General features: G+C 40.3%; 41 protein-coding genes (2 of these 41 cut by a window edge). 28 read left to right on the top strand and 13 right to left on the bottom strand.

Annotated elements, in window-relative coordinates; translation table 11 throughout:
* The 10 genes from AC0L4E_RS06005 to AC0L4E_RS05960 form a co-directional block, all read left to right on the top strand.
* Nucleotides 1-424 carry the 3' end of a GH1 family beta-glucosidase gene (locus AC0L4E_RS06005; protein ID WP_473678428.1) on the top strand. The gene continues 911 nt to the left of window position 1, outside the view, so only the last 424 of its 1,335 coding nucleotides appear in the window; the start codon falls outside the window, past its left edge; it ends in the stop codon at nt 422-424.
* A gap of 85 nt (nt 425-509) precedes the next feature.
* A complete protein-coding gene (locus AC0L4E_RS06000) occupies nt 510-1,829 on the top strand; it encodes a glycoside-pentoside-hexuronide (GPH):cation symporter (protein WP_473678427.1) in 1,320 nt (439 codons plus the stop codon).
* 233 nt (nt 1,830-2,062) lie between these two features.
* Nucleotides 2,063-3,070 carry a LacI family DNA-binding transcriptional regulator gene (locus AC0L4E_RS05995; protein ID WP_473678426.1) on the top strand — a complete coding sequence of 336 codons (1,008 nt, stop codon included), beginning with the start codon at nt 2,063-2,065 and terminating at the stop codon, nt 3,068-3,070.
* 862 nt (nt 3,071-3,932) lie between these two features.
* Nucleotides 3,933-6,932 (top strand): TonB-dependent receptor, encoded by a 3,000-nt coding sequence (locus AC0L4E_RS05990; protein WP_473678425.1) that lies wholly within the window; start codon nt 3,933-3,935, stop codon nt 6,930-6,932.
* A 258-nt stretch (nt 6,933-7,190) separates the two neighbouring features.
* The gene (locus AC0L4E_RS05985; RefSeq protein ID WP_473678424.1) at nt 7,191-8,774 is read left to right on the top strand and encodes a tryptophan halogenase family protein; all 1,584 of its coding nucleotides are present in this window, start codon (nt 7,191-7,193) and stop codon (nt 8,772-8,774) included.
* A gap of 117 nt (nt 8,775-8,891) precedes the next feature.
* Nucleotides 8,892-9,611, top strand: a complete 720-nt coding sequence (locus AC0L4E_RS05980) for a SapC family protein (RefSeq protein ID WP_473678423.1) — start codon at nt 8,892-8,894, stop codon at nt 9,609-9,611.
* A gap of 48 nt (nt 9,612-9,659) precedes the next feature.
* Nucleotides 9,660-10,673, top strand: a complete 1,014-nt coding sequence (locus AC0L4E_RS05975) for a cupin-like domain-containing protein (protein ID WP_473678422.1) — start codon at nt 9,660-9,662, stop codon at nt 10,671-10,673.
* 118 nt (nt 10,674-10,791) lie between these two features.
* Nucleotides 10,792-12,324: a tryptophan halogenase family protein gene (locus AC0L4E_RS05970; protein ID WP_473678421.1), complete on the top strand. Its 1,533-nt coding sequence runs from the start codon at nt 10,792-10,794 to the stop codon at nt 12,322-12,324.
* Between the two features lie 45 nt (nt 12,325-12,369).
* Nucleotides 12,370-13,125 (top strand): DUF6445 family protein, encoded by a 756-nt coding sequence (locus AC0L4E_RS05965; RefSeq protein WP_473678420.1) that lies wholly within the window; start codon nt 12,370-12,372, stop codon nt 13,123-13,125.
* Between the two features lie 140 nt (nt 13,126-13,265).
* Nucleotides 13,266-15,935 (top strand): beta-glucosidase, encoded by a 2,670-nt coding sequence (locus AC0L4E_RS05960; protein ID WP_473678419.1) that lies wholly within the window; start codon nt 13,266-13,268, stop codon nt 15,933-15,935.
* A gap of 65 nt (nt 15,936-16,000) precedes the next feature.
* On the opposite strand, the gene AC0L4E_RS05955 is transcribed toward AC0L4E_RS05960, so the two are convergent.
* Nucleotides 16,001-16,537, bottom strand: coding sequence for a tRNA-uridine aminocarboxypropyltransferase (locus tag AC0L4E_RS05955; RefSeq protein WP_473678418.1), 537 nt, complete (start codon nt 16,535-16,537; stop codon nt 16,001-16,003).
* 116 nt (nt 16,538-16,653) lie between these two features.
* Between AC0L4E_RS05955 and AC0L4E_RS05950 the strand changes: the two genes are divergently transcribed.
* The 3 genes from AC0L4E_RS05950 (at nt 16,654) to AC0L4E_RS05940 (ending at nt 19,928) form a co-directional block, all read left to right on the top strand.
* Nucleotides 16,654-17,277: a LysE family translocator gene (locus tag AC0L4E_RS05950; protein WP_473678417.1), complete on the top strand. Its 624-nt coding sequence runs from the start codon at nt 16,654-16,656 to the stop codon at nt 17,275-17,277.
* 556 nt (nt 17,278-17,833) lie between these two features.
* On the top strand, nt 17,834-18,286 hold the full coding sequence (locus tag AC0L4E_RS05945) for a hypothetical protein (RefSeq protein WP_473678416.1): 453 nt from the start codon (nt 17,834-17,836) through the stop codon (nt 18,284-18,286).
* Nucleotides 18,287-18,458: 172 nt separating this feature from the next.
* Nucleotides 18,459-19,928 (top strand): capsule assembly Wzi family protein, encoded by a 1,470-nt coding sequence (locus tag AC0L4E_RS05940; protein ID WP_473678415.1) that lies wholly within the window; start codon nt 18,459-18,461, stop codon nt 19,926-19,928.
* 96 nt (nt 19,929-20,024) lie between these two features.
* On the opposite strand, the gene AC0L4E_RS05935 is transcribed toward AC0L4E_RS05940, so the two are convergent.
* Both AC0L4E_RS05935 and AC0L4E_RS05930 read right to left on the bottom strand, forming a co-directional pair.
* The gene (locus tag AC0L4E_RS05935; protein ID WP_473678414.1) at nt 20,025-21,551 is read right to left on the bottom strand and encodes a sigma-54-dependent transcriptional regulator; all 1,527 of its coding nucleotides are present in this window, start codon (nt 21,549-21,551) and stop codon (nt 20,025-20,027) included.
* Nucleotides 21,552-21,663: 112 nt separating this feature from the next.
* On the bottom strand, nt 21,664-25,194 hold the full coding sequence (locus tag AC0L4E_RS05930; protein WP_473678413.1) for a hybrid sensor histidine kinase/response regulator: 3,531 nt from the start codon (nt 25,192-25,194) through the stop codon (nt 21,664-21,666).
* A 254-nt stretch (nt 25,195-25,448) separates the two neighbouring features.
* Between AC0L4E_RS05930 and AC0L4E_RS05925 the strand changes: the two genes are divergently transcribed.
* The 7 genes from AC0L4E_RS05925 to AC0L4E_RS05895 all read left to right on the top strand — a co-directional run bounded on the left by AC0L4E_RS05925 (nt 25,449) and on the right by AC0L4E_RS05895 (nt 32,558).
* Nucleotides 25,449-26,684 (top strand): SpoIIE family protein phosphatase, encoded by a 1,236-nt coding sequence (locus tag AC0L4E_RS05925; protein ID WP_473678412.1) that lies wholly within the window; start codon nt 25,449-25,451, stop codon nt 26,682-26,684.
* A 289-nt stretch (nt 26,685-26,973) separates the two neighbouring features.
* Nucleotides 26,974-27,366, top strand: a complete 393-nt coding sequence (locus AC0L4E_RS05920) for an ATP-binding protein (protein ID WP_473678411.1) — start codon at nt 26,974-26,976, stop codon at nt 27,364-27,366.
* A gap of 613 nt (nt 27,367-27,979) precedes the next feature.
* Nucleotides 27,980-28,375 carry an STAS domain-containing protein gene (locus tag AC0L4E_RS05915; protein ID WP_473678410.1) on the top strand — a complete coding sequence of 132 codons (396 nt, stop codon included), beginning with the start codon at nt 27,980-27,982 and terminating at the stop codon, nt 28,373-28,375.
* 74 nt (nt 28,376-28,449) lie between these two features.
* Nucleotides 28,450-29,658, top strand: coding sequence for a polysaccharide biosynthesis/export family protein (locus AC0L4E_RS05910; RefSeq protein ID WP_473678409.1), 1,209 nt, complete (start codon nt 28,450-28,452; stop codon nt 29,656-29,658).
* 10 nt (nt 29,659-29,668) lie between these two features.
* Entirely contained in the window at nt 29,669-31,336 is a 1,668-nt protein-coding gene (locus tag AC0L4E_RS05905) for a GumC domain-containing protein (RefSeq protein WP_473678408.1), read from the top strand.
* Complete coding sequence (locus AC0L4E_RS05900; RefSeq protein ID WP_473678407.1) at nt 31,276-31,929, top strand: hypothetical protein; 654 nt, start codon at nt 31,276-31,278, stop codon at nt 31,927-31,929. The genes AC0L4E_RS05905 and AC0L4E_RS05900 overlap by 61 nt, the downstream gene beginning before the upstream one ends.
* Before the next feature lie 23 nt (nt 31,930-31,952).
* The gene (locus tag AC0L4E_RS05895; RefSeq protein WP_473678406.1) at nt 31,953-32,558 is read left to right on the top strand and encodes a hypothetical protein; all 606 of its coding nucleotides are present in this window, start codon (nt 31,953-31,955) and stop codon (nt 32,556-32,558) included.
* 251 nt (nt 32,559-32,809) lie between these two features.
* Here the strand turns inward: AC0L4E_RS05895 and AC0L4E_RS05890 are convergent, their stop codons facing one another.
* Together AC0L4E_RS05890 and AC0L4E_RS05885 are read right to left on the bottom strand one after the other, a co-directional pair.
* Nucleotides 32,810-33,466: an NAD(P)H-dependent oxidoreductase gene (locus AC0L4E_RS05890; RefSeq protein ID WP_473678405.1), complete on the bottom strand. Its 657-nt coding sequence runs from the start codon at nt 33,464-33,466 to the stop codon at nt 32,810-32,812.
* A gap of 451 nt (nt 33,467-33,917) precedes the next feature.
* Complete coding sequence (locus tag AC0L4E_RS05885; RefSeq protein WP_473678404.1) at nt 33,918-34,340, bottom strand: hypothetical protein; 423 nt, start codon at nt 34,338-34,340, stop codon at nt 33,918-33,920.
* Between the two features lie 294 nt (nt 34,341-34,634).
* On the opposite strand from AC0L4E_RS05885, the gene AC0L4E_RS05880 reads away from it, so the two are divergent.
* The 7 genes from AC0L4E_RS05880 (at nt 34,635) to AC0L4E_RS05850 (ending at nt 42,545) form a co-directional block, all read left to right on the top strand.
* Nucleotides 34,635-35,972 (top strand): oligosaccharide flippase family protein, encoded by a 1,338-nt coding sequence (locus tag AC0L4E_RS05880; RefSeq protein WP_473678403.1) that lies wholly within the window; start codon nt 34,635-34,637, stop codon nt 35,970-35,972.
* Between the two features lie 10 nt (nt 35,973-35,982).
* On the top strand, nt 35,983-37,041 hold the full coding sequence (locus AC0L4E_RS05875; protein WP_473678402.1) for a glycosyltransferase family 2 protein: 1,059 nt from the start codon (nt 35,983-35,985) through the stop codon (nt 37,039-37,041).
* Nucleotides 37,042-37,293: 252 nt separating this feature from the next.
* On the top strand, nt 37,294-38,928 hold the full coding sequence (locus AC0L4E_RS05870) for a WecB/TagA/CpsF family glycosyltransferase (RefSeq protein ID WP_473678401.1): 1,635 nt from the start codon (nt 37,294-37,296) through the stop codon (nt 38,926-38,928).
* On the top strand, nt 38,883-39,320 hold the full coding sequence (locus tag AC0L4E_RS05865) for a sugar transferase (protein WP_473678400.1): 438 nt from the start codon (nt 38,883-38,885) through the stop codon (nt 39,318-39,320). The genes AC0L4E_RS05870 and AC0L4E_RS05865 overlap by 46 nt, the downstream gene beginning before the upstream one ends.
* An 8-nt stretch (nt 39,321-39,328) precedes the next feature.
* Nucleotides 39,329-40,723 carry a sugar phosphate nucleotidyltransferase gene (locus AC0L4E_RS05860; RefSeq protein WP_473678399.1) on the top strand — a complete coding sequence of 465 codons (1,395 nt, stop codon included), beginning with the start codon at nt 39,329-39,331 and terminating at the stop codon, nt 40,721-40,723.
* A gap of 46 nt (nt 40,724-40,769) precedes the next feature.
* The gene (gene tagD / locus AC0L4E_RS05855; protein ID WP_473678398.1) at nt 40,770-41,162 is read left to right on the top strand and encodes a glycerol-3-phosphate cytidylyltransferase; all 393 of its coding nucleotides are present in this window, start codon (nt 40,770-40,772) and stop codon (nt 41,160-41,162) included.
* 105 nt (nt 41,163-41,267) lie between these two features.
* The gene (locus tag AC0L4E_RS05850) at nt 41,268-42,545 is read left to right on the top strand and encodes a CDP-glycerol glycerophosphotransferase family protein (RefSeq protein WP_473678397.1); all 1,278 of its coding nucleotides are present in this window, start codon (nt 41,268-41,270) and stop codon (nt 42,543-42,545) included.
* A 136-nt stretch (nt 42,546-42,681) separates the two neighbouring features.
* On the opposite strand, the gene AC0L4E_RS05845 is transcribed toward AC0L4E_RS05850, so the two are convergent.
* From AC0L4E_RS05845 to AC0L4E_RS05825, 5 genes are all read right to left on the bottom strand, one after another.
* Nucleotides 42,682-43,047 (bottom strand): DUF2200 domain-containing protein, encoded by a 366-nt coding sequence (locus AC0L4E_RS05845; protein ID WP_473678396.1) that lies wholly within the window; start codon nt 43,045-43,047, stop codon nt 42,682-42,684.
* Nucleotides 43,048-43,253: 206 nt separating this feature from the next.
* Nucleotides 43,254-43,817 carry a hypothetical protein gene (locus tag AC0L4E_RS05840; RefSeq protein ID WP_473678395.1) on the bottom strand — a complete coding sequence of 188 codons (564 nt, stop codon included), beginning with the start codon at nt 43,815-43,817 and terminating at the stop codon, nt 43,254-43,256.
* A gap of 472 nt (nt 43,818-44,289) precedes the next feature.
* Nucleotides 44,290-44,886, bottom strand: coding sequence for a hypothetical protein (locus AC0L4E_RS05835; RefSeq protein ID WP_473678394.1), 597 nt, complete (start codon nt 44,884-44,886; stop codon nt 44,290-44,292).
* Between the two features lie 834 nt (nt 44,887-45,720).
* Nucleotides 45,721-48,981, bottom strand: a complete 3,261-nt coding sequence (locus AC0L4E_RS05830) for a DEAD/DEAH box helicase (RefSeq protein ID WP_473678393.1) — start codon at nt 48,979-48,981, stop codon at nt 45,721-45,723.
* Nucleotides 48,982-49,100: 119 nt separating this feature from the next.
* Nucleotides 49,101-51,053: a monovalent cation:proton antiporter family protein gene (locus AC0L4E_RS05825; protein ID WP_473678392.1), complete on the bottom strand. Its 1,953-nt coding sequence runs from the start codon at nt 51,051-51,053 to the stop codon at nt 49,101-49,103.
* Nucleotides 51,054-51,253: 200 nt separating this feature from the next.
* Between AC0L4E_RS05825 and dgcS the strand changes: the two genes are divergently transcribed.
* Nucleotides 51,254-52,147, top strand: coding sequence for a diguanylate cyclase DgcS (gene dgcS, locus AC0L4E_RS05820; RefSeq protein ID WP_473678391.1), 894 nt, complete (start codon nt 51,254-51,256; stop codon nt 52,145-52,147).
* 49 nt (nt 52,148-52,196) lie between these two features.
* Here dgcS and tilS read toward each other — a convergent pair whose 3' ends face one another.
* The 3 genes from tilS to rnhB all read right to left on the bottom strand — a co-directional run.
* The gene (gene tilS, locus AC0L4E_RS05815; protein WP_473678390.1) at nt 52,197-53,597 is read right to left on the bottom strand and encodes a tRNA lysidine(34) synthetase TilS; all 1,401 of its coding nucleotides are present in this window, start codon (nt 53,595-53,597) and stop codon (nt 52,197-52,199) included.
* Nucleotides 53,598-53,706: 109 nt separating this feature from the next.
* The gene (dnaE, locus tag AC0L4E_RS05810; RefSeq protein ID WP_473678389.1) at nt 53,707-57,180 is read right to left on the bottom strand and encodes a DNA polymerase III subunit alpha; all 3,474 of its coding nucleotides are present in this window, start codon (nt 57,178-57,180) and stop codon (nt 53,707-53,709) included.
* Between the two features lie 217 nt (nt 57,181-57,397).
* Nucleotides 57,398-57,671 carry the final stretch of a ribonuclease HII gene (rnhB, locus tag AC0L4E_RS05805; protein ID WP_473678388.1) on the bottom strand. The gene runs 356 nt beyond the window's last position, so only the last 274 of its 630 coding nucleotides appear in the window; its start codon lies beyond the right edge, outside the window — the gene reads right to left on this strand; the stop codon is at nt 57,398-57,400.

Below are 57,671 nucleotides of genomic sequence, written 5' to 3'. Positions count from 1 at the left end.
CTGCAGTGACAATCAATTTGTCCAAATAGACATGAAAGATGCACCCAAAACCGATATCGGATGGGAAATTTATCCAGCAGCCTTCACCGACTTATTAACTAGCTTACATAACACCTATACATTACCGCCAATTTATATCACCGAAAACGGCGCAGCTATGGATGATAAAATTGTTGATGACGCTGTAAATGATTTAGACCGACTTGAATATTATCAAGCGCATTTAAATGCGGTTAATGATGCTATGGAGCAAGGCGTTAAAGTCGATGGTTATTTTGCTTGGAGCTTGATGGATAATTTTGAATGGGCTGAAGGCTATTTAAAACGCTTCGGGATAGTGTATGTTGACTATCAAACTCAACAACGCACCATTAAGCGAAGCGGATTAGCTTATCGTGATTTTATTAGCCAAAGAGCTAAATAATTACTAGCAACACCAATCAGCACAGGTATGTGCTTGATACCCTACTTGATACTTTAAAAATAATAATGACCCGAAAGAGGTTCGCATGATTAGCGTTAAAGAGAAAATAGCCTATGGATTAGGTGATACAGCCAGTAATATTGTGTTCCAAACAGTAATGTTGTTTTTAACCTTTTTTTATACTGATATTTTTGGTATTTCACCTGCATTTGTCGGCACCATGTTTCTTGCCGTTCGCTTTATTGATGCGATAACTGACCCACTAATGGGCGCATTAACAGATAGAACAGAAACCAAATGGGGTAAGTTTCGTCCCTACCTTATGTGGTTCGCGTTGCCGTTTGGCTTAATAAGTGTACTTGCTTTTACAACACCAGATTTAGCCGAAGAAGGTAAAATGATATATGCCTTCGTAACTTATACGGCATTAATGATGGTTTATACCGCCATTAATATTCCTTATTGTGCATTAGGCGGCGTATTAACTGCAGATCCTAAAGAACGCGTGTCTGTCCAATCATATCGCTTTGTATTTGCCATGATTGGCGGGTTAATGGTATCGGCATTAACTTTACCGTTAGTGGAATATTTCGGCCAAGGCGACCAAGCAAAAGGCTACCAACTTACAATAGCGGCAATGAGTGCGTTAGGTGTCGTGATGTTTGTCTTATGCTTTTTAGGCACTAAAGAACGCTTACACCCACCTAAAGATCAAAACTTAAGTTTTAAAAGAGACTTCAAATTACTTTGGCAAAATGACCAATGGCGTATTCTGTCTATTGCCGCTATTTGGTTGCTATCAGGCATGGTACTTAAAACCAGTTTGGCAATTTATTACGTTAAATATTTTTTGCATATGCCCGACTCTATTACTCTATTTATTACCTTAGGTATGATTGGTAACATTTTCGGTTGTATTTTGGCAGAGCCTTTGGCTAAACGAGTTTGTAAAGTCAAAGCCTACATTAGCATTCAATTTATCGCTGCTGCGCTTTGTATCGCTGCTTATTTTGTCTCAGGTGATCAAGTTGAACTCGCGTTTGCCTTATTTATTTTGTGGGGCTTTACCTTCAATATGGGCACGCCACTGCTTTGGGCTAAAATGGCTGATGTTGTTGATTACGGCCAATATAAAACCGGCGTTAGAATAACCGGAATGATTTATTCGTCGGTGATTTTCTTTATCAAATTAGGTGTCGCAATTGGCGGGGCAGCTGCAGGTTGGTTACTCGCGTTATATGGTTATCAAGCCGATGTTGAGCAAACAGTTGCGACTCAGCAAGGTATTTTAATTTCATTCACTATCTACCCTGCTGTGGGTTCTATTATCGTAGCAATAGTGATGAAGTGGTATAAATTAGATAATAATCAAGTTGAAAAAGTGCATGCAGCAATAACTCAATAAACAGATACTTATTGCTTATGAATTTCTCATGAATTACTCAAAATTGTATATAGTTAACGGTTTTATGGCTTGATACTATTTATACATTCAATAGAAAAAACTACTTAATTGGCGAGTTGGCTAGACATTATTCGCCATTTAGATTTATTTTTTAATGATTGTGCTAAATAGTTCATGCTAGTCTAACCGACGTTTTGATTTTCATAAGCTAAAACAGTATTAAATAGGGATATATGGCGACAATATACGACGTATCAGTCTTAGCTGGCGTATCACTGGCAACCGTTTCACGGGTGATGAATAACAACACCAAGGTCAGTGAAAAAACCAGACAAAAAGTGATGAGTGCAATGGAACAATTGGGCTACCGCCCAAATACCATTGCCCAATCACTTGCGTCTAGTCGCTCTAATAGTGTCGGCGTTCTTGTCTCGCAACTTGACGGTCCATTCTACGGCCCGATGATGACTGAGATTGAGACAGCCCTTCGCGCAGGTAATAAGCACGTTATCATTGCAGCAGGTCACAGCGATGAATCCCAAGAAAGAGACGGCGTAGAGTTTTTAATTAGTCGAGGCTGTGATGCATTAATCTTAGATGTTGAAGCCGTTGATGATGACTACTTAATTAAGTTACATCAAGGTTCGACGCCTATCGTACTGATTAACCGTTATATCGATGAAATCAGTGAACGCTGTGTTTATCTAGATAATGAGCTCGGTGGTTACCTAGCAACAAAACATGTCCTGCAACATGGACACAAACACCTGGCCTATATTTCTGGACCACTATTTAAACTCGATTCGCAAGACCGTTTAACAGGTCATAAACGTGCTTTAGCTGAATTTGATGTTGAATTTGATCAACAGCTTTTTTACGAAGGAAACTATAAAGAGCAAGGTGGCAGTGAAGCCATGGATGCACTTTTAAAAGTTAATAACCCCTTTACAGCTGTAGTGTGTGCCAATGATCAAATGGCTTCTGGTGCAATTGCAGTTTGTCTCGAGAAAGGCATGAGTATTCCTGAAGAGCTCTCGTTTGTTGGCTACGATAACATTCCTTTCCCGCAATATATCTCCCCAAAACTCACCACTGTGAATAACCCAATTCACGAGATGGGTAAAATGGCGGCCTTATGGGTGCTGAAGCATATATATAATGACCCTAAACCGTTAGTTGAAAACACATTTAGTCCAGCGCTTATCGTGAGAGACTCAGCAACTAAGCCAATGAGTAAGTGATAGTTAAGCCATAAAGTTTATAGCTTACAAGCTAACTTTTATAAACCGTAACTTAATTTGACGTTGCGGTTTTTTATTGCCTATGACTCACTCTCTTTGAAGACAAAATCAAACATTTAACTGGCTTTATCCGAAGTTGTGAACATCAAAGCTCATTTGTATATAAGGCTTTTTAGTTTCGTATTTATACTCTTTTAGTATCATAGCCTTCAAGACTTTTTAACTTTTTCTCTTTTAGTTTTCCTCTTAGTTTTTTCTTAGCTTTCTTTCTAAATTTGTTGCTCATTTTCTTAATAACCGTTCAATTGATTTATTTACTGTGTTAGCGCTAATTAATCGCTAACCGAGCTTACAGAAAGTAAAACCCAATAACTCCTTACCACTTTTAAGTTCTTATTTTATTCATTAAGACCTGTTTATTTATCATACAAAATAGGCTTAATTCACTATGTATCACTTTGAAACTGTCTTTGTTACAAAATAACCTTCCTCTATCTGCAACAAAGCATCCACCTACCCCAATAAAACTCCAAATAATGTAAGCGCTATCACAAAATTATTTCATTTATTATTTTTATTAAAAACTCAATATTAATTTTTTTAGCCATTAGTTTCAACAACTTAATAAAAACATAATTATTCTGACACAAAAACAAGGTTAACAACTTGTAATTTTTTGTAGTAATTATTGTTGACGCTGTTAACAAATTAATCTAGTTTTATGTAAGCGCTTACATTAACTTTTACATAAAGGCTTTTTAAAGCGTTTACAAATGATGAATAAAACACATTACGTTCATACGTAATCCGAATAAAAAAATCAGAGAGTAGTAGCCTGAGATCTAGTCGAGGGGAGACTTAGATGAAATTTAGAACATTTAAAAAGACCAGAATTGCCACTAGTTTGTCGGTAGTACTGAGTGCAAGTACCATGATGCCAGCATTTGCAGCTGATGAAGTTGCTGCAGATGAAAACATTGAAGTACTTAAGGTCACTGGTATTCGCGGAAGCTTAATTAAATCTATGGATTTAAAACGTAGCTCTGACGGTATCGTTGATGCAATTAACGCTGAAGACATTGGTAAGTTCCCAGACAGTAACTTAGCAGAGTCTTTACAACGTATTACTGGTGTATCAATCGACAGACAAAATGGTGAAGGTAGCCGTGTATCTGTTCGTGGTTTCGGTGCAGACCAAAACTTGGTTATGCTAAATAACCGTCAAATGCCAGTAACAACGGGTTCTCGCTCTTTCGACTTCGCCAATATCGCATCTGAAGCAATCAGTGCCGTTGAAGTTGAAAAAACCAGCCAAGCAAAGAACTCAACTGGTGGTATCGGTGCAACCATTAATGTTCTAACTCATCGCCCTTTAAGCTCTCCAGGTTTAAAAGCAACCTTTGGTGTTAAAGCTGTTGATGATCAATCAACTGATGAAGGTTCAGTCACACCAGAACTTTCAGGCCTATATTCAAATACTTTTGCTGATGGCAAATTTGGTATTTCGATTTCTGCAAGTTACCAAGAACGTGAAAGTGGTAACCAACAAGCACAAGTCGGCACAGGTTGGCGTAGCTTCCCAGGTATTGTTGACCAAGACTGGGGCGGCGATAACGCTGAATGGGGTGGTGTTCCAAAAGATGACAATCAAATTAATCGACCAGGCGAAGGCGATGTTTACGCAGTTCCACAAACGACAGTTTACCGTTTTGAAGAACAACAACGTACTCGTACTAACGGTCAGTTAGTATTGCAATACGAGCCAATTGACTCGTTACGTGCAACATTAGATTACACCTACATGCAAAATGATGTTGATACCCAGTCACACGATGTATCAGCATGGTTTAACTTCGTACCAACTCAAGAAAGCACTTGGTCTGACGGCCCAGTATCTTCTCCACTGGTTTACTCTGAAACTTACCCTGATGGCGGCGCTGATTTATCAATGGCAGCTGGTGATTTTGGTACACGTGATGAAAGTGGCTCTTTAGGCTTTAACTTAGAGTGGGATGCGACAGATAATTTATTCTTATCTTTGGATTACCATACTTCTGAAGCTGAACGCTCTCCAAATAGCCCGAATGGTAGTAACAGTAACTTAAGTACGGCAGCATTTATTCGTACCAGCGCTGCAACTGACTTTACTGGTGATGTACCTGTATTGGCTGTTGGCGGTGGTAATGCTGTTCGCCCTGAAGATATGCGTGTAACTGGTTCTGTATTTGGTAATGCTCGTAATAAATCAGAAGTTGAGCAACTACAAATCAATGGTACTTACGTCTTTGAAGAAGCAGGTAGTATTGACTTTGGTATCGCAGCTACTGACGTAAACAATCACTCTCAATCAGTCAACGTTCAACGTAATGACTGGGGTGGTGTTGGCGCTGAAGGCGACTTTGACCCTTCTTGGTTCCCAGCGGGTAGTGTTCAAGATAAGTTTGATGGTTCACAAGGTGACTTCTCTGATTACCAAGGCTCTGCATCTATCGATCCACAAGATGTGATTTTCCTTTGGGACTTTGAAGCCGTTCGTTCTCGTGCAGCTGAATTATATGGTTCGTCAGCAATTGGTGACTGTGGTAATGGCTTCTGTCCATCTACAGATTACGCTAGCGATACCGACCGTTTCACTCAAGAAGAATCTCAATCAGCTTATATCCAATATAACTTCGAAGGTGATTGGGGCGATATGCCATTTGATGTTCACTTCGGCGTACGTTATGAAAAAACCGATGTTGAATCTAAGTCTGCAGTGTCTTCTTATGACCAAGCTACTTGGATTGCTGAAACAGAAATCGCACTTGAGAGCACGACTACAGATAACCGAGTATTTGGTACGCAAACAGGCTCTTATGATTACTTCTTACCAAGCTTTAACTTCAATATCGAAGTGGTAGAAGATGTTTACTTACGTGCAGCATATAGTGAAACCATTGGCCGTCCAGATTACACCTCGATTCAAGGTGGTACTACAGTCGGTACACTAGCTAACCGCGGCGGTGGTAGTGGTTCAAGTGGTAACCCAAGCCTACTTCCACTTGAGTCAACTAACTATGACTTCTCTGGTGAGTGGTACTACGCTGACGCTAGTTACGTATCTATTGGTTACTTCCGTAAAGACGTGACCAATTTTATTGATAGTAACCCTGTAAACTCTACTATTTATGAAATTGCAGATCCATCAAATGGGGTTTATGTTGCAGAAGCGATTGCCGCAGGAAATGTAACAGCAATTGATCAGCGTCAGTGGATTTACGACACTTACGGTGCAACCGATCCAAATGTAACTTTAAACCCAGATAACGGCAATATTGAAATCACTGGTAACCCAGGTGACCCAAGCCTTAACTTTGTACTAACAACACCTTCTAACAGTAGCGACAGTTCTGTGATTGATGGTTGGGAGTTCGCGGTTCAACACTTCTTCGGTGAGTCAGGCTTTGGTATGCAAGCTAACTACACCTTAGTTGATGCGGGCGACACTTATGATAACGCTAATTTAAACCGTCCTGGTGATGACCCACAAAATGTACTAACAAATATCAGTGATACAGCTAACGTTGTTGCTATCTACGAAAACTACGGTTTCTCTGCGCGTCTTGCATGGAACTGGCGTGATGAGTTCTTGAACGCAACAGGTGATGGTACTGGTGCTAACCCAAGTTATACCGAAGAATACTCACAAGTTGACTTCAATATTGGTTATGACATCGCCGCAGTTGAAGGCCTAACGGTATTCTTCGAAGGGTTAAATATTACCGAAGAAAATACTCGTACACATGGTCGCTCATATAGCCAAGTACTTAACTATACCCAAACAGGAGCTCGCTACAGCCTAGGTGCTCGTTACACTTTCTAACAGTACTTTTGTAAAGATTAGGTCGTTTGAGGTGGCCGCCATGGTCACCTCTTTTTTTAAGCTACATCCAATTTGCAACAAGGAAGTTGCACCTTTTTTTACGAACTTACAATTCTATTTCATTATTACAAATTATTACTTACAAACACTTGTAAGCGATTGAAAAATATTCAATGCTAGTTAAGTGTTACCTTAATTCAAATTAGTTAACACAACAAAAGTATAGCCTTATCAATAACACTAAAAAATAGGCAGCTCATGGAACAAGCGATACAAAACATCATTATTGTTGGCGGCGGCACTGCAGGTTGGTTAACCGCAGGGATACTAGCTGCTGAGCATAACGCTGATAATGGCAAACTATCGCCCTCCCCTAAACTCAATATTACTTTAATAGAATCTCCTGATGTCCCTACCATTGGTGTCGGTGAAGGCACTTGGCCTTCAATGCGAACCACGCTTAAAAATATCGGTATTAGTGAAACCGAATTTTTAATGAGCTGCGATGCAAGCTTTAAGCAAGGCTCACGTTTCATTAACTGGACTCATGCTCATAAAGCGAGTAACAGTTCTGCTGAACATTATCTGCACCCTTTTAGCTTACCTATCGGAACTAACGAATTAGATCTCTGCCCATATTGGTTACCTCATCAAGAGCAAGTTAGCTTTGCTGATGCCGTTGGACAGCAAAATCAATTAAGTCAGTGCAGTTTAGCACCTAAACAAATCACCACAGGTGAGTATCAGTTTCAAAACAATTATGGTTACCACCTCAATGCAGGGAAATTTAGCCAGTTATTGCAAAAACATTGTACTGAAAAGCTTGGAGTCAGCCACATTCAAGACCATGTGACTGCAATTCACAAAAATGACAGTGGTGATATCAGTCATTTATCGACTAAACAATCTGGTGAGCTAGCCGGTGACTTTTTTGTCGATTGCACTGGGGTTAAATCCTTACTACTGGGCGAGCAGTTAAACGTCCCTTTTGTATGTCAAAAGTCGGTGTTATTTAACGATTCAGCACTAGCTGTACAAGTCCCTTACCCACAAGCTGATACAGAGGTTGCCTCTTGTACTCACTCAACCGCCCAGACAAATGGCTGGATTTGGGATATAGGCCTACCTACAAGACGCGGGGTCGGTCATGTTTATTCATCAAGCCATACTGACCAAGCGCAAGCTGAAAAACAGTTGATTGAATACCTAAGACCCACTGTAGGTATTGATGTGGATAACCTCGAAATCAGAAAGCTATCGATAGCGCCGGGTCATCGAAAAGTATGTTGGAAAAACAATTGTATGGCTATCGGCATGGCCTCAGGCTTTATTGAGCCACTTGAAGCATCAGCTTTAGCATTGGTTGAGTGGAGTGCCAATACATTAGCCAAACAGCTACCGAGTAACAGGCAAGTCATGGATATTGTTGCCACGCGAGTGAATAAAAGGTTCAACCAACATTGGCAGCAGATAATTGAATTTTTGAAGTTACATTATGTGCTCAGTAAACGCAGTGACAGTGACTATTGGCACGACCATCGTGAATCATCAACGATACCCGATTCACTGCAGCAGCAAATTGAATTATGGCGCACTCAAACGCCAAGTAAGCATGATATTCAATACACCGATGTATTATTTCCTGCTGCCAGTTTCCAGTTCGTGCTCTACGGCATGGAGTTTCAAACTATGATCCCAAGCCATTTAAAACCATCACTGCAAAACCGAGCACAACAACTGTTTGCTGAAAATGTAAAACGCACCCAAGGATTGAAACAACTTTTGCCCACTAACCGAGAGTTACTGGCAAAAATTGCCCAATATGGACTACCTAAGATTTAGCTCTAAACAAGAATATTTGAGCTGTAATAAATGAGTACTAATAAACAAGCAATAAAACTAAAAAATTATCATTAAATAATAAGCACAGCTACGGCTGTATTTGATTAGGATGTCAGCATGAACAAACCAGTATTACTTAATAGTGTCGATCATAAAGATCTAAAAATCATCACCGAACGTTCAGAAAAGTATGGTGACAACCTTTGGTATACAGTGACTTTTCCAGCCGAATTTAGAAGTGTTCAAGCGCACTATCCCATCTTTTTTCAAAAAGACAGCAATACTGGTCAATTTTACTCAATTGCCATGTTTGGTTTCCAACATAAAGAAAACCTATTCCTTCAAGATGGCAAATGGCAAGCTGCGTATATTCCATTAACCGTTCGCCGTCAGCCATTTTTAATCGGTCAGCAAACCGTGCAAGAGGATGGCGTAGAACAAGTTCAACGCGTGATCCACTTAGACCCAAATCATCCAAGAATTAATGAGGAAGAAGGTGAACCTTTGTTCTTCCCTTATGGTGGTAACACGCCTTATCTTGATGAGGTCGGTGAAATGCTAGAAACCATTCACCATGGTTTAATTGATAGCAAAAACTTTATTGATACCTTGATCAAACTCGAATTACTTGAGTCATTTACTTTAGATATTGAGTTAGATAACGGTGAAAAGCATCAGATGATCGGTTTTTATACCATTAATGAAGAAACCCTTGCTGCCCTTCCAGCTGAAACATTGGCAGAACTGCATCAGCAAGGTTATCTCAATGCTATCTATATGACCTTGGCGTCACAATCTAATATCCGACAATTATTGAATTTTAAAAACGCTCAATAACATTAGCCAGTGTCATTAGCCGTAACTAGGTAAACAAGGTTGTTGCAGATGGAACATAGTCAGACAGTAAAGGTAATTGAAAATTGTCCATTATCTGATATCGCATTAATGATGGCTCAAACAGATGAGCCAGTCATTTTTAAAGGCGCTTGTCTGGCATGGCCAATTGTGCAAGCAGGATTAGATTCTGCAAAATCAGCAGCTGACTACTTGCTTAGTTTTTATAAAGATACCCCTGTAACGGCTTATTATGTTGAGCCCAAACATAAAGGCCGCGTGTTTTATAATGAGCAGGTTAATGGCTTTAACTATCAAGCTGCTCAGCTTAATTTAAATCAAGTAATTGATAAGCTGTTCGCCCATAAAGATGACGAATTGCCACCAAGCATTTATATGGGCTCTACTGAAATTAATCAGTTCCTGCCGGGGTTAGCTGATGAGAATAGTTTAAAAATTGAGCCTATTAGACCTTTAACCAGTGTCTGGTTAGGCAATCAATCAAGAATCGCAGCCCATTTTGATTTTCCGCAAAACCTCGCTTGTAACGTCGTTGGCAAACGTACCTTTACCCTTTTCCCACCTGAGCAAGTGAGTAATTTGTATATCGGCCCTATGGAGTTTGCTCCCGGTGGTCAAGAAATCAGTATGGTTGATTTTGATAATCCAGACTTTGAAAAATATCCTAAATATAAGCAGGCCTTAGCAGCAGCAAAAACCGCAGAACTTGAAGCCGGTGATGTGCTTTATGTGCCTAGTATGTGGTGGCACCAAGTGAGTGGCATTGAGTCATTTAACGTATTGATTACCCACTGGTGGCGCGATACCCCTGCCTACCTTGGAAGACCCAATAACGCCCTCGCTATGGCGATGTTAAGCCTTCGCTCACTGCCTAAAGCGCAAAGACAAGCTTGGAAAGCCATGTTTGAACATTATGTTTTTGATCATGATGACGATGATATCAGTCACATCCCCGAAGGTGCCCAAGGGATGCAAACCAAGCCACTTGATGAATTAAATGCTAGAAAATTAAGAGCTGATTTGATTAATAAACTAAAACGATAATCGTGTATGAGCACAACTAAACAGATAACTGATTAATAGAGTGCTCATTGATAATTTTGGAAATGAATAATAAAGAGTAAATCACTATTTAGTGACTTAGCCCTAAGGAAACCCTGTTATGCAAAAGCAACACTCCAGCAATGAAAACAGTAAAGCTAACACTGGCAACAAGCCGATTAAAAAAGTGGTTATCGCCGGTGGTGGAACTGCAGGTTGGATGGCGGCCGCTGCATTAACAAAGTTATTAGGTAAAAATTTAGAAGTGGTACTCGTTGAATCTGACGAAATTGGTACAGTCGGTGTTGGCGAAGCGACGATTCCCACATTACATATTTTTCATCGCTTACTGGGCATTAAAGAGCAAGATGTCATGGCAGCGACTAATGCCACATTCAAGCTCGGGATTTCATTTGAAAATTGGCATGATGTAGGCAAAGACTATATTCACTCCTTTGGTTTTTTGGGTAAAGACTGCTGGGCTTGTGGTTTCCAGCACTTTTGGCTTAAAGGCCAACAGCGCGGTATCGTTAGTGAAATTGGCGATTACTGCACCGAACATTTAGCAGCCCGTGAAGGCCGTTTTGCTGTACTGCCAAATCAAGATTACAACCATGCTTATCATATGGATGCGACGCTTTATGCCAAGTTTTTACGGGTCATCGCTGAAAAGCACGGCATCACCCGAATTGAAGGCAAGATTTCAGATGTGTTGCAGCACGAGGACACGGGCAATATCAGTGGTTTAAAGCTGATGTCAGGTGAGCTAATTGAAGGTGATTTATTCTTAGATTGCACGGGTTTTAGAGCCATGCTTATCGAAGGTACACTCAATACAGGTTTTGATGATTGGAGTCATTGGTTGCCGTGTGATAGCGCAATTGCAGTGCAAACTAAAACCACCGAAAAACCGATCCCTTATACTCGCTCAATCGCTCGAGATTCAGGTTGGCAGTGGCGTATTCCGCTGCAAAGTCGTACCGGCAATGGTATCGTTTTTTGCAGTAAATACATGAGTGATGAAGATGCCAAAGCCACCTTAATGAACAACATTGAAGGTGAGCCGCTAACCGATCCTCGAGTGATCAAATTCCGCACTGGTAGCCGCCGTAAAACATGGCATAAAAACTGTGTCGCAATAGGCCTATCATCAGGCTTTTTAGAGCCATTAGAGTCCACCAGCATCCACCTTATTCAACGTGGTATTGTTCGCCTACTCCAGATGTTCCCTTCACAAGGTATTGTTGAAGAAGACATCAATGAATTTAACGAACAAACCCGCACTGAAACTGAAAATATCCGCGATTTTATTGTGTTGCATTATAAAGTCACTGACCGCACTGATACTCGCTTTTGGCGCTACTGTAAAAACATGAGTGTGCCAGCATCGCTGCAGCATCGTATCGATATGTTTGATGCCTCTGGCAAAGTTTATAAGCACGGCAATGAGTTATTTGGCGAAAGTTCATGGATACAGGTGATGATGGGTCAAGGGCTCGCACCAAAGCAGTATCACCCTATTGTCGATATGATGGAAGATGAAGAACTTGAACATTTCTTAGGTAATATCAAGTTAAAAGCAAAGCAAAAAGTGGCTAACTTACCTGATCATTACGATTTTGTGCAGAATTATTGCAAGTCAAAAATGTTATAAATCCAATGGTAGTGTTATTTAAATAGCGAGTCAGTAAGGTTGTATATGACAGATCAAAATACACAGCGTAAACGAGCACAGGAAATGACCGATCTTAATCCGCTGATATTGGTGAATAAGCCAATTAAGCCTGAGATCCATTATATCGGTGAACTGCGTACACCTGTGATTGTCATCGATGACTTTACTGCTGATATCTCGGAACTACAAAACTGTGCTAACCAAGTCGACTTTGATTTAGATAAAGGCTCTTACTACCCAGGAGTTAGAGCTAAGCTACCAAAAGATTACGTCATCGAAGTTCTGAACCATGTATTTCAGTTAATTTATGATGTTTACAAGATCCCGACCAATTTGCGCATCAAACCCCAAGCAACTTATTTCTCCTTAATCAATCGACAGCCTGAAAGCTTGACCACTTTGCAGCGTATTCCACACTTTGACACACCAGCTCCTTATTACTTTGCTGTACTGCAATACCTCAATGATAGTCCCCATGGTGCCACTGCATTTTTTAAGCACCAACCCACGGGTTATGAGCGTATCACCCAATCGAACATGGACAAATACTTCAGAGCAGCCGAGCCCTACTTACAAGAATTAGCGCCCTTTCCAGCTCAATATTTTGTTGAAAGTAACGAGCATTATCAGCAGCACCATCATATAGAGTATAAGCAGCACCGCTTGGTCATATACCCTGGGAATTTATTACATTCCACCTTGGTTAATCACCAAACTGATATTGACAGTAATCCCCAAACGGGCCGCTTAACGGCCAATATATTTATCAATGTTAGCTAAAAGTTCGTTCTATCGAGTGTTACTGGTAGCTGTCGCGAAAATGAAACGCCACCAATAATTACATTATCCCTATAAGCATAAACAGACCTTTAAACCAACATTTAATCATTTACTAATGACTAATCAGCAAGGAGCCTGAGATGAAAGCCAAAAAACGGCCAAAAATGAAAGCGCTTACAAACAGTGTATTAAATACAAATATTCCCAATAATCGTATACTTAGAACATTGTCGATTTCATTGCCCATTTCAGCTTCAATGCTTTTGCTTAGTACAAGTGCAACTATTGCAGCAACTTCAGAAAGTGAAATAAGTCAATCACATGCCCTTTCTGTTCTTAGCAATAGCGAAGAACAACGCTTACAAGGCCGTTTATCTAAGGTTGAACCTGAAATTGAACGTTTACTGCCACTGCTCACTTTAGAAGAGAAAGTATCACTGGTGCATGCTGGCGGTAAGTTTCATATCCCTGCAATTGAGCGATTAAATATCCATGAAATGTGGATGTCTGACGGTCCCCACGGTGTACGTTACGAAATTGACAGAAACTCATGGGCACCTGCTGGCTGGACCAATGACTATTCAACTTACCTACCGCCACTCACGGCCGTAGCTGCAAGTTGGGATCCTAAAATGGCAAGCCTTCATGGTAATGTTCTTGGCGCTGAGGCGCGCCACCGTAATAAAGACCTCATTTTAGGTCCAGGGGTTAACCTTGCAAGATTGCCGCTTTACGGTCGTAATTTCGAATACATGGGCGAAGACCCTTATTTAGCAGCGGCTTTGGTCGTTCCCACAGTTAAGGCAATTCAAGCTAATGACGTAGGAGCAACGGTTAAGCATTATGCTCTTAATACCCAAGAATTAAACCGTACAGGTGTGAATGCAAAACCCGATGAGCGCACTCTGCGTGAGGTCTATTTACCCGCATTCGAAGCTGCTGTAAAAGAAGCCAATGTGCATGCCATCATGGGCGCATATAATGAGTTTCGCGGCACCAATGCTAACCAAAGTCATCACCTTATTAAAACCATTTTAAAAGGTGAATGGGCTTACGAAGGTGTGCTCCTTACTGACTGGAATGTCGATATCAATACCTATGACGCCGCCATGAACGGCCTAGATATTGAAATGGGCACCGCTGTCGAAAGTTATGATGAATACTTTTTAGCAGATCCACTATTAACAATGATAAAAGCCGGTAAAGTGCCTGAATCTGAACTTGACGATAAAGTTCGTCGTATTCTTAGAGTGCAATTAAGCATAGGTATGATGGATAAACAACGTTTATCAGGTGAGCGTAATACCCAAGCCCACCGTGACGATGCCCGCACTATTGCGTCCAATGGTGTGGTGCTATTAAAGAACAATAAACAAGTATTACCCCTTGATGCGAATAAGGTCAAAAACATCTTAGTATTAGGGCCTAACGCAGATAAACGACACGGTTTTGGTGGTGGCTCATCAGAGGTAAAAGCCTTATACGAAATCAGCCCACTTGATGGCCTAAAAGCCAAGTTTGAGCAAGCTGGTAACAAGGTCAATATTCAGCATATGCGCCCAGCAAGTAGTGAATTTATGCCTATTCCTAATGACTACTTAACCACACGTCACTGGACTGGTACCCCTTCTTGGCAAATTAATTATTATGCAGATAATCAACTTAAACAATTAACCAGCGAATCTTGGATAGCAGACCCGCAGTTTGACGCCAAAGGTCAGCAACAAAACGTTGAAATACTCGCAAATATCAAACCGATGGAATCAGGTAAACACACATTAAAAGCCCTAGGTGATGGTAAGGTTTCTCTGCTGATTAATGATAAACAACTATTTAGTCAAAACGCTCAACAAACCAATGTGATTAATGAAGATATTGAACTTAAAGCCGGTGAAACTTACGCCTTTAAATTAGTCTACCAAGGTAAGAAACACGTCACATTAGGCTGGGAAACACCCAATAGCTTGTATAACTCAGAATCAGAGTATTTAAGTGCTGCCAAAAGTGCTGATGCAGTTATTTATTACGGTGGTTTGAGCCATGCTGATGACCGTGAATCCATTGATAGGCCAGATATGAAGTTACCTGGCCAGCAAGATGAAATCATTAGCAAACTATTAGCTGTTAACCCTAACACCGTGATATTCATGATTGGCGGCTCTGCCGTTGAAATGCCTTGGGCTAAAAAAGCGAATGCCATTGCTTGGGGCTGGTATGGTGGTATGGAAGCTGGCCATGCTTATAGCGATGTCTTATTTGGCGACGTTAACCCAAGCGGTAAATTGCCGATCACTTTACCTATAAAACTCCAAGATACTGCGCCAATCGCTTTAAATGACTATAACGAAAAAGAGTCGTTATATTCTGAAGGTGTATTTATTGGTTATCGCTGGTTTGAGCAACAAAAAATTGAGCCTGAATTCCCGTTTGGCCATGGCTTGTCTTACAGTGAATTTAGCTATGACAACATTAAATTCTCAAGTAGCAAGCTAAGCGGAGATGACACATTAACTGTTACAGCCAGTATCACCAACACCAGTAAAACCGAAGGCGCTGAAGTTGTGCAGCTTTATCTTTATGATGTTAAATCAAGTGTACCTCGCCCGCTTAAAGAGCTAAAAGGTTTTGATAAAATTTGGCTTAAAGCAGGCCAAACAGGCAAAGTAAGCTTTACCCTTAATAAGCGTGACTTATCATTTTGGGATGTTAAAACCAATGACTGGTTAGCCGAATCTGGTGAGTTTAAGGTTATGCTTGGTTCATCAGTCGAAGACATTCGATTGCAAAAAAGTTTTAACTATCAGCAGTAAGAAGTTAAAAATGCGAGGAGATAGGTTACCTCCTCGCAACTGCATCTGTAATTAACTAAACACGTTTAAAACTTAGATTTATCATCTATTTGCTGCTTTAGTAATGTCATGATCTGTTCAGCATCCTGTGACAGCCCGACTTGAAATAATATATGCGCTGCGCACTCTGCAGTGCACAACCCGCCTTTTACCTGATTCCTTCTTAGTTCATAGATAGATCCAACAGAACTATCAAATGACACTTTTTTGAGTTCCTTTAAATAGGGGCTGCGATTATATATTTTGCGGGCTTCTTGCCATGTGGAGTCAATAATAATTAATGCATCATAATCTGATAAAGAACGGGATACTGGATCTTCAGTATTAACATCTGTAAGAACTGAAGAAATCACAGAAGAATGAACGGCAGAAATAGTTGAAGAGTTTTGCTGCGTCATGTCAGGAAATAATAAACCTACTTTAGCCTCATTTATTAATCTAATCAGATCAAGATTTGGGTTTACCCTATCCCATTCGATAACTAACGCGTTGTCATCCATAACCTGTTTTACCCAACGACCAGTATTCGTCGGCCTAGTCGTTTCTTTTTGATGGGTGAGCAATATGATTTTCATTATAAAAGGATTTTTAACTCTGTATTACGCATTAAGAGGACATTGCGTTTTTGTATTTAATTAAGATAAGCTCAGCAACTCATATCACAGGAAGCACAATTATAATGGAACTACAGCAATCACTCAGCCTTTTATTTACCATGCTAGTGCTCGCAGTGGTTCCTGGCCCAGTAGTCTTTGCAATTATTTCACGCTCCTTTTCTCACGGTTTAGTGCCTGCAATGCAATTATTTGTCGGGGTTTTAATGGCAGATTACCTATTTATTTATATTGCCCTATTTGGCCTAACCGCATTAGCAAGCGTAATGGGAACTGCATTCGTGGTGATAAAGTACTTAAGTGCCGCTTACCTTTGCTGGTTAGGGTATCAGCTCATTGCTAGCAAAACACAAACTGCAGAAATCGCCGAAATCACTGACGGAAGTTATTCAAACGGAATAAAGAATACTGTGACAGGCTTGATGGTTGGCTTGAGTAACCCAAAAGCAATCATCTTTTACATTGGTTTTTTCCCTGCATTTGTTCCTTCTGACAAGATTGGCTTTAATGATGCTGCTATCGTCATGGGGATTGCAACCCTTGCATTTGGCAGTATCAACTTGTGTTACGCATTGATGGCAGTAAAAGCTAAAAAAATATTCAGTTCAGCAAAAGCAAATAGGGTTATAAATCGAGTTGCAGGAAGTATCATGCTCATCGCAGGTGTGTTAATCGCTGTGAATATTTAAATTCCCCCAAACAAAAGACTCTATCAATAAGTTATACATTTCCTCTAAAACAATAAGTTATACATTTCCTCTAAAACAATAAACCTTAGCTCAAGATCATAATTAATCTCTAGCATGTTAAACCAAAGATCAATTGTTAATATAAAACAGCTAAAGATATAACCTACAACACACAAATGTTGCGTAATTCGTATTCGTTACACTGTAGAAAAATAAACCAATAACGCACATTGAATGTAAACATTATAATAACTGATGTTTTCATAAGGTTTTTGGTAAATGTTCAAGGTGTAGTTTCTAATTGATATAGCTCATTTAGTTGGAGAGTTTTATACCTTCACCGTAAAAGCACAAAATGGCTTATAACGAATTGGTTCAATAGCAGTTAAGCTTAATTAAGCTATTATTCAATTTCGAGACTCAGATCTTAATCAGATAAATTATGAAAGCAGCTAATAGTGTAGAGAGCTATGGTTACAATTAACCTCTAGAATTCGCATCTACAGTCAATCTAGGTGAGTTGTTATAAATATTACTTTTAGTTTAGGAGTTCAATATGCAGGTTCAATCTTCAGTCAATAGTTATCAAACCAATACTGTTAGTACTGTTGATACTGACAGTGCTGTTGCCCAAACTACAGCGCCTTCCACTCTAAACCAAGCGAGCCCTCAATCAGATACCGTTAGCTTAAGTGCTAGAGCGATATCAATGTCTGAAGCTGCTAAAACACACTCTGAGCCAGAAACTCAGCCAACACTCCCTAATGATGGCGAAAAAGTGGAGAATTATGTTCATTACAAAAAAGCCCAAGCACAATATCAGTTCTATTCTGACTTAGCGGGCGTTGCTAACGGCAGTGATGGCTCAATGAGCGCAACTTCAGCCTATATGGTCAAAAATAACGATGATGCAAGAGCGGCAACCGTTCAGGCTGCTAACATGAACAACCAACAAGATATGTTGAATACTTATATGGAAACGACGCAAAGTATTAATGAAAACGTTTAAGCTGTTAATTGATAACATTCTTATTAATTATAGTATCTGATTTCGATACTCATATGTAACAAGCAGTAAAAATTCAACTTCAGTATTAACCCCATACTCAATAGGCTGTTATCATTAGCGATAACAGCCTATTTTTTATTTGATGCATTATATTCATCTAATTGAGAACAAAATGAAGTTAAAAATACTAGCAGGGATAGCATTACTGAGCAGCTTTTCAACACAAGCGGCTTGGTGGATTGAACCTACCGACTTACCACTTCGCGCCGACATTCAACTTTTAGCCGATACAGGTATTATTCTCCAACCTGTGACTACTTTCCCATTAATGTGGTCAGGAATAAAATCAGATCTTGATAATGCAGCTGAAAGCCCAATGACTGTGCATCAAAAAGATGCTTTTCATCGCGTGATGCGTGCCTACAATAAAGATCACCAGGCCGTTAATTTAGGTGCTAGCCTTTCAGGCGCCAACGAACAAGCCCGCTTTATCGGCTATGGTAATGATTACCGCGATAAAGCAGAAGTCGAATTTACCGCAGAGGTCACCCAAGATTGGTTCAGTGGACGACTCGCTGCCAGTTATCATTACGATGCGATTGATGGTAATGAGTCCCGCCTTGATAACAGTTTTGCAGCCGTAAAACTTGGCAACTGGATACTCACTGGCGGCGCTGTACAAAAGTACTGGGGACCAGGTTGGGATTCAGGCTTAATTCAAACCACTAATGCTCGCCCAATGCCTGGGGTGACTTTATCACGTAACAACAGTAACGCCTTTGAAACGCCATGGCTTAACTGGATTGGCCCTTGGACATTTACCACTAGCTTTAGCCAAATGGAAAGTGACCGCTATGTACCTGATACCCAGCATTGGGGCGCTCGCGGTACAATTAAACCTATTTCAAAATTAGAAGTTGGCTTTTCATGGACCATGCAGTGGGGCGGTGAAGGTTACGGAAACAGCTTATCAGACTGGTGGGATGGACTAACCAATGGCGGTGTATATGAAGGCGATGAAGTCAACGGTCAAGAAAACATGCTCGCTGGCTATGATTTCAGATGGTCAGATACTGCCTGGGGCGTACCTTATGGTATTTATTATGAGCGTATTCATGAAGATTACCACAACGGCAAAAACAGATTAATTAACGCTTCTAATATGGGCGGTGTTGACATTTACATTGCTGAATTAAGCACACGTTTCTTTGCTGAGTATTCTGATACAGCGGCATCATGTGGTGTAGAGTCAGATGTTTATAACTGTATGTATGAGCATGGGTTTTACCAAGATGGTTACCGCTATTACGGCAGAAGTTTAGGCAGTACCTATGATAATGATTCTAGAGTGGTAGTCTTAGGCGGTATAACTCAATTAGAACACGGACAGAGTCTAAGTACTAAGTTACGTTATGCCAAATTAAACTTTGATGGTGTAGATACTGGTAATCCTAGTGGAGGAAATCCTGTTTCTCCAGGTCGTTATGAACGCCTGTACCAATTAGATGCTAGCTATCACCGCCCATTCTATGACGGTAAGCTCAAACTTGGTGGTACCGTCGGTTATAGCGAATACCCAGAAATCGACACCAGTAGCGACTGGGAAACCACCTTCTATGCAGGTTGGGAACGTGATTTTTAAGTTAACTTAAATAAGAACCTACCTTGAAAGTAAAAAGGTAATTAATTAAAAAGCCCATCAAATTTGATGGGCTTTTTGCTTTAAATTTTAAAACTACTACAAACCTTTATCTTCCCATTGTTGCTTCTTACGATAAATTGTTGAAGGGCTGACATCTAGTAAAGCGGCGGCTTTAGGAATATTACCATCACATTGCGTAATCGCGGTTTCAATGGTGTATTTCTCTGTAAGCCAAAGCGGCTGAATATCATCTTCTGATGCCACTGCACTCACAACCGATTCTGCCAGTGCTGACGAAGCACTAGAACTGCTTAAATCAGCGTGTGAAGTAATTACCTGTGGATGTTCGCCCAAATGTGAGTGTGACTCTAATTGAGGTTGCGGTTTCGCATTAATCTCAGTGACTGTGGCAATTTTATTCGCTGGTACAGCTTCCGTTTTAGCTAGGGTTAACGCCGCTGTGACTTGAGCTGGAAGCATAGATACACTCACTTCATCAGCAATATTGAGTACTACAACTTGTCGTATGACATTTTGCAGCTGCCGTACATTACCTGGCCAAGAGTATTGAGTGAAGCAACGTTCAACTTCTGAACTAAAACGCTTAAAGGTCTTACCCTCTTCTTTGCTGTACTGTTTAAGCAACTTTTTCGCAATAGAAATAACGTCTTTACCACGTTGCCTTAATGGCGGTAATTCAATGGGAATAACATGGAGGCGATAATATAAATCTTCTCTGAATCGACCATCTTGTACTTCTTTCCAAGGGTCTCTGTTGGTTGCACTAATAAAACGTACATCGACTTTTTCTTCTTTACTGCCACCCACTCGCTGAAAAACACCAGTTTGAATAAAGCGCAGTAGCTTGCTTTGAAGTTCTAAATCCATCTCACATAATTCATCAAGAAATAACGTACCACCATCAGCTCGAGTGGCAGCGCCGTCACGGTTACTAACTGCGCCGGTGAACGCCCCTTTAGTGTGGCCGAATATTTCACTCTCAATCAAGTCTTTAGGAATCGATGCACAATTTAACGCTATAAATGGTTCCTGTGCGCGAATACCTGCTTCATGAATCGCTTGGGCACATACCTCTTTACCTGTGCCACTTTCCCCTACGACAAATACAGATGCCTTACTGTTCGCGACACAATCAATGGTGTTATAAACCGTTTGCATTGCCAGTGAGTCACCAATAAAACCATGAAAGTTTGTTTTAGGTAAACTGTTTTCATAGTTCGAAACTAACGCGAGTAAATCACGTTGCTTTAGTGCATTTCGGACGGTAATCGACAGCCTTTTGCTGTCAAAGGGTTTAATCAAAAAATCAAATGCACCTGCACGCATAGCATCGACAGCTAAATCAATGGTGCCGTGAGCTGTGATCATAATGACTGTAATATTGGGGTATTCTTTCTGCACTTTCGTCAAAATATCCATTCCTGACATATCGGGCAATTTGATATCTAAGACCAATAAGTCAGGCTGCTTGAGCGCTAATTCTTTTAATGCATCTTCACCAAAATTAACATGGGTGACTTCTGCACCTTCTGCGCAGAGATATTCACTGTATAACGCGCCTAATGACATGCTATCTTCTACAAGAATGGCACTAAATCCCATGGGTAATTCCTTTTTATTTCAATGTCTTTTGTTTCAATATTTTTTGTATCAATAAATCAAATCATAACGGCTATTTATTGAACTACTCAGGCTTCAATTACTGTGATTTAATTTAATCATCAGATTCAATATCAAACCTTTGCTTAATCTGTAATAAGCTTTGCTCTGAAACCGTAAATATTTGTTCAAACAATGCCGATAATGGCTCGTCTGTTGTTCTTGAAGCTGCTTCTAACTCAGTTGCCACTTCTGATAGCTTTTGCGCACCAAAGCTACCGGCACTGCTTTTTATGGTATGAACTTGATCTTCAATTTCTTCACGGCTTCCTTCTGGCGTCAGCTCTTTTAAGGTATCGATCCGCATTTTAGTTTCGCCATAAAACACATTCATCATTTTAGCTAAACTGGCTTTACCAACCGCATGTTGTAATTCATCAAACACTTGCTGATTTAATAACGAAGCGTCTTTAGTTTCACTCGCTGTGTCAGAATTAATGTCAGTATTAATATTAGTTTTATTATCAGTGTCATTTGAAATCGTGCTTTCATCGCTTGCCGTAGCTTCAGAGCTTTTGCCAGTATTAGGGGCATCAACAGAACTTTCATGAGAATCAGCATCAGGGCGAACTAATTGCATCCCCATACCCATTGCAGAGTCTTGTTTCACTTGCCCAAGCCAATGACTGACACCTGAAATCAAATCAGGTTTGTTAACTGGTTTGCCGATACAATCAAGCATTCCTACTGCTTTACAAGCCGCAATTTCTTCACTAAACACGTTTGCCGTCATCGCTAGGATGATTTGGTCTGGTTTATGGGCCAAAATTTTCTGACACGCCTCAAGACCATCCATCTCAGGCATTCTGATATCCATCAGGATTAAATCAAAATCATGGTTAAGTGCGAGCTCTACTGCCTCTACGCCATTATTGGCGTAAGTCATCACGGCGCCTTCGTTAGTTAACATAGTGCCTGCAACCATTTGGTTTGCAGGGCTATCTTCTGCTAATAAAATACGACACCCTTGCGGTAAACTTGCAATTTTTTCTAATGGTTTTTCATGGGTATTATCAGCAGTTGCACCACTTATAAGGCTCAGTAACATTTCTCGACTTAAAGGCTTGCTAACTGACTCTTCAATAGCCAAAGTTGAGATAATTTTTTGAACTTCATTATTAACCCCTGAAGATAGTGCCGAGATATATCCTGACTCGAACAAATAATCGCTTCTTAACAAGCCAATCTCTTTTTCTTTAGCTGCGATTAAGCAAGCATCATCTATCATCACCAAGTCAAATCGGCCACGAACACGTGTGCTGTTGAATACGCTTTTGACCTGATGTTCGTATTTAGTTTCAACACCATATTGACTATATTGCTTCTTAATTAGCTTACATACGGTTTCATCTGGGTGCAGTAATAAGACTCTTGGATGCTCTGGTAATCTCACATTGTGATTTGTGGCTTGGCTAGATTCATCTAATAACACTGATAAAGTGAACTGACTTCCCTCACCTAGTTTGCTCGATACTGATATCGAGCCTCCCATCATTTTGGCAAGCTCAGAACATATCGCCAAGCCTAAACCCGTCCCAGCATAACTGGTCGTGTGGGTATCATGTACTTGAGAGAACTCTCGGAACAACTTTTCCTGTGACGCTTCACCAATCCCAATACCTTGGTCAGTCACACGACAACACAATTCTACCTTGTCATTGCCACGATTAGGGATCCATACTTCGACGGATATACAGCCACTGGTCGAAAATTTAATCGCATTATCCACTAAGTTTTGCACCACTTGCCTAATACGCTGAGCATCACCCACCAGCATTTGCGGTACATTTCGGTTAATATAACTGGCTAAGTGCACGCCTTTATCATGAGCTTTATGAGACAAAATCTGCAGCACTTGTGCTACTAATTGATCAGGCTCGAACTCTTTTGGCTCAAGCACCATTTGACCAGCTTCGATTTTTGAAAAGTCGAGAATGTCATTAATGGTGCTTAATAAAACCGATCCTGCTTCTTTTGCGGTGCGAGCGTACATTCGCTGACCTTTTTCAAGGCTTGAATCAAGTAATAAGTCGACGCTACCTAAAACAGCGTTAAGAGGCGAGCGAATTTCATGGCTCATGGTGGCTAAGAAACGCGATTTAGCTTTACTGCCTTCTTCTGCCTGCTCTTTGGCTTGGCGTAATTCTTCCTCTTTAGACTTTTGCTCTGAAATATTACGTAAAAAAGCTGTGTAATACATTTCATCGCCAAGCTGGATCGGAATAACCCTTAACTCAACAGGAAACTCATCACCCGCTTTGTTGTGTGCAGGAACTTCTATTCGGTTATTCAATACAGGGCCTTCACCGGTCTTTCTGTGATGGTCCATGCCGTTTTTATGCGCTTTGTGAAAACCATCAGGAATAATTAAATCTTCCAGTAATTCTCCAAGGGCTTCTTCACGCTCATAACCAAATAGTTTTACCGCTGCAGCATTAAATTCTTCAACACGTCCCGCAACATTAATGGTAATTAACGCATCGTGACTCGCCTCTAATGTGGCTAAGTGAATAGATTGGGTTCTTGCTGCTGAAGCTTGCTCATTTTTAAGCTCGGAAACATCTTTAATAAAGCCTAAAAACAACACTTGGCCATCAATCTCCATTTTAGAAATTGAAAGTTCTATAGGAAACAAGTGACCTTCTTTATGCTGCGCTTGAAGCTCACGACCACGACTAAAACCAATAATTTTAGCGTCTCCACCGTTCAAATAGTCTTGAATATAACCATCATGCATAAAACGGTCTGCCATTGGCATGAGGATTGATACGTTTTCATCAATTAACTCTTCTTTTTGGTAACCAAATAGCTTGCTGACCGCATTATTCACTTCGTTAATGACACCGTTGACATCGATTATGACAAAACCATCAACGGCAGAATCGAGGATGGTATTAAGTCGCACATTTGCGCCTTTTAAATCGTGACGCTCTGCATCAACGGTTTTTAGCATTTCATTAAATGCATTGGTGGTATCAGTAATATCTTGAGTACCAGGTTCATCAACCTGCACTCCCATTTCCCCTTCAAGCACTCTCTTTGAAGCATGTTGAATATTAAATACGTGCTTAATAAGTTGTAAGCCTTGAAACCATGACAAAATAGAGATCAAAATAATAACCAGTAACATCAGCGCACTGTATTTTATCGCTACATTTTCGACGCTAGTATCAAACTCATGGGTATTTACCATTAATTTGATGTCGATACCTGTGTCATTATTCGATTCAGCCTCAACTAGCACTAGGTCCTCAGTACGGACTGACACTGCTGCATCAAGTAGTTCAAAAATACCTTTGCTGTTTCGTTGAGCGGCATACAGTCGTATATCAGCTTTGAATACTTGAACTGATTCGATATGACTTATTTGGTGATCTTCGAGGGATTGTTTGAGAAGGAGTATCGATTGACGTGGGTTATTAACATCAACACTATTCGCCACCAGAACGGCTGAGATGTGGCCTTGCTGTTGAATTTCTGTCTGATTGGCAACTTGAATGACACCCAAACTGTTATAAATTAGCATCAAGAGTAACGCCGCTTGCATTAACCCAATTGCAATGATTGCTTTTAATCTAAAAGACAAATTCCTTCTCCTAATGCAGTTTGCAAACCTATCCATATTGTTGGGTAAATACTGATTCTATATGCAATATTTAGCACACCACAACTCACTATGGAACACCTCGTTGCATTTTGCAAAAGTTAATTTGCAAAATGAAAATACACAATGTCGCACATTGCGAAATAACATCTATACCAATGATAATAAACAATAAATAATTTTAGGAACATTAATTGCTTTAAAACACTATACCCCTTTATTTCTAGGAAACAGCTATGCAAATTGCAAGTGCTCCCGCAAAAAGATTGTCTATTTTGTTAGTCGAAGACACTTTTAGTGAGCGTTATTACATTGCTAGCCTTATCAAGAGCTTCCAACCAGAAGATGTCGAATTTGTCATCACTCAATGTGAAGACGGACTCACCGCCCTTGATACCTGCAAATTACATAGTTTTGACTTAATCGTGAGTGATTGGCGAATGCCAAATATGAGCGGAGTAGAATTTTGTAAACGCTTAAAAGAATCCAATAATCCCGCCTTTTTCATACTATTAACGGGTAACGATAAAACTCAAGATATGGTTTATGCCATGGAAACTGGTGCGGATGATTACATCACAAAACCATTTCTCGCCTCAGTACTTAAAGTCAAAATTCTTGCCGCAGTAAGGCTAATACAAGCAAAGCAGTTGATTCTGGATAGCAATAAAAAACTTGAAACTCTACTCAATCATAAACAAACAGAGTTACAACAAGCTGCTGTATTACAGCAATCACTATTGCCCAAAGAAGACTTATCTTTCGATAATTGGGATATTAAACATTACTTTGAACCTGCAGCAGAACTTGCTGGAGACATATTTCAATGTTTTAAAATTACCGATGATTGGATTGGTTTTTACGTGATTGATGTATCAGGTCATGGTGCTCGTTCTGCTATGCTGAGTTTTACCTTAGCCCAAGGTTTGTCGCCACAGCGAATGGATTGGCAACTTCCACCTGAAGTATTAATGAGTCGACTGAATAACCTTTTCGACGACCCAGCCAACCTTGGCCAATTCGCTACCGTCATTATTGGCAAAATTAATACTAAAACCCATCAAATCCAAATGTGTAATGCGGGCCACCCTATGCCGCTTTTAATTTCTAAATTAGATGTGCAAACACTTGAAGTTCCATCAGGTTTACCGATTGGAATTGATAAACATAGCCACTATGAAAGTGGTGAATACCAACTATACCCAGGCGAACAACTGCTGTTATTTTCTGATGGTGTTTATGAAGTAAATCATCCTCAACATGGCATGTTTGGCTTAGAAAGATTCAAACAACGTTGTCAAGAAGCAAAGGCCATGCCTGCCAATAAATTACTTGAGCATTTAACCTATGTATTGAATTTATGGAACCAGAATGAACCTCAAGACGACATGTCGCTGTTATTGTTTACTGCGCCCATGCATGAGAACGAAGACTCACAAATAGAGCCTTTAATATCCACGCTGAGTAAATAATGCCCATCGCGAACAAATAACGCCCACCGTGAATAAATAATAAAGCAAGCAGGCTAACAATGAATCAACTACATCAGCACCGGCACCCTCTGTCCATTTTGAAGAGTGATAAGAAGTGCCATCATAAGTGCTATCAGAAATACATTTAAATAGTCAGTAAGAGGTTTAACTTCAAAAACAAACTATTAATGTCACCGACTTAATTAGCGGGATAAAGTAACCAGATAGATTTAGTACTCACCAAAGCCACAAATTTCAAATCTGTTTTAACGGCTTTTAAGGAATAATTATGAACAGTTTACAAATAAATATCGCAATAGATGACATGACTCCTGAGCAGATATACGACGACATAGAAGCTTTTTTGATCGTTAATAATATCGAGTCACAACAGCGATTTAAGCTAATGCTATGTATTTTAGAGTCAGTAAACAATGTTGTTCAGCATTGCCCAGAAAATGCTGAAACACTCACCGTTATGCTGCAAAATAATCAAGACAATATTGTCATTGATATTCTAGATAATACTGAATTCGTCGAATTATCAACGCCTAAGAAATGTCCGCAAATTGATAAACCCAACGGTCGTGGTTTGTGGATTATGGAGCAATGGATGGACCAAGTTCACAAGCAAGCCACAGTGCTAGGTACTCATTTAAGGTTCAGCCTTCAAAAGGCATAATGTGTAAAGCCTAACCTATGACAGAATGCCATGTTTCACATCTTGGCTAGCTCTATAGCAAGTCAGCCAGCTAATTAAACATTCAAGGTGATTAAATGAAATCAAAACCCGTATTACCATCTCGAAACTAAATTAAGCCGTTAGCCTTTTTTAACGGCTTATTATTTTACTCCTCACTCTCACTCCTCACTCCTCATTTCTTACTTCTTACTTCTTACTTCTTACTTCTTACTTCTTACTTCTTACTTCTTACTTCTTACTTCTTACTTCTTACTTCTTACTTCTTACTTCTCCATTGCAGCCTAAACCATTCCTACTTTGAACCTAATCATTAAATGATTTACCTCTGCGGTAAAACTTAACCCTATAGCACCTTATTCCTCCTATTTGCAGAATGCGAAATTGAAAATATCCCCCAGTTCTTCTTTTGCAAACAGCAATATATCCCTTCGCAAACAGCAAAACTGCATTAGTCACATTAACAATATAAATAGTAAATCACTGTAAAATAAGGACTAAAAAGTTGGCACACTACCTGCAAACTTCTTAGGCAAGAGTAAATAGAACTAACACAGAGACATTGTTAAGCATCATTAATTTCTAGGAGTACGTTATGAAATTTGAATTAAAAGTAGCGCAACATGCGAGCGTAGTAACCCTACCAATCAGAATGTTTATGGCGCACACACCAACTTATAGAGCCGCACTTGTTGATTATATCGATAGAGGACATACCCGTTTAGTCATCGATATGCAGCATCTTGAATACATCGATTCTAGTGGGTTGTCAGTGTTAATTTCAGCACGTAATCAAGCGCTGAACTACCAAGGTAACATCGTATTGTTATCACCGACTCCAGCTGTCAGGTCACTAATTGAATTAACTCGCTTACACCATATTTTCGAAATATTTGAAACAGAAACTCTAGCACTGGATTTTTTGCGTCACAGCAGCATCGTTGAGCAGTCTGATTTTGATAAAAGAGTTATCGCAGATTTAGCTAGCTAGCACTTATACAACAAGCTCAATCAACACAAGTAAATCAAGCAATATCTGAATCAAAACGTATAGGGAATAACGCAATGAAAACGATTAATACTCTAATTTCAATCGCAATGATCGCAAGTTTAACCGCTTGCGTGACCCCTTCGCAACCAGCGCAGCAAGACGTTTGTGATTTAGAAAAGCAATTAACCAGCTGTCATTACTTTGGTCAGCAAACACCATACAACCGAAAAGTCAGTGCAGTGACCTCAAATCACACCACTTTCCCTACAGCGCCAATATTTGGTAATAAAGCCATGATTGTCGATACTGAACAAGCCTTATCATTATCAGTTGGTGACAAAATCTCAGTTAAGATCCTGAATGGCGAAGAATTTAGTAAAGATGTTGAAGTCGATGCCGATGGTAATATTTATCTACCTTACTTGCCTGCAATTGCAGCAAAAGGCTTAACACTTAAACAGTTAAACCAATTAATTAATGACTTATTAATAGATGAAAACCTTATGCTAGCGCACGCCGTTCGCATCAGTATTTTACCTATTAGCTGGGCTCCGATTGAAATCACCACCTCAGGTGCTGTTTTCGAACCGGGTCAGCACATGATCAACAAAAAATTACCGATAGAATTAAAAGATGACGGTAGTAATTATGCAGGTGACCAAGCGATTAAACGTAGCGTGGGTGCTGCAGTCAAATCTTCTGGTGGAGTGCGCCCAGATGCCGATATATCTGCGATTAAAGTGATTCGTGATGGGCAGGTTTTCAATATGGATTTACGTGGTATGCTAACTGGTGAGAAAGTACCCAGCATGACATTAATGGCTGGCGATCATATCCATGTTCCATCAACACATTCTTTTAATGATCAACTAGCTAGACCATCACAACTGACAGCGCCAGGGATTAGGGTTTTTATGTCAAACTTAACACAACCTGCAAGTTCAAATAGCCAGTCAGCTGTTGACCGTGAAGCCACTCGCTTCCCATACGGTACACGGTTATTAAATGGTGCAATTGCAGCTAACTGTGTTGGTGGTGCTCAAACAACAAATGCCAGTCGCTACGTTATTTTAGTGACTAAAAATCCACTTTCGAACCAAATTGATATTGTTGAGCGTTCAATAGATGGACTTATTCAAAGCGCATGGAATGACCAATCAAACCCAGTGTTACTTCCAGGTGATGGTTTAGCTTGTTACGACTCACGTGTGACCAATATGCGTGAAATAGCACGAACAGTAACTGAGTTAGTGGTACCAACAACCCTTATTGGATGGTTGTAAGGAGCAATAAATGAGCCGAATTCATGATGAAGATAAGACTCATACGAGCACGGATAGCAAACAAAGCGGTAAAAACACTAGCCAAACCCCTAGTCATAATACCGCGCAACCAACATCCGTTGACCAAGTAGCCTCTGAACAAGAGGCAATAACTAGGGTTGAAACTGAACAAGATATTTCCACACAAGATGCTTCTAAAAAAGAGGCTGCCAAACAAGAACAACACACAGCAGAAGACGAGCATGTTGAACAAACCAGTTTTTCTGAATTGGCATATTTATATTGGATTAAGCGTGCAACATTAGAAGGCAGTAAACTTACCCCTAAGTTACGTAAACGCCTTTACCTTAAAACAGCGTTTGGTTCATTGCTTATCATCTGGATTTTTGCTGCCATTTTTATCTACTTGGCGCCAACTCAATATGTCAGCAAATGGGTACTTATTCTGCCGGGTGCTGCTGCAGGTTCATCGTTAAGCCTTGATAGTCTTGGACAAGCTAGCACTTCCAGCATCTCACCTTATATGAGCTCAGCCATTGACCCTCGCGAGAATTATAAAGCGATATCAATGAGCACCTTGTTAATGCAAAGCGCAGCCCATTACCTAGATGTACCGACTTCAGCAATAAATAAACCTAAGCTTAAGCTGCCAAGCCAAACCGGTTTGATGGAATATAGCGTAAAAGCAGCGAGTCCAGAGGATGCACAAGAGCGCGGCTGGGCCATGTACCGCTCATTGCAAAATATATTAACTGACCTACGTGCAGATGAAATAGCCTTGCGTGAAATAGGCATCAGAAGAGGGCTTAAAAGTTATTCAACACGTGTAAAAGAAACCCAGAATCAATTGCTAGATTTCCAATCTGAGCGCGGCTTAGTCACACTTGATCAATTCAAAGAACTTGCCATCACCATTGAGCGACTAAGACACAGTAAAGTGACCATGTTAGCTGAGCTTCAAGGGTTAAATGCCAGCTATTTTTTATACGAAAAACATTTAGGCATTAGTGATGCTCAAGCGGCCATTTTACTTAAACTGAATAACGATAAACTTTTTCAACAGCTGGTTGAAAAACATAACACCGCAAATACGCAATATATCGAGAATGCTGGGCGACTAGGAACAAGACACCCTGTGCTTGTTACCTTGCAAGCTGAGTTAGACAGTATTCTAAAAAGCATGCAGCAACGTTTTAAAATCATTATTGGTTTTCAAGATGACGAACTGCTAAAAATGCTAACCGTGAATGACTTGGATGGTCGAGCTGAAATGATGCAAGAGTTTATCGCCATCGCATCAGACCGAAAAGCAACTCAATCTGAAGTGGATTCATTAACGTCTCAGATTAATACCTGGGAGCAACGTCTTCAGTATAGTAATGACGATGCCGCTAAACTGGCAGACTTACAACGCGAGCACCAACTTGCTTCAGCAGTCCTAACTTCGGCAATGGCTAAAATGGATGTGGGTAAATCAGATATTTATACTGCCTATCCAATGCTGCAATTACTGTCGGCGCCAAGTTTACCTTCATCACCCGATAAGTTAGCTGTCATTCTCATTGCGTTCGGTGGATTGTGCGCTTCATTCATGTCACTAGTAGGATTAAGCATTTTATGGATTCGCAAACCATTACTGCGGAAAATGTTGACGAAAAAATCATCTACAACTGCATAAGTTTCAGTTACTTATTTTGGTTGTTAGGTGCGTTATATGTCATCGCACCTGTGATTGCTTGGATTCTATTTTTACGCTTATTATATAAAAAAATTGCCCGCCAACCTGCGGCTCGCATTAGTATTAGCCATTACGTTTGGGCATTAGGTATGTGGGTGATGCTGATTGCCTTGGTTGTCGGTCACCTGCAATTTGGCCTAGGCACTGGCAAGTTAATTAAGTCCTCTATTGGCTGGGCTAAAGGTTGGGCATTATTGGCGATTTTTCCAATAATAGGCTGCTTGTCCATCAGACCTGAAATTATCTACCGCGCCAGTTGTAGAGTTTGTAAGCATACTGTTCTACTCTTCCCGTTGTTCGTTTTTGCTTGGCTAGTTGGCTTGCCTAGTACATTGTACGTTTCGCCATTAAGCATTATTGGTGGGCCTGGGCCTGAGTTTTTTAGTGTCAGCCTTTACGAAATTGACCCAGGTAGTGGTGTCCCCCGCTGGCGACTATTCACCCCATGGGCTCCGGCATTAGGCATGCTGGGCAACTTGTATTTCATTTTTGCTCTGCAAGAAAAAATACAACATGGAAAAGATGGGGGTTAGCTGGCAGTTTATTAATGATACTCATGTCTCAGTCGCGTCTCGCGATTGTATGTTATCTGGCGTTAATCGGTTTCTTCTCAACACTCCGTTTTGTCCGCTCACCATGGTTATATTTGCTACTCAGTCCAGTAATGTTATTTGTCGGGGTCATCGGTGAATCAACAATATCGAAAATTGAGCAAAGTATTAGCGCCGTAAAAGCGGCGCGTGCAGACTCAACCCGAGTCAGACAGGCACTAGCCGATATCGCCGTAGAGCGGTGGTTAAACGAAGCGGTTGTCTTTGGCCATGGCATTGTCGAGCGAGGCCCTCATATGGTGGAATACATGCCTATCGGCTCCCACCACACTTGGTACGGACTGTTATTTGTTAAAGGCGTGGTCGGCGCTATCGCTTTGGCTATCCCAATGTTAGTGACCTTCATCTTCTTGCTCATAAGACTATTCAGTAACCCATTAGCAAAAGTAGGCATGGCAATTTTAATGATGCTTGGCTTATACACATTCGGAGAAAACTTAGAGATCCTAGCTTACTTATTCTGGCCAGGGTTAATTGTGCTGGGGATGGCCTTAAGAGCAGAAGAGCCAGATGATGTCTTTAATAAAGCTAAAGCCCTAGAAGTGGCATAAAGTGAAAGGCTATTTACTCAAGAAACTATTATTCAAGCTTATGTTCTGATTATTAAAGTAGCTGCGAGTGTGACTGTGTGACTGTGTGACTGCGGAGTGTGTGACTGTCTGTGACTGTCTGTGACTGTCTGTGACTGTGTGACAGCTATCTTGAGTTATGTTTTTTGGGCTTAAAGATAATCCTTTGAAAAAGAATAAAAGATGCTTTAAGTAATCTATTACCAACTTAAAGCATCATAGGTTTGATACCTTTAAAGCACAGTTAATACTTGCTCTTGCGCTAAACGCGACTTAGGTAAATTAGCATTATAATCTTCTGAGCTGTGATGGTAGCCAAATGCTAGCGCCACTTCACACTTAAATCCACCAAGTTCTTCAGCAAATATTTCGCCAATTAATGCACTATCGACACCTTCCATCGTGGTTGAATCGATGCCAAGACGAGCCAGTACATGCAAGGTATTACCTAAAGCTAAATAGGTTTGTGACTTAGTCCAAGACGCATTATTACCTTGTTCATCGGTATTTAATTCAACAAATGCGAAACCACCAAATGCAGCTTCACGATCTTCTGCTTTAGTACGTTTATCCTCAATGCCTTTATCGACGACTTTAGCGTAATCTTCACGGGTATAATTTGGATTATGAGCAAATAAAACAACGTGAGAACAAGCCTTGATGTGTGGTTGATTAAACTGAAAATTATTAGCAAAAGTGTCATGCATTCTTTGCTTAGCAGCTTCACTTTCAATCACAATAAATTTCCAAGGTTGTGAGTTAATCGAAGACGCAGATAAACGCATGGCTTCGTAGATCACTGCAAGATCATCAGCTGAAACGCGTTTAGTCGGATCGTAACGCTTTGTAGTGTAGCGATTATTTAAATCAGTAATAATTGGGTGTGTCATGCTTTACTCCGTGTGTAACTCAGTGTCTGGTTAAAATTTAAATTCTTAGTATTTGAAACAAAATGATTTTTTAAGATATTTTTCATAGCTACTGTTAGCCATAACAGTGCTCAATTAACGCCATTTGATAGAGCAGTCCATATTTGCAAGTTAATGCTGGCTCATGGTAAATGATTCAACAAATGGGGTTTTAAGGTAAATTCGGGCACTTTCCAGCCAAAATCACAAATTGGGGTATCAAGTAGCATACCGCTGTATCCTTCTATAGGACTTACCTTGCCTAAAAGCCTAAAATATCCTGATATTGATGCTGATTAAACAGCTTAAAAATTGAAAGACTTTCTCATTATTTTTGATAATAAAGTTATTGATAGAAAATTACTGCGTCAAAAAGCCCATAATCTAACGATGTTAATAGGCTCTTTAGCTACTAATTTAAAAAGCTGAATTATTATGGTATTTCAGTGGCTATTTGCTGTTTTATATAATCACACCATTCAACAGTGTCTCTCGGCGGTACTTGCGCTTCTCCGCGAACGCCAAGCTTAAATTCGATCACAGATTGCCATTCTGCTGAACCTATATCAGGTCCGTGGCCTTGACCGTCACCCGACATAACTAATCGTTCGATTTCATTGAAAAATGCTTTATCACAGGTATTTTCAGGTTCAGTGCTATTGATAACAAGGTTAGCCGCGTCGGACGGTTGAGAATTACTTGGCTCACTGGCATTACTGTCGCTTGTTGGTGTTGTTTGCTTTGCTTGAGTTGATTGAGTTGTTTGTGCTGTTTGAGCCGCTTGCTGACTGCAGCCGCTCAGCAATACGAAACTAACAAGTAAACTTATTGTCGCGACTGCCATGGAGTTGTTCATATCACTTTAACCTTAAATTAATGACTTTATTCGTTTTCTATAAACCAAAAGCCAGTTCCACATCTGAATTTAGCTTAACAAGCCAATCTTTTTTCAATATTAACGGGTTTTGCAATCTGCGAAACGCGTATCCCAATTTGCTAATCCCACTTTACCTTTAAATCACAAAACATCTAAAACCGAGATAAAACATAAGGTTAAAAATTGGCACGATAACTGTAATACCTAAGTATCGAAGCAATTTGTTTTTAGTTTCAATCAGCAAATTGCAATTCATTGTTAAGGGTAGCGGTTATGCAAAACATCACCAAGCTTCAAGTTGAACAGAAGCAATCGCTGAATCAAAAGCTAGCGCTTAATGAGATGCTAAGTCATGGCATTCGTTCATTAGGTAAAAACCTTTTATGGTTAGCCAGCGCGCAGTTCAGTGGACGAGTGGTGAGATTGGGCGCAAGTGTTATTACCGCACGCTTATTAACTCCTGAAATATTCGGTCAAGTTGCCATTGTGCTGACTTTATTCGAATTAATCTGTACTCCAACAAGACGTATCACCTCAGCTGCATTAATCCGTATGAATGACGCTGACTTTACCGATAATCTAGCCAGCGCTAACACCATTAACTTCGCATCTTGTATTAGTGCATTCGTATTAATGAGCTTAATCAGCTTCCCGTTAGCTTATTACTATCAAGATACCCAATTAATACTGCCAATTTTGTTTGTTGCGAGTAGCTACTTATTGCTTCCATTTGGCATGTTGTACGCCACGGTTAATTTACGCAATAACAATATGCGTAGAGTCGCCAGTGCCAACCTTTGGCAGACCGTTGGTGATGGCCTGTTAACCGCAATCTTAGCCCTTAGCGGCTTGGGTATTTGGGCAATTATTATTCCTAAAGTTGTCATGGTGTTTGTGTGGATTTACATCCATAAAAATGCAACACCACTACCTCATTTTACACAGCCTGTGTCATTAACCCGTGTTAAAGCATTACTTAACTTCAGTGTACCTGTGAGCTTAAGCGACTTAATCAATACATTAAGACAAAGTATTGATTACCTAGTCATTGGCTACTTCATGGGCGTTGAGGCATTAGGTGTTTACTTTTTTGCTTACAACGTGAGTTTAGGGGTCAGCTTAGGATTAGTGCAAAGCTTCGGCACCGCTTTTTATTCACATCTTTGCAGTGATAAAGATGCAGAAACCAACCAAAAGCAGTCTGCACAACAAAAATACCGTAACAGCGTTATTGCGATTACGGCTATCGCAGCCCCAATCATCATCTTGCAAACCAGTTTAGCGCCGCTATACGTTCCCTTTGTATATGGCGAGCAATGGTTAAGCACTGATGCTTTATCGGTTTTCATTTTCTTATGTTTAAGCGGCTTAGTTCGTCCTATGGCAGAAGCGGCAAGTCAATTGCTACTTGCCAATGGCCATAGTCGTTTGAACTTCAATTTAAATATCGCCATCACTGCATTGCTAACGCTGGTTATCAGTATTGCCAGCCAGTTCGACTTAGCCACAGTCGCAATGAGCGTGATGGTCACTTACTTAATCACTATGCCTTGGCTGTGCTGGTACAGCAGCCGCATCTCATTCAGTCAATCAACTGTTAAACACAGTTAAGGAAAACATTATGACTCCAAGAATCTCTGTAGTAATGCCTGTTTATAACGTTGAGAAGTTTGTAAAAGCGGCAATCGAGTCTGTACTGCACCAGACATTTGATGACTTTGAATTACTAATTATTGATGATCGCGGTGATGATCGCAGTATTCAGATTTGTAAGCAGTTTATTGGCGACCCACGCGTACATATTATTCGTCACGTTAAAAATAAAGGCTTAGCCGCAGCCCGCAATACAGGTATCCGTCACGCATTAGGTGAGTTTGTCGCATTTATCGATTCAGACGATTTATGGCATTCAGAAAAACTTGCTCGCCACGTACAACACTTAGATAGCGATAGCCAAATTGGTCTAAGTTTTTCTCGCTCAAGTTTTATTGATTATGACGGTAAGTTTATCGATTTTTACCAAATGCCTAAACTAAATGACATTGATGCAGCGCATTTACTTTGTCGTAATCCGGTTGGTAATGGCAGTGCGCCAGTTATTCGCCGAACTACATTGAATGACATTCGCTTTCAATCAATGAGTACTGCTGAGCGCTATAGCTGTTACTTTGATGAAACTTTCCGTCAATCAGAAGATATTGAATGTTGGTTACGTATTGCTGCAACCACATCTTGGAAAATCGAAGGCTTACCTGAGCCACTAACCTATTACCGCTTAAATCACGGTGGTTTATCTGCAAACTTAATGAAGCAATACGCTTCATGGGAAAAGATGATTGATAAAGCTCGTGATTTTGCGCCAATTCTGCTTGGTCGCCATGAAAAAGCCGCACGTGCTTATCAGTTACGTTACCTGTCAAGACAAGCAATTCGTTTAGGTGATGGTAAAGCAGCAGTTGAATTAGTAAACAAAGCGATTTCAACATCACCTAGTATTTTAAAAGCAGAAACAGGTCGCACTGTCACCACTTTAGTCGCTGCTTATGCTCAATGGATCATGCCTTCTTGGGGTTATATCGTCATCGAAGGTGTTGGCCAAAAATGTATTAGCGTCATTCAAAAAATGCGTATTTCTCGTGATGGTGTCACCAATGAGTTTATGCAAGATAACAAGCTTTAACTCACCAAAGGCCCTCAGCTTGTATTAAAAACTTGGGGCGTTTTGACAAGGATTTAACTCGCCGTAAATGAAACAACTTCCCTATTCTGGCTTTGCAGTGTCGTTCGCATTCTGCAAAGTCAGCTTTTTGCCTGCAAATCAAAATGGTAATAACCACCATAAAACCTATGATAAACAACACATTAAAAAACTGGAACGCTTCGTGCTTTAACAAGGTATCAGACTTAATTAAATCGTCCTTGTGAGGCCAATATGAAAACAGCACACCTTGAAAAAGCTCACGACCACACTCCCATAACTATTGTCATGTTTGACTGGATAGTCGCTTTTTACGTGATGATAATCGCCAGCCCAATTTTCATATTTAAAGTGATCACCTTAGCTTGCTCAAAGCACGCTGTTTTCGAAACCTTGTATATTCATGCAGAGAATAAAGAAGTGGCAATTCGCCTATTCACTCAGGGGCGTTTTAAATCATTGCCTTTATTTTATAGCGTCTTAAAAGGTGATATTGGTTTGCTCGGTAGCGCGTTTGAATATGCTGTATTCGAAGCCACTCAAAACAACAGCCGTCCTGGTATTTTATCTATTGAACAGATGCAGCGTCGTATGGGCGTTCAACACATTGATTCAGCATCACATTCATCGACCGGTTTATTTGGCTACATGGTTAATATTTTAAAGTGCTTATTCAGTAAGCTTATTGTGGTATCCACTCAGCTTAATTACCCAGCACAATTTAACTTGTTAGGCGTGAACATTGATAACAACAGCATGAGTGAGAGTGTTGATTTGTTAATCCGTTCATCTCAGTCAGCAGTGACTAAACAGTTTGCCTTTGTTAATGCTGATTGCTTGAACATCGCTGCCACTGATAAAACCTATCGCGATACTGTTAATCAGTGTGACCAAGTTTTTGCAGATGGAAGTGGGATACGTATTGCTTGTCAGCTACATCATATTGGCCTTAAAGATAATGTGAACGGTACTGATATGTTACCGCTACTGTGTAAGCAAGCTGCTGAAAAAGGCATTTCACTGTTCTTTTTAGGCGGTAAAGAAGGCACCGCTGAAGAAGCTGCTGCAAATCTTAAAAAACAATTTCCCACTTTGAATATCGCCGGCTGTCATCATGGTTACTTAAACCAAGCCAATGTTCCCCAAGGAACTGAACAACAAGTGATTGAGCAAATTAACCAATCAGGCGCTCAATTGTTATTGGTTGGAATGGGCGCTCCTATGCAGGACCAATGGATTAGCGCGCACAAAGCAGAGCTAAATGTCGGCGCAGCTATGGGTGTCGGTGGTTTGTTTGATTTCTTTGCCAATAACGTATCAAGAGCGCCTATTGCAGTAAGACAAGTGGGTATGGAGTGGATTTGGCGCTTAGGTCAAGAACCTAAACGCATGTGGAAACGCTATGTTGTGGGTAATCCTGTATTTCTTGCTCGTGTTTTAAAGCAAAAACGTTCGACTAATATGCCTGCAAGCAATACTTACTCAAGCAATAATAACCCAAGCCATACTTACCCAAGCAATAGTCGCTCAAACAACACGAATTCGAACTACGCCAAGTCAAACTTCGCTAATTCAGCTAATCAATCACAACCGATGCAGTCAACTTTAGGACAAGTTACAGCGAATAATAGCCGTCGTTGGTACTTCTTTGGCATCAAATGTGGCCAATTTGCAAAACGCACATTCGATATCGTTGCTGCTAGCATTTTGCTAATCCTGTTGGCACCACTATTCGCCTTTACAGCCTTGAGTATCCGTATTGAATCGAAAGGAGCCATCTTTTTTCACAAACTCGAAGCGGCCGAAATAACCAACCTTTTACCATGTGGAAGTTTCGTTCGATGTACATTGATGCTGAAGCAAGACTAGAAAAAATCAAACAAAACAATGAAATGCAAGGTGGCGTACTGTTTAAAATGAAAAAAGATCCTCGCATTACAAGTGTTGGAAAGCTTATCCGCAAAGCTTCAATTGATGAGTTACCACAACTTTGGAATGTATTAATTGGTGATATGTCACTAGTTGGCCCAAGACCTGCACTACCTAATGAAGTAAGCCAATATCAGCTAAGTGATCGTCGCAGATTGGGAGTTAAACCTGGTATTACTTGCATATGGCAAGTAAGCGGACGTTCAGATATTCCTTTTGATAAGCAGGTAGAGCTAGACATAGATTACATCTACCAGCAGTCACTAAGAGAAGATATCACTCTGTTATTGAAAACTATTCCAGCAGTACTTTTGGCGCGAGGCGCCTACTAGGAGACGTTATGCAGGCTATCGTATTTGCAAACAGAAACGGAAATGAATTAGCCCCTTTAGATCAGCAGTATTGCCCTGCTCTATTGCCACTCGCCAATAAAGCATTAGTGGAGTACACCTTAGAGGATTTAGCTGCAGCTGGAATAACAGACGTAAAAATGGTTATCAGTCATGAAGCTAAAAAAATTGAGTCGCAAATTGGTAATGGTGAGCAATGGGGATTAACCATTCATTACTTTCTGTGTAAGCCTGAAGAACAAGTCAACAGCGTACTTTCACGGATGAATATTGATAAAAGCACACAAGCATTAGTTGTCCGCGGCGATATGCTACGCAGCCCTTGTTTAGCGCGCTTTATTGAGTTTTCACGCTTGATGCCATCAAAGTTTGTCCACGCAAAAATGGCGCAACGAAATCCAGCAATGATGATGTTACCTGCAGGTTGGAAGCATAACCAATTACTAAATTGGCCGTTAGAAACCACAGAGGTAGACCATAAAAATAGCGTGGCGCAGGTGCTTCATGGCGAGTGCTTCTACATCGATAGCCTAGCCGCTTATGTTGAAGCTTCAGACTATGTCATTAACAGCCAAGACTTTTGTGTGAAAGGCCGTGCGATAAATACTAAAAATGCGCAAAAACAATTAGTGGTTGAAGCCCAATGTCAGTTGCCTGATTTATCTGAAACCCAAGCTTTTGGCGCTATTGGTGAATACACCAAAGTCTCTAATAAAGCTCAGTTATCTAACGCAATTGTGGTTGGAGAATACTGCTTCATTGAAGACAGTCAAATCCAAAACAGTATTATTTTACCTAACACCTATGTTGGGCCGCAGTTAAGTGTTGAAAATAAGATTATCTCGCAAGACTTAATCATCGACCCACAGACTAACAGCTGGACCAAGGTGGAAGATCAAAGCCTAATTGCTAAATCTACCCAAGAAGCGACCAACTATAACGGCATTTTTCAGCGCGGCGTGTTGCTAATGCTGTACGTATTATTATCGCCACTGTTGCTGACTCTTTTTTTGGGTTCACTAATCCTAAAACCAAGAAAACCCATAGTCTCTGAAACAGTGATTAATAACGAACAACAGCCAGTTAAAGCCCATAAGTTTAATATCAAGAACCCTGGCTTTGCTTTATTACCACAGGTTTGGTTAGTGGTTAAAGGTGACCTTAATTTATTCGGCGCTTCAACTAAATATCAGAATAAACAAGATGGCACTGCCACCTACGGAGTTTATGGCCCCGTGCAGCTTAATTTTGATGAAAATACCCCAATTGAAGAAGTCCAAATGGTAGAGATGGAATTCGAGCAATCAAAAAAACCATTGTATCTAGTGAACATGTTGCAAAAGCAATTTGATAAATCCAATGCAGCCATTGAATTTAAAAGTTAACGGTTAAACCGATATCAACATGCCTCTTAATTAAAGGAATACTATTATGAAAACCATCATCACTTACGGAACATTTGATCTATTTCATTTTGGCCACGTTAGATTACTCGAGCGCTTAAGCAATATGTGCGATCAGCTGATTGTTGGAGTTTCAACCGACGAATTTAATGCCCTTAAAGGTAAAGCAGCATTTTTTAGTTATGAACAACGAAGCGAGATTATCGCAGCTTGCAAGTTTGTGACTAAAGTCATTCCTGAGCAAAACTGGCAACAAAAATCGACAGATATTGAACGTTATAACGTCGATGTATTTGCCATTGGAGATGATTGGGCTGGTGAGTTTGACCACCTTAAAAGCCAATGCGAAGTACTGTATTTAACTCGAACTGATGATATTTCAACAACCGAAATTAAAAACAATTTGGCGGTAAAGTTATAACCCATTGATGTTTTTTTGAGGATTTATACCCGTTGCTAGTCGCGTTGCTGATGATTAATGCTATCTTTGTATTTAAAGGATTTTTTAATATCACGGAGGCATAACATGAGCCAATTCATTTTCAATTGCATTAGATATGTTGTGACTAAAACCGTGTATTTCATTGCAGGTTTTAGCCCTCGTTCGCGCAAAGCGGTCATGGGGTGTTATAAAAACAAATTTGCTGATAACAGTAAGTATTTATTCTTACATTGGCAGCAAGCAATGACCATCAGAGCCATTTGGATAAGTGGCAACAAAACATTAGTTAGCCAGCTTAATCATCAAGGTTATGAAGCCTATTACCGCTGGAGCGCAAAAGGAATTTATCATGCGTTAACGGCTAAGTATTACGTATATAACAGCTATATTGGCGATGTGAATCAGTATCTAGCAAAAGGCGCAATTAAGATAAACTTATGGCATGGCTCGCCTTTAAAAAGAATCGAATTTGATATTAATAATGGCCCGCTTTTAAAGGTTTATCACCCTGAAACCCTGCAAGATAAGTTCATTTCTAATACCCAATTTCATCAACAAAAAGTGCGCCCAGATTATATGATTGCCCCAAGTGATTTAGTCGCGAGTCTATTTGCAGGTGCGTTTAAAATGAGCCCACAACAAATGATTTTAAGCGGTAATCCGCGCACCGATTATTACCGGCGTTATCCGCAAGCAAATCAAAAATCGAACCAGCAAAATCACTCATTAATTGAAGGGCTTAAACAAACTTATCAAGTAAAACAGGTGCTATTGTATGCGCCATCTTGGCGAGACAGTACTTTGCTTAGTAACACTAAAGCGCACTCATCGACTGCTGCCGATAGTAACCCACACTCCCAAATTAACCCATACACTCAAGCCATCGACTTTGAAGCGCTGTCCGCATGTTTAGTTGCAAATGAGCAATTACTCTTACTCAGACTTCATCCCAACGAAGCAGAGCTTGCTAAAGCGATAGATAGTCACCCCAATATTCTCAATATTTCGGACTGGCAAGACACTTATGAGATCATTAATGATGTAGATTTGCTTATCACCGACTATTCATCGTTATACATTGATATGCTGCAAACCAAAGCTGACATTGTGTTTTTTCAATTTGACCAACAAGAATACCAAACTGACAGCAGACAATGTTACCCCTATGCCGATGATTTACCGATGGCGGGTGAAGTACTAACGGACTACCAGCAGCTGGTCGATTACTTGCAGAATTTAAGTCAAAACCCAAATATTACTTGTTTAGCAAGCAAAAAAAATAGAGCTGAGTTAGCTCAGCTCTATTGGCAATATCAACACAATGAATGTTTTATTGCACTGGATAAATTAGTCAGTGCATAACCTCACAGCGTTACAATGATCATAACTTTGATTATTTTTAAACTCACCCTGTGGACAGAAATGAATTTGTAATTAACCTTGGCTCATGTGCCATTTGATTGAAAAATAATTAAGTTTACTCTGGCGCCACTTGTTCTTATTCTGATCTTAGAATTTTTTCCATCTTACGACCTTTTGCAAGCTCATCAACCAGCTTATCTAAATATCTCGCTTGTTGTGTTAAAGGTGTTTGAATATCTTCAACTTTATAGCCGCAAATTTTTCCTTTAATCAGATGCGCATTTGGATTAATCGATGCATCGGCAAAGAATTCTTTCATCGTGGCTTCATTTTTAATAAATCCTTTTACTCTTTCTTCGCTGTATGAAGTAAGCCAAGTGATCACTTCATTTAGCTCGTCAATCGTTCGCCCTTTCTTTTCGACTTTCGCGACATATAGCGGATAGATCATAGCAAATGACATATTCATAATTTGCTCATCTTGCTTTTGTGTTGTCGTCATAATTTAATCTCTATTTATCTTAAACTTAGCAGGACTGCTTTGATTTTGAATTTTACAGGATAAAACCATGTCTTTCTTGATTGGGTATATCTAGGCATTTTAGCCTCCTCAAAGTGATGAGGAGGTGTCTACTAAACTGGGGGAAGATCATGTTCCGTTTAAAGTGCTTGTTATACGTATAGTAAGTTGCTTAAGCGTTTCTACGATTAATCTACAGGTAGCCACACTTTACTGAAGTAGCGACCGTTATTTTTTTCTGCTAAAGACTGACATTTTTTGTGTGTTGCATTAAAAGCTTTCGTAAACCCAGATAAACTAACATTAAATGACGGTTTGTTGGCAATTTGCACTAGTACTCTATTTCCAGCTTTAAAGTCTGTAGCTATCTTATCCGTTACTTCTTTCGCATTACCTTTTTCATTCCCCCATTCTATTTGAATGAAGTTATTCGAAGTTAATGAACTTGCCCATGCATTTCTGCTTATAGCTTCTCGCTTATCTACGCGAATTTTCAATGGATATGTCCTACCCGTTCGAGTAATACTACTGCTATGGAATGCAATTGAGGGTTCGTAATATTTTCCGAATGGTGCCATTCCACATTTCAGGCTTAAAAATTGGCCATTTACACTTTCTGTTCGATACATTGTAAATTTTTCATCTGTAAATTCATCTTTGTAAAAATCTTTATACCAAGCTGAATTAGCAACGGCATTACTAGAAAAAATAAAACTTGCAGTAGCAAGTGCAACCAACTTTAATATTTTCATATATTATTTATTCCTTTAATGTTCGATTCTAGTAATGAGATAGGGTAAAGGCGTATTGGTTTTGGTTTGCCAGTTTCGGGATCAAGAAACCTTGTTTTTGGTTCGGCAAAACAATAGTGATTCTCATTTTCTCCTAACTGTGGAATTAGGCAAGCATCAGTAAAGTTTTTCTGCGTTGTATTTTCAACTTCGCCTTTAAACCTCATAACCTTGAAAGTATATATAGTCATATATTCAAGATCATTAATACTATAATGACCATTTGATATACGATTTTCAGACATTATTTCATGTAACATTAAACGTTCTCTTATTTTATATTTTCACATTAAATCATATACTGAAATCCGAATTTTAAATATGATTCAGATACGTATAACGCCTTGCTAAGAGGCAAAATATAGTTGGTTAAAATTAGCGAGGCACGAGCAAAAAGCCAACTGTATTTTGTCCTGCTTGAGCAACTTGTTAGCTACATTCTCATGCGCGGAGCTCTAGTAGGTTGCTTAGCTTGCTCTTGTTCTTTTTTAAGCTTTATTTTGAGTTCTTGTTCTAACTCTATAGCTTCAGCAAATTCCAAAAGTGTCATGCATTTTGATACTTTTCCATCATGGCTTACACCTGCTACCATTCCAAAACTACCAGAGCCAGCATCCGAATTATTCTTATGGGATACAAATAAGTTTATATAGTCTATAAACTCATTTTTCGGGACACCAGAATATAATGCTTCAGCTGTATCTACATTGATTTCAGAAAAGTATTCCTGAGTAATGATATTAATATCAGTGTGATCGAAATTAGGCTCCCCATAAATAATAAAATGATGCTTACTTATAGGTTCGAGATCTAATTTAGCTTTTTCAAAATCTATAAATTTAGTCAACTCATCTTTGATGCTTTTCCAGTCTCTTTTGAATTCAATTAAAACCCAATTAGCTGCATTTGCAAAAATTGCATCCCCTGCTTTTTCATGATTTCCATCTAAGGGAGCCACAAATGTTTTTAGATCGACATGTTTTTGAATAAAGTAATACTCGACCGTTTTTTCCCACCATAAAATACTCATATTAAGACTCCAAAATTGATCGTGAAATAAGTAGGGTCAGAGTAAACTTTATTTAGCTTTAATACACTCCCTAACCTATTTCGGGGCAAAGATGAGCTAGCTCTTAAATTTGTAAAACGCATTCTTGATTATGATCGTCACCCTCAAAATTCATTTCCAAACTTCGTTTGAATTAGGATCAAGGTCGTGGCGCTTCGCCCACACCAGACCAAAAGGGAGTGAACGGCAACTCCCTCTTGGAACACCCACCCGCCCCTACGAAATTTTCTGAAAAGCGAAAAATTTCAATGGGGACTTTCATAGCGTTAAACTTTATCTGTAGCCAGCTTCGGCAAGCTGCAACTTTGGTTTAATGAAGCTCTAACGCTTGCAATGGGGCGTCCCTTTCCCTCGAAAGCTAGCTAGAATCTTAAGTTTAGGATGCACAAAATGCCTTGAAGCACACGGATGTGCGAGAAAGGCCCTGTCTGGACTAACGTAATTTTCTTGCTTACCTCAATTCAAATTGAACATTTAAGCTTTAAATGAATTTAATTAGCTATGACAAATGAACTTGCAGGTTCAATGATCTCCGTTGGAAGTGTCCGAATGCGTTGAGCTAATTTGTGTGATGGAGGCAGGACGCCGACATAGCCTCAGTTTGAGCCATGGATGGCGAATCTGAGGCGGTAGCAAATTCGGTCTATAGCATAAGGAACAACACTTCGTCGGAGCGGCAAGGTTTTTTTATCCAAGAGTGAAAAGGGAAATGCTGTTGTTTCCCTTTCGTCTGGTGTGGGCGAAGCGCCACGACCTTGATTTTGCTTTTAACTACAAATAATAGACAGCAGCTAACTAACTCAATAATGACAATAAATCATCCGCATTGCCTTGCCATTGACTCTTAGCACTACCTGCTAAAATACTGTCGGCTAAACTTTGTTTATGTTGCTGCATCTCTTGAATTTTCTCTTCTACCGTACCTTGTGCAATCAGCTTATAAACAAACACTGGGTTAAGCTGCCCGATGCGGTGCGCTCTGTCTGTTGCTTGTTTTTCTGCTGCTGGATTCCACCAAGGGTCGAAGTGAATAACCGTATCTGCCGCCGTTAAATTAAGCCCTGTACCACCCGCTTTTAAGCTGATTAAAAATACTGGTACTTCACCTTCTTGGAAGGCATCAATTTCAACCTGACGATTACGAGTTTGGCCAGTAAGCTTACTGTAGCTTATGCCCATATCGATAAACTCTTGCTCGATAAGTGCCAGCATGCCGGTAAATTGGCTGAATATGAGTATCTTACGCCCCTCTTCCACCATCTCAGGCACGTTTTCAGTCAACCAGGTTAGTTTGGCATTGTTTTCTACGTATTGAGCTTGTTCAAGCTTGACTAAGCGAGGGTCGCAGCAAGCTTGGCGCAGTTTAAGCAAAGCATCTAAAAACTCAATATGACTGCTAGACACACCTTGTTTAGCAAACAATTCACGTAACTTTTTCTCCATCACTAATCGAATGCTTTCGTATAAGTTACGTTGATCTTTTTCAAGCTCTAAAGTCTGCACAATAATGGTTTTTTCGGGCAGCTCTGACATCACTTCGCTTTTTGTACGGCGGAGCAAAAATGGCGCGATACGATTTAGCAATACGGCAGACTTTTCAGTATCCGCTTGCTTTTCAATCGGGCCTCTAAATTCTTTATTAAAATAGGCGTGTTGGCCTAAAAGCCCCGGCAAACAAAAATCCATTAATGACTTTAACTCGCCTAGATGATTCTCTAACGGTGTACCAGATAGACATAATCTAAACTGACCCTTAAAGGTTTTTAGTGCTTGAGTGACTTTAGCTTGGGCATTTTTAATTTGCTGGGCTTCATCTAAAATGATGTGCTCAAAACTGTATTCACTGTAAACAATCTCATCACGCAGAATCAGCGGATAAGTGGTCACGATGACATCAAAGTCCTCAATTTGATCTAACAAAGCTTGGCGTTTGTTACCGTGAACCACCAGCACTTTTAAATCAGGGGTAAATTTTTGCGCCTCTTTATACCAGTTGCCCACAAGGCTTGTTGGGCACACAATCAAGCTTGGTCTGGTTTTACCTGAGGTTGTTCTAGCTGGTGCATTTAGGCTTGAACTTGCCGCAGCGGCTTTCATTTGTTTTGCTTTTAACAAAAACGCCAAGGTTTGTAGGGTTTTACCTAGCCCCATATCATCAGCAAGAATACCGCCTAATTGATACTCTTTTAAGAAACAAAGCCAGTCATAGCCCTGTTTTTGATAATCGCGTAACGTGGCATTTAACCCCGTTGGCAATTCAACAGCTTGGATACCTTTAAATTCAGAAAGCTTGCTAGCAAGGTGCCTTACCCGCTCGCCATTTAATAAACGAATATCGCTTTCTGATAACTCATTAAGTAAGTCCGCTCGGTTACGGGGTACTTCTAATAAGTCACCGCCACCTCGCTGAAACAGTTCTTGAATCACCGATATTAACGGCTTGATCGTTTTAGCTTTAATTTTTACAAAACGGCCGTTTGGCCCAGGAAGGATCAGCTCTTGCTCATCATCAGGTTCGCCATTTTGTTGTAGCCACCTTGCGACTAAGCTCAATAGCGGCACACTTTGCCCTTCAATATCGGCATTAAGCGATAGCGAAAACCAACCACTGTCTTCATCGTCGTCTAAATCAACTTCGATATCGGCTTCAATAATGTTTAAATCAAACTCTGGGGCAAACTCAACCTCATAACCTAGATCTTCTAAGGTCATGATCCCAAATGTCGTTAATTGCGCCCACTCGTTAACCATTTCAGGCATTAAACCAAGACTGTAATAACTGACTGAATTGTTGGTATAGGTGAGTAAGCTATTATCAATGGCCTGCAATTGTAGGCTTTGTAAGCATTCAATAGCTTGCGCTTCACCGTCGAGTGCACGATGAATTTGATACTGCGTTTTACCGCGTTTAATTAAACTGATTTTCTCACGGCTGACTTTACCTGGAATGGTAATATCGCCATAAGCAAATTCAAGCTGTAATACTGGCTGAACTACTGCGCTGTCGTTTAACTGCACCATAGTAAAGGTTAATTTAACCTTTAACGGGTCTTCAATTTCATGAAATTCAATTTCGCTGGGTACAGGCACACTTTTAGGCGAAAAATGACGCAGCATTTTGTCACTAATACTATCGACTTTATCCAGTGGCACTGGCGGCATTTGTTGCAGTAACTTGAGTTTTTCAACAGTTAAATCTGTTGCTACGGCGCCGATTTTTAAATAATCCAAATCGACAAACATAGGTGGGCATGTAGCGATGAACTCCCAGTTATCTAACTCCGGCATGCTCATGCTAATTTGGGTATGTCGGGCATCGGTTTCTTGCCAAACAAAATCAGGAGTAACAGGATTTGTGATAGTAAGCGGTGTACGGCTTTCTTCCCAAAAACAGGTTTTCAGTTCCAGCATTTTATTTAAAGCTAATGCGCAGATTTCACCCTCTAGATAAATTTTTGAGGCACTTTTAGAAGATGACAGTAATAGGCTGATAATTTGGCTATCTTCAGGGTTAATCCACCAAGGAAGATGATATTTAACATCGTTTAAAGCAACTTTACTGCCCTTGTTGTATTGACCTTTTTTATTTAATTTACTGCGCTTAAAGTCGACAAAAATACCGTGATGATCGCTAGATAAAGTAAAGATAATACGATCTTTTTCTTCATCCTCTTCTTCAACAGGGTTAATAAGGTCTTGTTTTTCTAGTTGCATTAACCACTGACTCAAACGCTGCTCTTCAACCGGTTTCTTATCAATTAAGGCTAAAAGCGCGGCAGCGACATGCTTACAGTTAGTCGCCACAGGACAGGTGCAATGAGACTTCATCACAATTTTATGGTTCACGTTAACCAAAGTAATATCTTGGCGATATGGCTCAGTAGCAGAGCCCACCACATAAGATTCGATATTATGGTTTTCTTGGCTTGCATGTACTTCAAGTACACGCCCTTCAATCAGATAGTTCTGTGCTTTTTGAAGTTGAACAGAAGAAAATAACTTAGCGATAAGGTCTAAGCTAATTTTAATTGGAAGATTAAACAATTTGGCCGACATGCACTATTCCATACAAGCTGTAGCAAGAAAAATTGGCTACACAACAACGAACGTAACCATCCATTGTATGGAAGAAGATGGCAAAATTCTACTGTATTTGGCCATCTTCAAAAAAACCATCACCCTTGTAGTAAATACTCTTCGGCGGTTTCTATTTCGCGGGGTTTTCCGACGAGCATAATGATGTCTTTACGCTCAAAGACCCATTCTTCTGGTGGCGGGCTTAGTTCCTCACCTTTGCGTCTCACTGCACGTATTTCAACACCTAATTGAGACCACGGAATTGCCGTTAACTTCTTACCAACAGCATTTGAACCAATATCCAATGACACGGCGTGCAGTAGTTCAAGGGTAAAGTCCGTTTCGGCGCCGGTAAAAAATCCGTGTAGATATTGATAGTGATTACGCCTTTCTGACTCTAGCCGCTTAATAATTCGCGGCAGTGGCACACCACATTTATAAAGCACCTGTGACACTAGCATCAAACTCCCTTCTAGTTTTTCAGGGATAACTTGAGTCGCACCCATTTCTTTTAAACTATCAAGTTCAGCATCATCTGTTGTGCGCACTAGTATTTTGGTTTCTGGGGCCAGTTTACGAGACAGCGCTAAACATTCTTCCACTTGCCTTGATTCACCAAAGGTGATTACCACCATGCTGGCACGGCGTATACCAATTTGCTTCAGCAAGCCCATTTTACAAGCATCGCCAAAGAACACTGGCTCGCCTGCTATTTTTGCCTCTGACACTCGCTTAGGGTCTAAATCTAATACTACAAAAGGCACAGCTTCAGTTTTTAAAAAGCGTGCGATTGTTTGCCCTACACGGCCATAACCCAATATTAAGACTAAGTCGCCGTCTTCAGGCGGCGGCAGTGTAAACTCATCTTCCAGCTGGGATTTTTTAGAGGTTTTACCTTCAATTTTTTGTGCGATTTCGACGCTATTTCTCACCAGCCAAGGGGCGATTGACATTGAAAGCACTGCCACCATAACGAATATGGTACTCATTTGAGTTTCGAGTAATTCATAGTTCACCGCTAAAGCAAGGACAACAAAACTAAATTCGCCCACCTGCGCTAGACTAATTGCGGTACTTAACGCCACTTTGAATTGTTCGCCGCCTAATTTTAGGATGCCAAATACCACAATGGTTTTGGTCAGCAGTACCGCAAAGAGTATCAATAAAATCTGCCACCAAAACTCAGCCACAATGGTGAAATCGAGCAACATACCAATAGAGATAAAAAACAGCCCCATTAATAAGTCACGAAACGGTCTAATATCCGCTTCAAGCTGACGGCGGTATTGGCTTTCACCTAGCAGCATACCGGCAATAAATGCTCCCAATGCCATCGATAAACCTAACCATTGGGTAAATGCCCCAGTAACCAACACCACGACTAATGTAGAAAGAACAAACAACTCATTGGAACGAGAACGGGCAACTTCATCAAATATGCGTGGCAATATCCATTTACCAAAAGACATTAAACCAATAAAAGCGAGGATCCCTGTTAACAAACCCCAAGCTAAATCAAGAAAGCCAATTGGGTCGCCATTAGTGGATAATAACGGTAGAACGATTAATAAAGGGACAACGGCAATATCTTGAAATAACAGCACACTGACGGATAACTCACCATGCCTTCTTCGCATCCAACCTTGCTCGTTTACTAACTTGAGCACAATTGCCGTAGACGATAATGCCACAGCCGATCCGATCACCACTGCGGCAATCATATTCTGGCCAAATAATAAGGCAACAAGGCCCGCAATTAATGCGGTTAACGTTACTTGGGCACTGCCTAAGCCAAATACCGTGCGGCGCATAGACCAAAGCTTAGGTACCGAGAACTCAAGCCCTAAACTAAACATGAGTAACACTACGCCGAGTTCGGCTACTGAATGCATTTGTTGCTGAGTAAACCAATGAAAACCGCTAGGTCCGCTGACAACACCTGTGAGCAAGTAAGCCAGAATAGGCGGTAAGCCAAATCGACGTAATAGAGAGATTGCCACAATTGCAATCACCAACATTGAGAGAATATGGATGAAAATGCTGTGCTCCATAAATACGTGTTCTCCGAGTCAAAAAACCAGCGGTTAAAGAAACAGTCTATTAACAAAGTAATTCATTAACAATAACCATATGAAAATAAGCAATAAAAAATATTAGGCATAATTATTGCTTACAAATTGATACAGGTAGCAAGAATACGTAGTTATGACACTTGCGAGTAAAGATAGCATCATCAAATGAGGTAAAAATAATGGATTACGCAATAGCTTCACAGCCATATCCAGAACAAAACTGGGATAAATCAGCACCTTACGAAAGTACTAAAAGTGCCGACTCAGAAAATAATTTGATGAAAATTCTCCAACAAATGCATTCAAGTTTAGATCCAAGAACCGTGTTTGCCAGCTACGGCAATACGCTTGGCCAATTATTGCCGATACAAGGGTTACAGCTTAATCACCAACTTAAACTCAACTGGGGCCGTTGTCATGGCTTAAATCAACAACGGGTTATTAGCGGTTTTGGCGAACCTTACAGTATTAAGTACTACCTCCAAGCACCGCTCACTCCTAACCAGTTATTACAATTAAATGAGCTAGAAGCCCTGTTTTCTCAGCCATTTGCTAACGCCATCAAGTTTGAAAAAATGTCAAATCAAGCTATGTTTGACGCCTTAACAGGTTTAGGAAACCGATACTATTATCGTCAAAGTATCAAAGGTGCGTTAGCAAGAGCTAATCGAAAACAAGGCGATATCTCATTGTTAGTGTTGGATTTAGATAATTTCAAAAGTTTAAATGACAAACATGGCCATAAGTTAGGCGACACAATATTGTCTGAATTTGCTGAATTGGTAAATGAAGCTATTCGTAATACCGACCAAGCATTTCGTATTGGTGGTGATGAATTTATTATTATAGCCCAAGGAAATGAACTCGAAATGACACCTTTGTGTCAGCGTATTATTGCGGCGATGGCAGAGCACCCATTAATGAGTGCGTTTAACGTGCAATGTAGCCTTGGTGTTGCTGACTCTAAAGAGACACAAGCCCAAGACAAGTTATACGAGCGTGCAGATTCTGCACTATATGCAGCAAAAGCATCTGGTAGAAATTGCTTTAAATTCAGCACCGAAGCAAGCTGAGCAATAAGTTGTGTCACTGAGTAATATTAAAAATAAACCAAGCCGTTTGTTATAGCTTAAAACCGAGCTCTTGTTGTTGAGCTAAAAATCGTTTGTCGACCCATAGCCCTATTGCGGCAACAAGATTGTCATTATAGAACACCAGCGGGATTTGATTTCTCTGCCATGGAGGCACGGCAAGTTCTTGCCATATCTTTTTAAGCGCACGTCCTTTGTCCCTAAAGTGAGGCTGACAGCGAGTGCTTCCTTTTGCCCCATAAACAATCGAGACAGTTTCAAGTCTTGGCATTCTTAAACGTATACCTGCATCGGCCATACCAATCTGATATTCATTAATCGTTAAGCTGCTTTCGACTTGTGGCGCTTCTGCTGAGATAAAACCAGAAAGTGTGTTGATGATATTGGTTTGATCAAGCTTCACACTTAACTCATCAATCACAGCAACAATGTAGGCATTGCCAGCAAAACGTCTAATTGAATAGTCACCGCAGTGAACATTCACTTTGGCATCATCTGCGGCGTTAAGTATTTGCTCAAGTATTTGTTCAAGCTGAGACTGAGAAGGCAAATTAAAGCCTTGGCTTTGAATAAAGCCCCTAAGCAGTAATCCCTGCCACTGATAAGATTGCTCTCTTAAATCTAGCAATTTAAATGCTGGGAATGGCCCCGTTACCGAAGAGTCAATGAAGTCAGGTAAGCGATTATTCACTTCTTGCTCAATCACTTGTTGTTGCTGCGCACATAGGTTGGCACTTCTTGAAGCCGTTACTGCAATACTGGGCCAGCGCTGTTTTAATCGAGGAATGATATCTTGGCGTAAAAAATTACGATCAAATTGCTCGTCTTGATTACTCTCATCTTCAATATGCTTTAGCTCAACTGAAGCGGCAAAAGATTCGATTTGGCTTCTAGACACATCTAGCAGCGGCCTAACAATCCAACTATCTTGATTAAAGGGTTGAATAGCGCCCATCGCAGCCAAACCTTTAGGGCCCTGTCCACGCTTAAGGGCTAACAATACTGTTTCGAGTTGGTCATCTTGATGGTGAGCCGTTAATAAGATGTCACCTTGATTGAGGTATTTTTTGAATACGTTATAACGGGCATCTCTCGCTATCGCTTCTAGGCTTTTGCGCGGCGCTTTTGTGAGGTTAACTCGCTCGATTTGAATCGGCAGCTGGTATTTTTTTGCTTGAGTTAAACAATGCTCAACCCAAGTGTCAGCGTTATCGCTCAATCCATGATGAACATGGACTAATAGACATGGAATATGCGGGTGCTGCTGAGCAAATAGGCTTAGGCCATAAGCAAGACACTCTGAATCAACCCCGCCACTGTAAGCTAATACTAACTTAGGTTGCTGATTACCTGAAAAGGCAGGTGAATTCGATGAAAGCAGTGCTAAGGTATAGCGCTCGATCGCCTGACTTATTTCACTGACTGTCATCATTTGCATCCCTACTTGGATTAATGAAACTGGTTGAATTAGTTGAGTTAATAGAAGCAAAACCAATGAGTGCTAATAGTGCTTGTATTAAAATCAACTTAGTCACTTATAACTAAAAAACAATCTTAACGTTTTTAGAGCCAACTAAGCTTTCAATCGCCAGCATCAACTCATCTGTCGGGTTAACTCGCCATTCATCACCCAAGTTTAACTGCCCTGCTGCTTCTTGTTGCTGATAATTAATTACCACAGGCACACTGCCATTTTTCCATGGTGTTAATGCTGCTTCAAACTGTTCAAGCCAAACTTGATTAATATCATCAGCCGTCACGTTAATTTCTACCGCATTAGCAAAGTGGCTGCGCGCTTCACCAATTTCGATAATATTACGCGCCGTCATACGGTTGCCGCCAGCAAAGTCATCAAAGCTGACTTCACCTTCACAAATCAAAATACGGTCTTTCTCTAGTAAATGATTAAACTTCTCAAACGCTTCAGTAAATAACATCACTTCTAAACGGGCACTTTTATCATCTAAAGTCACTAGACCCATTTTAGAGCCACGCTTAGTGATCATCACGCGAGTAGCAATCACTAAACCTGCCGCTTTCATGGTTTTACCGCGATCAGTTGGATGCACATCTTTAAGGCGACCTGAAGTATATTGCTTTAACTCTTTAAGGTACTGGTTGATTGGGTGACCAGTCAGGTATAACCCTAAGGTATCGCGCTCACCTTCAAGCCATACTTTATCTGGCCAAGTGGCACATTCAACAAAGCTTTGTTTGTTATCTTCAGGCTCAGAATTAAGCAGGCCAAACATATCATTTTGACCAGTCGCTTCAGCTTTAGCATGTTGCGCTGCGGCTAAAATAGCCTCAGGAAGTGTCGCTATCATGGCTGCTCGGTGCGGCCCTAAGTTATCCAATGCACCAGCACAAATGAGCTTTTCAATGACACGCTTATTGAGCTTTTTCAAATCGATTCGAGCACAAAAATCGAATAAGTCGGTAAACGGCCCATCTTTACGCGCATTTAAAATCGATTCAACAGGGCCATCACCCACACCTTTAATCGCGCCGATTCCGTATACGATGTTTAAGTCGTCATCGACGGTGAATTTGAACAAGCCCTTGTTCACATCTGGCGGGATAATCGGCAAGCCCATACGTTCACATTCATCCACCAAAATAACAATTTTATCAGTGTTATCCATGTCCGCAGACATTACTGCAGCCATAAACTCAGCTGGATAATGAGTTTTTAACCATAGCGTTTGATAAGAAACTAAAGCATAAGCAGCTGAGTGAGATTTGTTGAAACCATAACCTGCGAATTTTTCCACCAAATCGAAAATTTTCATCGATAAGGGGCCATCAACGCCATTTTTTATCGCACCTTCTTCGAAAGTGCCACGCTGTTTAGCCATTTCTTCAGGCTTTTTCTTACCCATTGCACGGCGGAGCATATCTGCGCCACCTAAGGTGTAGCCCGCAAGTACCTGCGCAATTTGCATGACTTGCTCTTGGTACAAAATAATCCCGTAAGTAGGCTCTAGCAGCTCTTTTAAAGATTCATGTTGATATTCAGCATCGGGGTACGAAACTTCTTCACGGCCATGCTTACGTTCAATGAAGTTATCTACCATGCCTGACTGCAGTGGGCCAGGACGGAAAAGTGCCACTAATGCAATCATATCCTCGAAACAATCGGGCTGAAGACGTTTAATCAAATCTTTCATACCACGGGATTCTAATTGGAATACCGCTGTGGTTTCGTAACGCTGTAGCAATCTGAATGATTTAGGATCGGTTAAACTAATTGATTCAATCCTAACCGGCTCTTCCCCTGCTTTTTCTAAGCGAGGGTTAATCATTTGCAGTGCCCAATCAATAATGGTTAAGGTTCTTAATCCCAAGAAATCGAATTTTACTAGGCCCGCGGTTTCAACATCATTCTTATCAAACTGGGTAACTGGGTTTAAGCCTTCAGCATCGCAGTACAGTGGTGAGAAATCGGTGATTACGGTCGGTGATATCACAACCCCACCGGCATGCTTACCCGCGTTACGTGTCACGCCTTCTAAGCGCCTACACATATCAATCAATTCGCGAACGTCTTCATCAGCACTGTAAGCTTCAGGTAATGAAGGTTCCACTTCAAACGCTTTCGTCAGCGTCATCCCAGGCTCTGCTGGGATCATTTTAGTCAGACGTTCAACAAAACCATAAGGATGGCCTAAAGCACGCCCAACGTCGCGCACAACAGCTTTTGCAGCCATGGTACCGAAAGTAATAATTTGCGATACCGCATCTCGTCCATATAATTCAGCAACGTGATCAATTACTTCATCACGGCGATCCATACAGAAATCGACATCGAAATCGGGCATCGATACACGTTCTGGGTTCAAGAAACGTTCGAATAATAAATCATACTCTAACGGGTCTAAGTCGGTAATTTTTAGTGCATAAGCCACGAGAGACCCCGCACCAGAACCACGACCAGGACCAACTGGGATATCGTTATCTTTACCCCATTGAATGAACTCCATTACGATCAAGAAGTAACCAGGGAATCCCATTTGGTTAATAACTTTAAGTTCAATATCAAGGCGTTCATCATATTCTGGGCGTTTTTCTAAGCGTTCTTTTTCATCTGGAAATAAGAACTCTAATCTTTCTTCTAAGCCTTTTTCTGAAATATCAACCAGAAAGTCTTCAATTGATAAGTCACCTGTAGGGAAATTAGGCAAAAAGTATTCATTTAAACGAATGGTGACATTACAGCGTTTGGCTATTTCAACTGAATTAGAAAGTGCAGAAGGAATATCAGCAAATAACTCGCACATTTCGTCTTCTGTACGCAGGTATTGTTGCTCACTGTATTTCTTAGGTCGACGAGGATCTGCCAAGGTAAAACCATCATGGATCGCCACGCGAATTTCATGAGACTCAAAATCATCGGCTTTTAAAAATACCACTTGGTTTGTGGCAACTACAGGTAAGTCTTTTTCTGAAGCAAGCTGCACCGCCATATGCAAATAGCGCTCTTCGTCAGGACGACCCGTTCGCAATAACTCTAGAAAATATCGGTCTTCAAAATGAGTCTTATAGAACTCAACCAATTCATCAACTTGAGTCTTATTGTCTTTTAATAACGCTTTACCAACATCACCCTCTTTTGCTCCAGAGATCAATAAAATACCTTTATTGAATTTAACTAACCACTCTTGGTCAATCACGACTCTGCCGTTAATTTGTCCACGTAAATACGCTTCACTGATTAACTGGGTCAAACTCTGATAACCATCATTATTCATCGCAATAATGGTGACAGCACAAAAATCGTCATCAAACCCTGGCACTTTCATCCAAAAATCTGCGCCAACGATTGGCTTTATTCCAGCCCCATGAGCTCCGCCATAGTATTTTACTAGGCCGCAAAAGTTATTTTGGTCAGTTATGGCTAATGCACCCATTCCAAGTTCAGCAGCTTTCGCTAGGATAGGCTTAACTTTTGCCACGCCATCTGACATGGAAAAATCACTGTGAACACGAAGGTGGACGAAACGAGGATCGGACATAGAATATGATATCTTTGGAATGCTTGATTAAAAGGAAAAAACCGCTGACCAGATTAGCAAACTAAGCTAATTTATAATAGTGAATAATGAATTTCACAGTGTTATAGATAATTTTGAATTTAGATGCATAACATAAAATTCGTTACCTTATCTAACTGTAATCAATACTGTAATCAATAAGGTAACGTTTTATGATGGTCTGAGATGAAATTGTCTATTAAGGTTTATTTAACCGCTCAAGAACAGGTTTAAAGCTTTTACGATGTTCATCTAAAACACCGTGAGCTTCTAACGCTTCAAAATGCGCTTTTGTTGGATAGCCTTTATGATTCGCAAAACCATATTGTGGGTATCGAGCATCAAGTTCTGCCATTTCTCTGTCACGAGTCACTTTAGCAATAATTGAGGCAGCACTGATTGCAGCAACTAAGCCATCACCTTTGATAATCGCATGACTTTGAATGCCAAAATCAGGTGAGCGGTTCCCATCA

The sequence above is a fragment of the Shewanella sp. GJ50-10 genome (assembly GCF_055808815.1).
The sequence above is the reverse complement of the archived record's forward strand: the minus strand, read 5'-3'. Positions and strand labels throughout refer to the sequence as shown.

Excerpts from the sequence above, each read along its gene's own strand:
- AC0L4E_RS05840 (WP_473678395.1), bottom strand. The coding sequence starts at position 43,817 with ATGAAAATATTAAAGTTGGTTGCACTTGCTACTGCAAGTTTTATTTTT.
- AC0L4E_RS06000 (WP_473678427.1), top strand. The coding sequence starts at position 510 with ATGATTAGCGTTAAAGAGAAAATAGCCTATGGATTAGGTGATACAGCC.
- AC0L4E_RS05985 (WP_473678424.1), top strand. The coding sequence starts at position 7,191 with ATGGAACAAGCGATACAAAACATCATTATTGTTGGCGGCGGCACTGCA.
- AC0L4E_RS05910 (WP_473678409.1), top strand. The coding sequence starts at position 28,450 with ATGAAAACGATTAATACTCTAATTTCAATCGCAATGATCGCAAGTTTA.
- AC0L4E_RS05995 (WP_473678426.1), top strand. The coding sequence starts at position 2,063 with ATGGCGACAATATACGACGTATCAGTCTTAGCTGGCGTATCACTGGCA.
- AC0L4E_RS05990 (WP_473678425.1), top strand. The coding sequence starts at position 3,933 with ATGAAATTTAGAACATTTAAAAAGACCAGAATTGCCACTAGTTTGTCG.
- AC0L4E_RS05935 (WP_473678414.1), bottom strand. The coding sequence starts at position 21,551 with ATGGGATTTAGTGCCATTCTTGTAGAAGATAGCATGTCATTAGGCGCG.
- AC0L4E_RS05865 (WP_473678400.1), top strand. The coding sequence starts at position 38,883 with ATGTGGAAGTTTCGTTCGATGTACATTGATGCTGAAGCAAGACTAGAA.
- AC0L4E_RS05920 (WP_473678411.1), top strand. The coding sequence starts at position 26,974 with ATGAACAGTTTACAAATAAATATCGCAATAGATGACATGACTCCTGAG.
- AC0L4E_RS05970 (WP_473678421.1), top strand. The coding sequence starts at position 10,792 with ATGCAAAAGCAACACTCCAGCAATGAAAACAGTAAAGCTAACACTGGC.
- AC0L4E_RS05915 (WP_473678410.1), top strand. The coding sequence starts at position 27,980 with ATGAAATTTGAATTAAAAGTAGCGCAACATGCGAGCGTAGTAACCCTA.
- AC0L4E_RS05980 (WP_473678423.1), top strand. The coding sequence starts at position 8,892 with ATGAACAAACCAGTATTACTTAATAGTGTCGATCATAAAGATCTAAAA.
- tilS (WP_473678390.1), bottom strand. The coding sequence starts at position 53,597 with ATGATGACAGTCAGTGAAATAAGTCAGGCGATCGAGCGCTATACCTTA.
- AC0L4E_RS05945 (WP_473678416.1), top strand. The coding sequence starts at position 17,834 with ATGCAGGTTCAATCTTCAGTCAATAGTTATCAAACCAATACTGTTAGT.
- AC0L4E_RS05925 (WP_473678412.1), top strand. The coding sequence starts at position 25,449 with ATGCAAATTGCAAGTGCTCCCGCAAAAAGATTGTCTATTTTGTTAGTC.
- AC0L4E_RS05870 (WP_473678401.1), top strand. The coding sequence starts at position 37,294 with ATGAAAACAGCACACCTTGAAAAAGCTCACGACCACACTCCCATAACT.
- AC0L4E_RS05890 (WP_473678405.1), bottom strand. The coding sequence starts at position 33,466 with ATGACACACCCAATTATTACTGATTTAAATAATCGCTACACTACAAAG.
- AC0L4E_RS05950 (WP_473678417.1), top strand. The coding sequence starts at position 16,654 with ATGGAACTACAGCAATCACTCAGCCTTTTATTTACCATGCTAGTGCTC.
- dgcS (WP_473678391.1), top strand. The coding sequence starts at position 51,254 with ATGGATTACGCAATAGCTTCACAGCCATATCCAGAACAAAACTGGGAT.
- dnaE (WP_473678389.1), bottom strand. The coding sequence starts at position 57,180 with ATGTCCGATCCTCGTTTCGTCCACCTTCGTGTTCACAGTGATTTTTCC.
- AC0L4E_RS05975 (WP_473678422.1), top strand. The coding sequence starts at position 9,660 with ATGGAACATAGTCAGACAGTAAAGGTAATTGAAAATTGTCCATTATCT.
- tagD (WP_473678398.1), top strand. The coding sequence starts at position 40,770 with ATGAAAACCATCATCACTTACGGAACATTTGATCTATTTCATTTTGGC.
- AC0L4E_RS05880 (WP_473678403.1), top strand. The coding sequence starts at position 34,635 with ATGCAAAACATCACCAAGCTTCAAGTTGAACAGAAGCAATCGCTGAAT.
- AC0L4E_RS05830 (WP_473678393.1), bottom strand. The coding sequence starts at position 48,981 with ATGTCGGCCAAATTGTTTAATCTTCCAATTAAAATTAGCTTAGACCTT.
- AC0L4E_RS05850 (WP_473678397.1), top strand. The coding sequence starts at position 41,268 with ATGAGCCAATTCATTTTCAATTGCATTAGATATGTTGTGACTAAAACC.
- AC0L4E_RS05960 (WP_473678419.1), top strand. The coding sequence starts at position 13,266 with ATGAAAGCCAAAAAACGGCCAAAAATGAAAGCGCTTACAAACAGTGTA.
- AC0L4E_RS05885 (WP_473678404.1), bottom strand. The coding sequence starts at position 34,340 with ATGAACAACTCCATGGCAGTCGCGACAATAAGTTTACTTGTTAGTTTC.
- AC0L4E_RS05860 (WP_473678399.1), top strand. The coding sequence starts at position 39,329 with ATGCAGGCTATCGTATTTGCAAACAGAAACGGAAATGAATTAGCCCCT.
- AC0L4E_RS05895 (WP_473678406.1), top strand. The coding sequence starts at position 31,953 with ATGTCTCAGTCGCGTCTCGCGATTGTATGTTATCTGGCGTTAATCGGT.
- AC0L4E_RS05905 (WP_473678408.1), top strand. The coding sequence starts at position 29,669 with ATGAGCCGAATTCATGATGAAGATAAGACTCATACGAGCACGGATAGC.
- AC0L4E_RS05845 (WP_473678396.1), bottom strand. The coding sequence starts at position 43,047 with ATGACGACAACACAAAAGCAAGATGAGCAAATTATGAATATGTCATTT.
- AC0L4E_RS05835 (WP_473678394.1), bottom strand. The coding sequence starts at position 44,886 with ATGAGTATTTTATGGTGGGAAAAAACGGTCGAGTATTACTTTATTCAA.
- AC0L4E_RS05825 (WP_473678392.1), bottom strand. The coding sequence starts at position 51,053 with ATGGAGCACAGCATTTTCATCCATATTCTCTCAATGTTGGTGATTGCA.
- AC0L4E_RS05875 (WP_473678402.1), top strand. The coding sequence starts at position 35,983 with ATGACTCCAAGAATCTCTGTAGTAATGCCTGTTTATAACGTTGAGAAG.
- AC0L4E_RS05940 (WP_473678415.1), top strand. The coding sequence starts at position 18,459 with ATGAAGTTAAAAATACTAGCAGGGATAGCATTACTGAGCAGCTTTTCA.
- AC0L4E_RS05900 (WP_473678407.1), top strand. The coding sequence starts at position 31,276 with ATGGATTCGCAAACCATTACTGCGGAAAATGTTGACGAAAAAATCATC.
- AC0L4E_RS05965 (WP_473678420.1), top strand. The coding sequence starts at position 12,370 with ATGACAGATCAAAATACACAGCGTAAACGAGCACAGGAAATGACCGAT.